Genomic DNA, 54855 nt, shown 5'->3' with positions numbered 1-54855 from the left:
ACTTTTAATGTAAAAATTAGAATTACCCATAAAGGATCTACTGTTTACATAGATACAAACATCTACGCCGGCAAGTCTGATGTTGATACAAAGATACGATTAAAAAAGGTATTTATCGACACATACTTGACTTCTACAGTGAATGATTACCGGAAGAAATTAAACGCCTTGGGGGCTAAAGTTGACTACATGTCAGCATCTGATATTAAAGAGTATTTTTCATTGGAAGATGAGGTTATCGATTTTATTAAGTTTGCTGATGAAAACGTCCAGGGATTAATACAAAGTAATAGAAAGAGTACCGGCTTAAGACGGAAAACCAGTGTCACGTTCTTTAAAAGGTTTTTAAATAAAACTCAATTTAGTGTAGATCTTATTACTTCTAAATTACTTCGCGAGTTTGAAAAATATTTATTCGATAATAAATATGCTGTTAATACTGTTCGAAATACAATGGCAGATATTAGGGCAATTTTCAATGAAGCAAAAGATGTCTATAACAATGAAGAATTAGGTATTGTTAGGATTCACAATTCGCCATTTTCTAAATATTCACCTCCGGAATCTCCCGAAAGTCGGAAAAAGGGGTTAGAGATTTCTGCTCACGCAAAATCCAAATCTTCTAAGAAAGCCGAAATCGATGTAAAACAGATTGTCGATACGGTCAAATTTATTAGAGATGTGCAGATTGAAAATACCGCAGATTCTATAGCTAGGGATCTATTTATGCTATCGTTTTATATGTGCGGAACAAATGCCAACGATTTTCATGCTTACTTACTAGATAAGGATATCGAACGATTTGGCTACAATAGGAACAAAACAAGAGGTAAGAGAAAAGATAAGGCTTTTATTAGCATTAAGGTCACAGAGGAAGCAAAGCCATTAGTTGAAAAATATGCTGGTTATCTGCAGGAACGATATGCTCTCCCTAAGGCAATAAACAACAGGCTTTCGGAGTCTTTCAAACTTCGATTGGGAGATGTATTTGGAATCCCAAATTTCACCTATTATCACGCTCGACATTTCTTTGCAACATTAGCAGGATTTTGTGGCTATGATGATTTTGATATCCAACGCGCATTAAACCAAAAGACAAACACTATGGCAGCTGTATATACAGCACGAGACTGGTCCAAAATTGACGAGATCCAGCGTGCAGTACTGGATCTACTTAAGGATGAAGCCGGCATCCACGATTAAGTATACGGTGGAAATTAGCTTTGCGTCTTAATGCCTGCAGCTTTTTCTAGCTCTGATAATCGAGCTTCCGCCAAGCCTAATCTGGCTAAGATTTCGGAGTTCTCTGAGGTGCTTTTTTTCGTCGTTATGCCAGTTAAAAGCCAATTGATATCCATTGAGTATTTATTAGCCATATAGATTAGAATCTCAGGATTCGGAAAGCGGTGCCCGTTTTCTATTCTCGACATCACTACTGCATTGCCAACTTCTTTCAAATCTTCTTGAGTAATTCCTTTTTCTTTTCTGAATTGTTTAAATCTTTGACCGATCAAAGCTAAATTACTATCTCTATTTTCAGTCTGTGTAGCCATATATCTTTATTTTATTATTTAGATTTTTATGTAAAACTTCGAAACAATTGTTACCTAACCATAAGTAGGGCGAGCAACGGCCAACTTGCTTTAAAGTTAACTTGAAATATAAATTACTTAAAAACGACTGGTCGAAAAGGTCATAAATGAAATCTGTAACTTCTCTCACCAGGTTCTCATCTTCATCTTGATAATTTATGTTTACACACATTGCTATCTTACTTAAGATCCTTGCCCTGTTGGTGCCAAAGCTATTCATCTCGATCAGTTTAAGCCGTAAATTTTTAGGTTTTGGCTTAATATGTATTCCGCCGGCTAATATTCCATTTTCTGACAAAGAACTTTCAAGAATATGTTTCTTTATAATTTTAAAAACCTTCAGTTCAGCAGGGGAGTAGTCGGCATTATAAGGCATTACCGGAGCTCCCTTTTTATAACATTATAAATTTGCTCGATTTCGTCCATGAATACCTGGATATCCGGGTACTTGTCTTTATCAGGATTTAGCGACCGTAAAATCAGTTGCCCTGTTTCTAGATCTTGGTGAGCGATCTGTTTTGCGACGATACCTTCAGTTCGGTGTACAAAGATCCAATTAGGCCATTGATGATTATGGAGCTTACTTTTCCATAGCTCACGTTTCACTTCTCTTCCTGTCGCAATGGTCCCATCCGGCATGGCCTCTTTAACATCTCCATTATCCATGCTGTGACCACTGATCTCAAATGATCTGTATTTTCCTCGAACGTACTTATCAACGGTTATATAATGTTTCGGCAACTCTTCTATAAATTCTTTATCGGCATATCCAGTTAAATATCCAGCTTGTGCATAGACAGGTACTAGTTCCGTCCCCATGCGGTAACGACCTGGCGAAATTTCTGTGAATTTTTGATCCCCATCTTCATCATAAATTTCCGGATTTCCTATGTCTCTAGCGTTCGATTTTATTGTTTTAGATTCACTTACCTCAAACACTTCTTCCTCAGTTGTATTAAAAGTTGTAATTATGTTGATTACAACCTCCCTGGTTAAATTCTCAGTTCTGAAATATTGATAAACTGTATTCCGTGCAACTTGCAGCATTTCTGCAGCATTAATTACACTAATACCTTTCTTTTTAAGATATGATTTAAATTTTTCTCCTTGATATACAGACATATACAAAATAATGTAATATTACATATTGCATTATGTAATTAATGTAATTACATTTGTACCATACGAACAAAACAAAGGTAATACAATAGTTTAAAACAGGCAATCCCAAAATAGTACCAAATGAGTAAACAGCGAATTATAGGAGGGATGATCGACAAAACAGTCGAAATATTTGAAGACATCGAAACGCGTATTCTTTACTGTAGTCATGATATGCGTCAAACCATGTGGCCTAATTTTCCAAGTAATGTAATGGAAATGATTAAGCAAGATATGCTTAACAATCCTAAAAAATTGGAACATCTGGCGAAGTGGCCAAACCTTAGACAGGACCAACAGATAAAGCAATACACACTTTGCAACTTCGGTGGCCTTGACGATTCACCCGATTTCGACGAAGATGGGACAGTTCATAGGTCGGAGTTTTATGACTGTGGACGACGAGGTGTCTGCAAATTTGAAGGCAAAATTTGTGATTCTATTCAGGTTAAAAATGGATATCTAACCAAAGCAGAGCTTGAAGTTCTCAGATATATCCGTCTTCCTGATAAATCGATCGCTGAAAAGCTAAACCGGTCACCGGAAACCATTTCTACGCATTTGCAAAATATTCGTGAGAAAACTGGACAATCCGATAAGTTGAACTTGGCCTTATTTGCCGCAGCAAAAGGAATAACACTTTACAAACCAAATAAAAAATAAATAATGGAACTACATACGATTATCAAAATAGAAAAGCAACCCACAGTAACAGACCATATCGAAGAGATGACTGGTGGAGATGTTAAAAGATTTCATTTGCAGCATATTAAAGCGGTCCGTGAAGCTTGCGGCCGTAAAATGAAAATGGATAAACCGCACATGAGGTATACTACAGTTGTAAATGCTGTTGCCGGTTTTATCGAGGTAAAAGCAGAGTTGAAAACAAATGGAGGTGAGAATGAACCGATTCAAAACAATTAGCATCGTTGAACCTGAGTTAATCTCCCTTCTCCAGGAGTCAGCGGAACTCGGTGCGACCAGAGCACTAATTTCTGTAGGTAAAATGTCTCAGTTCATTTCGAACCAAGAAGCATACAGAAGAATTGGAAGCCGAAGAAAAGTAGATCGATGGATTCAAGAGGGAGTTCTTAATGTGACGGAAGCGGGAATCGATGTCACTCAATTAAATGCCATAGCAGCGAGTGCTAATCTGGCAACTTACGTACACACCAAAGGGAAAAAAGCATGAATTTCTTAGCGAGTACTCTAGAAGATCTAGGATTTTCTAGATATGAATGGAGCGATGAAGAAGTTGGAACGGTGATCGATCATAAGTTTGAAAACGAAAATTTTGCAATTGAAATTACAAACCTTCAAACTGTTGAAATAACCACTAAAGGCCAATATATAGAGCTACCAAACATCAACAATGATGAAAAATTGCAACAATTAATAAGTCTATTAACTAAATAAATCTATTCAAAAATGAATATCCTAATCAAAACAATTTCAATCATCAATTTTAAAGGTGTCAAGAATTTTAAAATTGATTTCGCAGAGGTGACGAACATCTTTGGCGCCAACGCTACAGGCAAGACAACAATCTTTGACGCTTTCCTATGGTTACTTTTCGGTAAAGACTCAAACGATCGGAAAGATTTTAATATCAAGCCGCTTGATATGGAAGGTCAAAAAACCGATAAATTAGAGAATGAAGTCTCAGCTATCATCGTAGTTGATGGAGAAGAAATCAGTATTCGTCACATTCATCGTGAGAAGTGGACCAAAAAGAGAGGAGAAGCTATTGCGGAGTTTACCGGAAACGAACACCTTTATTACTGGAATGAGGTTCCTCTGCAAGCTGGAGAGTTTCAAGCTAAAGTAAATGGTCTGCTGGATGAGAAAGTCTTTAAACTTATCACAAATCCGCTTTACTTTAATTCTATGCCATGGCAGGATCAGCGTACAGCTTTATCAAGTATTGTTGGAGAAATCACGGATGACTTCCTTTCTGCCAAATATCCTGAGCTTAAGGTGCTGTTAGAAAATCTCTCGGGCAAATCATTGAAAGAATTCAAAGCTAAAGTTGCATCCGACAAAAAGTTATTGAAGGATAATATTGAACAAATCCCGGGGCGTATTGACGAGCTTGAGCGATCAAAGCCTGAATTGGTAAGTGAAGAAGGTATTAATGAACGTATTGCCGAACTGCAATCGAAGTATGATTTATTAGATCAACAGATCACAGACCGGAATGAAGCTTATAACGCGGCCAATGCTCAAATCAATAAAGCTATCCTTGATAATCAAAACGCAATACATCAGGCTAAGATTGAGAAGCAAAATATCGAAGCCAATCATAAAGCGGCTTATAATTCAGAATTGAACAATAGCCAATCTGGTATAAATGAATCCAAGTCCCGGGTTACAACTTTAGAGTCTCAGCTTTCCGTCCAAAATCAACAATTAGACTCATTGGTTAAAACACATTTCGACCATCTAAAAAGGCTTGAAAAAGATAAAGAAGATATTCAATCTAGAATGGATTCATTGCGTGAGTTGTTCAAGTCTGTAAACAGTCGTGAGTTAAATGAAAATGAGACTTGCTGCGCGGGTTGTGGGAGAGAGTTCGAACCTGAGAAAATTGAAGAGATAAAAGCCGCCTTCGTTTTACGGAAGAAAAATGAGCTTGCTGGAATTAATGTCCAGGGGCAGGGATTGAAAAAGGATCTTGAGAGAAGAGATGAAGAAGGCCGTACCGCTATCGAACAATTTGAATTAACTAAAAACGCTTTGGATAATTCGATAGCCACTATTCAAAATTCTTTGGCTGAGGCTAAGCTTAAATTAGAAGCTTTTCAAGGCACGACAACATCGTCAATCGAAACAGTAGAGAGCCGCCTTTCCAAGGATCAATTATATCAAGATGTGCTTTCAAAAATTTCTTCGCTTGAAAGTCAACAATTCGAAAAGCCTGAAAACATTGATTTGGGAGAACTAAGAGTGCAAAAAGCTACCATTAACGCTGAAATCGACTCGCTAAAACGTCAATTAACAGTTGGCGATCAAATTGATCGCGCCAATGCTCGTATCCAAGAGTTGAAAGACCAAGAAAGGGGATGGTCCCAACAATTGGCCGACCTTGAAAAATTGGAGTTCTCTGCTGATAAATATGAAAAAGCGAAAGCCGAAGAGCTGGAAGCACGAGTAAACGGGCTCTTCAAGTATGCTAAATTTACCTTATTCAGTAAGCTTAATAATGGTGGCGAGGAACCTACTTGTAAAGCGACATTCAACGGGGTACCATTTTCGGACTTAAACACAGCAGGAAAGATCCTGGTCGGCATTGATATCATCAATACACTTTCAGCTCATTACAAGGTAACAGCTCCGGTATTCCTGGACAATAGAGAGTCTATTTCAGTTATTCCAGAAACAGCTGCGCAGGTAGTAAACTTGATCGTGTCACCATTCTCAAAACTGAACGTTGGATTGCCTATGTATAGCCCTGAATTCCTTGCCGAATTCGAACGCTATAAAGAAGAAACTGGTAATTCTTTTGAAGCATTTATTGATCGGAAATTAAGCGAACGCGCAGCGTAATGGCGAAAAAGTTTTCTGCACCACTTCAATCACTTGGGTTGGTATCATGCGATGAATGCATTTATAAAGAAAATGACAATGGAGTATTGATGTGGTGCAGTAAAATCAAAATGCCAAGACCTACCAAACAATTAAAACACTGTATTTACAAAACAATTAAAGAAAATAAAGATGTCAAATAACAATCAAACACCGGCGACAACAAATAATAATTCAGACGTTGCCGTAGCACAACCAACTCAATCCGAAAGATTCACTCAGGCGGTAATGAAAGAGTTTACTGCAAACGCAGGAGATGTTCAGCTTACTAATTTTCAGAGGAAGCTTATTCAAAATTACTTCATTAAACTTGACATGACATTAAAAGAGAATGAAGTTAAAAGGTTTAGCAAGTCAGAACAGTATAGAGATCCCCTTGAGTTTACTTGGAGAAACGTAAACATGTCACAATTAGCATTGGATGTGGTAGCGTATTCTAGTATCGGTCTAGATCCTTTACAAGATAACCATATCAACCTTATTCCTTACAAAAATAAGAAGACAAATCAATTCGATATCGGCTTCATAATCGGTTATGAAGGAATGAAGATCAAAGCTGTTAAATATGGTTTCGAGGTTCCAGATGACGTAATAGTAGAGTTGGTATACTCTAATGATGTATTTAAATCCCATAAAAAAAATAAGGATAACCAGGTTGAATCATACACGTTTGATATTGTAAATGATTTTGATCGAGGTGAAGTTATAGGTGGGTTTTATTATCATGTCTTCCGTAGTAACCCTGAAAAGAATCGCTTAAAGGTTATGACAATGAAGGATATCAACAAGCGTATTCCTAAAAATGCCTCTCCGGAGTTTTGGGGCGGAGAAAAGAAGAAATGGAATTCGGATGAAGTTGAGCAAATTGATGGATGGTATGAAGAAATGGTTGAGAAGATGCTTAAGAGAGCTGCATACAATTCAATTACTATCGATAGTGAGAAAATTGATGATCATTTAGTTAAAATGATGCAGGCCGAATCTCTGTCCTTAAACGGAAGTGACCAAACTTTGCTGCAAGTAAAATCTGAAATTGCCAATAATGCTAATAAGCAAGAACTGGGTTTCTCCGATACTCAGGTAATTGATATTCCTCATACGGAAGAAAAGAAGCCTGAACCTATTACTGCTAACCCTCCAGTGAGTGCTATTCAGCCGAACGAAAATCCGCAAGATGATGAATACGTTGCAATTGGCTTCTAATGAAATTGCACATTATCAATAGTAATAGTGAGGGCAACTGCTACCTATTTACCGACAATGAGGGGAAAACTCTCATTGTCGAATTAGGTGTCAAATTCGATGAAGTGAAAAAAGCTTTAAATTTTAACCTTTCTAATGTCGTAGGATGTTTGGTAACTCATGAGCACGGAGATCATTGTAAGGGTGCTGAAAACGCAGCAAAGTATGGTTTGGATATTTATGCTTCTGTCGGCACAATAGAAGCTTTAAAGTTCCAGAGTTACCGTTTGAAGCCGATTAATAAGGGAGAGAAGTTTTCCGTGGGGCCTTTTGATATTCTAGGGTTTGATGTTCATCACGATGTTAATGAACCATTGGGTTTCTTAATCCGTCATCCGGAAATGGGAACAACATTGTTCCTTACAGATACAATCTATTGTGACTATAAGTTCCCAGGGCTTACGAACGTATTGATTGAAGCGAATTATTCGCAAAACATCATAGACGAAAAATTGCGCGACCAATCCTTCTTGAGGAACCGAGTGTTGAAGTCTCACATGAGTGTAGAAACAGCTATCAAAACGCTAAAAGCTAATGATCTGACTAAAGTAAATAATATTGTTTTGATTCACTTATCGGACCGGAATAGCGATTCCCGATTATTTAAGCAGATCATCGAAGAGCATACTTTAAAAACCGTCACTATTGCTACCAAAGGATTAATCATTGAAAATTTTAACGATACACCATTTTAAATATGGAAAACACAGAATACAACCACGATTTAGCTGTAAAAGCTCAGAAAGAATTGGCTGATAAAAACAATCATCCTCATTTTGCTCCAAAAAGCGGCTATTGTTATAGCTGCGGAAAATCTATTTACACTGCTATAGAACGCGGCTCTTTTAAATCTGGAATCACTTTGGAAAGAGCGAAAACAGAATTAGTCACAGGCTGTCCACATTGCCATAGGTCATATTGTGATTAGTGTCAAAAGAATAATTTTTAAATATTTCAACTTATCCATTTGGATAAGTTGAAATAAGTTTCTACATTTGAAGTGTTAGTCAATTGCGACGTCTCACTTTAGCGCAATTCAAAGAAATTATAGCCCTTATTGGGATGAACCGGAAGTGAGACGCTGGGGATTCCTGATAAGGGCTTTTTTAATAACCATGCACAATTATCAAAAATTACTCAGGATCCACAACAGAATTGAATCGGCCAGTAAAACATTAAACGATCCAGAGTTCAGCAGCGATTATAAATCCGGATTCGAGCACGCTGTTAAGCTCTTCAATGTAGCTATGAACAAAGAATTCAGTGAAACTATTCGTGTTGAATTCAATAAGCACCATGAGCTTAGGGAGCAAAAGAAGGAAAATGAAAAACTCGCTAATAAGATCTACAACCAGAAGCGGTATATCGCCCACCTTGTAGAGGAAAATAGCAATTTCAAAAGCATCACACTCCCAAGGTCTAAACGGAACAAGATTATCCGTTCCATCGCAGAAATGACTGGATCGACCTATGAGGAGATCAGAGATATATTTAAAGGTGTTGTTCAAATTAATGAATCGAAATAATGACTAGGAAACAATTAGAAGGGATCTGTCGGTTCGTGTTAACGTTCGAATCGGATATGCCAATTGAAGAAGTGAATAAGCAATTTGGTTTGGAACTGAGTGATGCTGATTCCCATGTGAAAGCTCTGACATCATATCTTGAAAAGAATAAAATTCAGTTGGATGGTGAAAATGAAGCAAAGGAGATCAAACCATGAAAGCATTAAGCATAAAACAACCATGGGCAAGCCTTATTGCTCATGGTATAAAGGATATTGAAAATAGAACCTGGGCGACTAAGCACCGCGGCACGATTTACATTCATGCGAGTGGTAAGCCATCATTCAATAACCTAACACTGAATTTGACACATGATCAGATAGATCAAATGGTATTGGGAGATTTTTGTCAACTAGATTCTAGAAGTATTGCTTATCCAAAATCAGCTATTATCGGAACCGTTGATATCGTTGACTGTGTTATCAATCACCGTAGCATTTGGGCTGAAGCTACTGAGACATCAGCAGGGCATGTGATAGATCATATAGTCTACAATTGGGTATTAGCGAATCCAGTATTGTTTGAGAAGCCTATTTTGAATGTAAAAGGCAAATTGTCCCTATGGGAGTTTGATGGAAAGGATGCGAAATCATGAAAACTCAACAAGAAATCGACGATCAATATGAAGACTTTTTTTTTCAGTCAGAAATATCAGGTACTAAAAAACCTTTAAACTTCGAAAATATGAACAACGAAAAGAAATCGCCATTAATTCAAATAATGTTCCGTGGCCTTCGGGTAGATGGCAAAGGATGGGTGTATGGAAGTCTAATCAACAATTGCTTTGTTGATGCAAAAACTAAATATCCTGCGCTATACATCTTTAATCCTGACGAATGCGACAATGCTGATTGTTGGGAAGATTACACAGATGGCTATGGTTATTACGAAGTCATCCCCGAATCAGTTGGCCAGTTTACGGGTAAATTAACGAAGTCAGGAACCAGGATATACGATGGTGACAAGCTTCAACAAAGTAGAGATTGCTATTGGGTTGTTAAGTGGTCTGACTCTAAAAGTGGATGGAATTGCTATCAATATGTATACTCAAAAGACGAAGATGGAGATGGAGAATACTCTTGGAAAAAGTCAAATACCTATCCATTAGGCCATTCATTAAATGGATTACTAACCTATAATTACGAAGTCATCGGCAACATTCACGAAGAAAGTGAGGTAGGAAATGGATAAACTAACCTTAGAGGTACTTGCAGCCTATTTGCCCTACGAGCCCAAAATGCAGGTAAAACGAGAAGATGGCAGCACTGACCTCATAACTCTTAACGCAAACAAAATACTATTAGTTCTCGATGGATATTACTGGGGTACCGAAAAATTAATCCTTCGCCCAATGTCTGATCTAACAAAGGACATAGAACATAAAGGGCAAAAATTCACGCCAATGACAGCTATATCAAAACGTTTTGATATGAATGTTGTTGAACATTGCTTTATTGAGCAAAACGCCCCTACAAATTACCGTTGGATAAAAACTTTCAGATACGATGTAGTTCAAACACTTATTTCATGGCACTTCGACGTATTCGGCTTAATCGAAAAAGGTCTAGCAATAGATTTGAACACAGTGAAAGGAGGCCCTCATGAGATTTAAGGATCCAATACAGCGAGAGATATATTATCGTGGCCAAATTGATTACTGTTATTGGTACATAAGTAGGATTGAATTCGATAGTAATTTCGATGCTATTTCTAAAAGTAAGTTAACAATACAGGCTTTAAGGGACATCATTAGAATGAAAAAGAGGTTCGGTTTTGATCACGAAGAAGACGAGGCAACATTAAAAATCGCCATTTCCGAACGAGAGAAAATTAAGGTTGATCGGAAGAATAAGAAGTGATATGGAAAAGCTAAATAGGAGGAAAGTGTTATGAGTGGCAAATTGGGATATACTTGGTATCCAAAAGATTTTATTTCTGATCCGGACGTTATGTTTATGACTTCGGCGGAACGTGGCGTATATCGTGACCTTATTGACTTAGCATATATGAGTGATAATGCAATTCGATACAACGTCGATATGCTCGCTAAATATACTAATTCTGACGTCGAAACTGTTCAACGAATACTTGATATTAAAGGCAAGAAGAAAGGCGATTTTTGGACTATTCCGAGCTGTGCTAAGCGTATTGATTTAGCAAATAAAAACCGAGCGAATGGTTCAAAAGGGGGTAGACCTAAAACCGAAACAAAACCCAAAATCAACCCAGAGGTTAACGTTTCGGAAAACCCAAAAGAAACCCAAACACAAAGGCAAAGAGAAAGAGAAAGAGAAAGAGAAAGAGAAAGAGAAAAGGAAATAGAAGAAGAAAAAGAAGATTCTTCAGCTGCTTCTGGGTCTCTGAAAGTTTTTAAAAAAGGTTTTGATTCGATGGAAGAGGTAAAAGATTCGATCATCAATGATGAAAATTCTTTGATGGATATCGGAGCAGTTGCAAAGGTTCCAGATCCAAAAGATGTCAAGACTCGAATTGAGGAATTCTTTACTTTCCAAAAAGCAATTGATAAGTTCCATACGGACCGATCTGAATTCAAAAAGCATTTCTTCTCCTGGTATGCGAAGAAGTATCCAAACACGGGAACAGGATCGCATTTAGTCCATTCAACAGCGGCGTTGGCTGACTCTTCTAATCCTCCGGATAATTCGGGGAAATGGATATGGCTAAACAACGGATGGAGGGATACGACGAAGTTCACTGATTATCAAAAACAGAAACACGGATTGAAATGAAAAGCAAAATTGAGGGAAAATTACCACCGCAAGCAGTGGACTTGGAAGAAGCGATTTTGGGGGCATGCATCAGTGAAACAAATGCTTTCATGTTCATTGCAGATATTCTGAGACCTGAAATGTTCTATCGGGAATCGCATCAGATCATTTTCAAAGCATGTCAGGAAATTTCTGTTTCGGGAAATCCATTGGATTTGATGACGCTAATGGCTAAACTTCGCAAGGATGGTAATTTCGAAAGAGTAGGAGGTATTTATTTTCTTACAGGGCTTACGGATCGCGTTGTCTCTTCGGTAAACATGGAATATCACTCGCGAATTATTGCACAAAAATTCATGCAGCGCGAACTTATCAAAGTTTCTCATGATACGATTGACAAGTGCTATGATGAAACGAATGATATTTTTGATATCCTTTCGAGCTATGAGACCAAGAGGGACGATTTGGTTAATCATGTCACGACAAAAAAAGAGGTAAAGCAGGCCGATGCTCTGGAAGAATTATTCTCCGAGATGATGCGAAAAGCTGATTTGGGAATTCAAGATGTGACCGGGGTAAATACCGGTTTTCAGAATATCAATGAGGCTACTGGCGGCTGGCAATGTTCAGATTTGATAATTATCGCTGCTAGGCCGGCCATGGGAAAAACGGCTTTCGTCCTGAAGCAAGCAGTAAACGCAGCAAAGTCGGGGAAACCGGTGGCAATATTTTCTTTGGAGATGTCGAAAAGCCAATTGCTAGAACGGATGATATCCTTTGAGACGGAAATTGATTTGACTAAAATCAAAAAGTTAAATCTTGCAGACCATGAGTGGCATAAGCTTCATTCGAGAAAGGAGCAGCTGAAATCTTTGCCAATTCATTGGGATGATACCCCAGGGTTAACCTTGGTCGAGTTATCTGCCAAAGCGAAGAGGATGAAGCGGTTGTATGGAGTTGAAATGATTGTGATCGATTATTTGCAACTTATCTCTGTTCCCGGGAAATCTCGGTTGGATGAAATCAGCACGATATCCCGCGGCCTCAAGATTCTTGCAAAAGAATTGAATATTCCAGTTTTAGCTCTTTCACAGCTTAGCCGCGCAGTAGAATCACGACCGGGGAACAGCAAACGCCCTATGCTTTCAGATTTACGGGAATCAGGATCGATTGAGCAAGACGCGGATATAGTTGGCTTCTTGTACCGTCCAGAATACTACGGAATCACGGAAGATGAGGAAGGAAGATCTACTGCCGGTATTGCTGAATTCATTATCGCCAAGAATCGTAATGGATCGGTTACCACTTGCGAAATGGGTTTTGTCGGCCGGACAACTAATTTCAAAGAGCTTGAAGACGATTTTCAGCCTAGTGGAATGATTACCGATTTCTCTTTTGTCGATAAACCAGATCCGCTTCCAAGCAACGATATGTCAAAGTTCGCAAATTGGGATAGTCCGATGTTACCCGATGACGGGCCTTTTTGATTTTTCAAAACTTATACATTTGGATAAATAAAAATAAGTTTATAGTTTTGTTTGCATGGATAAGATGGTTTTGAAATTGGTTATGAAGAATAATCCTGAGATTGATTTTGAGGGGTACCGAAAGGCGTTAGAGCCCCGGTCACTTGATCTATCAGTCGTCGATCAAATCTTCCAAGATATCCAACCATCAACCAAGAAAGCCAATTCTGAACTTGTTTTCACTGCAGCAATTCTTCTCTTGTTTTCCCCTAAAGCAATTCTACTTTCGGAAAAGTCCGAGTATGGAGTTGCCCAGATTATTCAAGAAAAGCTTTGTTTGAAACGTCATCAGCAATCATCTTACCGGATTAAAGTTGCCCGTGAACTGTATGAGGTAGACAAAGTGTTTAAACATATAGTTGACCAAGTTGTCGAAGGGAGGTCTGAATGAGTGAGGAAAGTAAAAATAGGTTAACGCCTAAGCAACAGTTATTTGTAGATAATTATCTAATCCACTTCAATGCTACAAGAGCTGCTATACAAGCAGGGTACAGTGAGAAGACGGCCTATTCGATTGGTAATGAGAACTTGAAGAAACCTGAAATTTCGACCCTCATTGATGCGCGTCTAAAAGAATCGCGGATGGATTCGGACCAGGTGATGAAGATGATGAAGGACATCGCTGGCTCGAACATCAACGATTACATGAAGATCGTTCAGCGTGAGAGAACGAAGCTTGTTCCAAAGTCACTTCATTTGCTGATCCAACGAAAGAAGCTTGATATCAAACGACACGCCATGTACCTTGACCGTAAAGGGCTAACCGATGATTTACGTGACAAGTATATCGAGCAAAATATTCTCCCTTTGGAAGATTCTATTCTTCGCGCAGAGATTGATTTGGAATTGGATCCTACCGCAACATTCGATGATAGTGAAGTTGAAAGCTATGAATCAGTAGAGATTGATCTAGTGAAGCTTGCTAAGGATAAAGAGGGAGGTAGGATTAAATCATTTGAGTGGAAGGAGTTTGGTCCTAAAGTCGAAATGTACGCTGTTGATGGTATGCTTGACAAACTTGCTAGAGTCAATGGTATGTATTCGGAAACGCTTGTTGTGGACGATAAGAATAAGATCGATCCGGATTCTCTGAGTGACGATACGATACGTGAATTAATGAATGCTAGGAAGTCCCAATAGATGAATGAAGTCGATGCTATATTGTCCAATCTTGATGTTAGACAGCTTCAAGGAATATCCTTCAAACGAGGGATATTTGACTTTATAGTCGAAACTCCGAAAGGCAAACACGAAAAGCAGGAAGAGGCGCTAAGAATCCTAACGGATAACGAAACTGAAGAATTTCTTTATGGTGGCGCCGCTGGTGGTGCTAAGTCTTGGACTGGATGCTGCTGGTTGATGTTCCAATGTTGGAATTATCCTGGAACTCGTTGGTTTATCGGTCGTGAAGAGCTTAAGCGTATCACTGAATCTACCTTGATCACCTTCTTTAAAGTTGCCATGGCCTATGGCCTCCGAAATGGTGTTGATTTTAAATACAACGGTCAAAAGAACTTTATTCAATTCAAGAACGGTAGCCGTATTGACCTTTTAGAATTGAAATTTCTTCCTCGAGATCCTGTTTATGAACGTTTTGGTTCAACTGAATATACAGGTGGGTGGATTGAAGAGGGTGGAGAAATTGATTTTGGTGCCTATGATGTACTTAAAACTCGTATCGGACGGCAGTACAACGAAAGATACAATTTAATTGGTAAGCTTTTCATCACTTGTAACCCTAAGAAGAACTGGATGTACAAAACATTCTATCTTCCAAATAAAAAGGGAACCTTACCGCCGATAATGAAGTACTTGGCAGCCTTTGTTCAGGACAATCCTCACATTGATAAAGGATATGTAGAAAGGCTGAAGAGGACCAAAGACAAAGCAAAGAAAGAACGTTTATTACATGGTAATTGGGAATATGATGATGATCCAAATGCAATGTGCAAATACGATGATATCATTGCGATGTTTACCAATACCCATATCTGGACACAGTACAATTCTATGGTTGAAAAACCGAAATGGTACATCACCGCGGATATTGCCCGATTCGGTTCTGATAAAGCCCGTATCGGTGTTTGGTGGGGTTGGATTTTAATGGAATGTCATTCCTTCGAGATGTCATCAACTTTGGATATCCAGGCATGTATCAACGCTATGCGGGCTAAATGGAGTGTTCCGGCTCATCATTGTATCGCGGATGAGGACGGTGTTGGTGGCGGAACCGTGGATGTATGCGGCATACTCGGCTTTGTGAATAATGCTTCTGCTATTATCACTGATGAAGCTAAAGAAAATGAAAACAGGTTTTACGGGGATAGCTGCGATGATCTTCCGCAAAAAGAGAATTACCAAAATCTTCAAACTCAATGTGCGTATCTCCTAGCTGATGATATTGCCGGCCATCAGATCTTACTTAAATGCATTGAATCGGAGTCTGAGCAGCAAGAAATTCAAGAAGAATTCTCCTGGTTGAAAACTTATAAATCTGATGATGAGAACAAGCTTAGAATACTTCCTAAAAAAGAAGTTAAGAAGGAGATCGGACGATCACCGGATTGGCGCGATTTGATATTGATGAGAAAATACTTCGATCTAGTATCAGTTGAAGAGGAGACCAATGATGAAGTGTTCGATTTATTTTAAAACTAACCATTAACAATACTAAAATGGCAAAAGAAAAAAGCACAACCGTATCAATTCAACCTGCTGTTCTTCCAGCTTTGGTGGATGCTATTGGTACAAGTTTAGCTCCAGTTTATGACAGAGCAGCGGCGGAGTACGATGTTACTCAACATGAGATATTCGATGAAAATATTCGTCCTAAGAAAAGGGTTAAGCGTGTTGTCAAGGATGGTGATGGGAATCCTATTATAAGAAACGGACAACCACAATATAAAACTGAACGTATCGAAGTCAAACGCATCGGAATTCCCTTGCAAAAGTTGATTGTAAAGCGCCGGGTGTCCTTCATGAATGTTGGAAAGATGCAGCTAGAAGCAAACCCAGTCGATGATCAAGAAAAGCGTTTATTGGCTATGGTCCAAAAGATTCGCGAGGATAATAAACTTCAATTTTTAGAAAAAGAGGTGGCGCGTCGACTGCTCAGTGAATTGCAGGTAGCAAAGCTTTGGTATTCTGAACCTGTTGATCCTGAATATTGGAAAGCCATCGGCGCTAAAGGCAACTTCAGAATGCGGTGTAAGATCCTTTCTCCGCAACTTGGTTATAATCTGCTTCCTGTATTTGATGATCTTGGAAACATGGTCTATTTTGGCGTCGCTTATGAGTCCGCAATAGGATTAGCCGAACTTTCAGGCATTACTGATACTACCGAGCTGGCTCAAAAAGCTAAGCAAAAGGATAAACGCCTTGATATTTATTCAGACACTTTCATTCTCAAATTCCGCCAAGCACGGACTGGGGAACAAGCCGATAATGATGCCGGGTGGATCTTGGAAGAAACTATTGCTCATTCATACAAGAAGATTCCTGTTGTCTATTATTCAAAACCGGAACCGCCCTGGGCAGATGTTCAAAAGTCAATATCTCGTCTTGAAACGCTTCTTTCCAATTTCGGTGACACTAACGATTATCATGCATCTCCAGTCTTTGTAATGCTGGGAAAAGTTGGAGCGAAGGTTCTTGAAAAAGGGGAGCAAGGTAAGAGCCTCCAAATTACAGGCGATAACGGTGATGCTAAGTATGTAACCTGGGAACAAGCAACCGAAGCTGTAAAGCTTGAAATTGATACGCTGGTTAAATTCATCTTTACATGTACCCAAACGCCGCAAATGGCAATGGAAGATCTGAAAGGGATCGGGGCTCAGTCGGGTGTTGCGTATGATCGTGTATTTATGGATCCACATTTGGCGGCTCAAGATGAGATTGATGGTGAATATGGTCAATGTACTCAGCGCGATATCAATTTGAATAAAGCATTTGCGGCTGCTATTGATACTTCACTTGTCAAGGCTGAGCAATCATTGTCGATCACTTATGATATTCCTATATACCGCATCAATGATGATGCTGAGACTATTGCTTTACTCCAAAAAGCTGCAGGTGGTAAAATAGTTCTTTCCCGGAAGTCAGCTGTCGGTTATTCGCCTTTTACCAAAAATGCAGAGGAAGAGCTTAAGCAGATTGAAGAGGAAGAAAAGGCTGATACTGCGATTAATCCGCTAGAAGAATTTCCAAACGAATAATTATGACTAGAGAGGAAATGGTAAAGAGGTCATTTAGACCTTATATGATTTTAATATTTCATGATCGAGATAAGGATGTTGAGATGATGTTGTTGGCTATTAACTTTGATAATGAGGTTTTTACTTTAGCTCCATTTGATACAGTGACATACGAAGATGAATCAATCACAGTTAGCATATCCAAAGTTTCATTTCCTAAACGAGCAACCAAATTAAAGGTTATCAAATGATATACGAAATTGAAGTTGTATTCTATGGTGACGGGTTGTATAATCAATCCGTCATTTCTTCTTTGACAGGACTAGATTTTGAGGAATCAGATAAGGTGGTGAAGGAAGTGAAAAGATTAAGTTGGTCCGGGCAGACATATGTCCATGTGTTTAATAAACTTGGATTCAATACCAATCCGAAGTTTATAAAATTCGATCCGCAAACTCCTTATCCGTGTATTATGCGATGCACAAATCATAAAAAGGGAGTCTGGTACTTGTTTCTTTATCACCAAGGTATGGTTTATGATATTCATGGAAATAGCTTCCATATAAATGACCAAAATGAAGTGTCTAAAATGAATGGAAGCTATTTTCTAAAATGGTATGGAATGAAGGTTACATCTATGTTGCAGGTGTGGATATAATATCCATTATCTCGTTCGCAATAGTTCTATTTTCATCATAATCAGTATTTTCGATAATCATGTCAATAGTTAATTTTAAGACTGGCAAGCCATCAAAGTTTGTCGGTATTATCTTTGTTAAGATGTTTTTTATATCAATTAAACTTGTAGTAACATCAAATTTAAATTTTAGCTCTTCATCTAATTTGTATATCAAATTGATTTTTTTGTTATAATTTATCAATAATTCTTTCCAATTCTTTCTGTTTTTATACCCCTCTATGTTTCTGTTAAACAGCCATATAATATTGTCTAAATATATGTTTTGATAATCAAATATGCCGTTTTCTGATTCAATAAGTTCATTTAGATATCTCTCAGAAAGTTTTTCAAGTTTATCATCTAATATCATATTATTATCTGATATACTTTTATCAATCTTATCAGATATTTGAGATTCTATATTCTTCCTTAAAAAGCCCCAAGAAATAAAGCCTGCTGCCGCAATAAATAAGCTGAACCAAAAGATTTGAAAATTCAATTGATCGGTATAAAATTCTGTTTTTATTCCAGCTCTTTCTATAGATTTATTAAGAATGGTTATGGAATCTTGTAAAATTTGGTGTTTGATTTTTAATTGATTAAACTGATTCTGTAAATCCATTAAATGTTCATTTGTCGAATCAAAATGCTGAATATCTTCTAGTACTTTTCTCATGTTAAGATTTGGCTTTGAAACAAAAATAAACTGAAAAATAAAAGTATGCAAATAGAAGTTTTGCATTATTTTGAATATTATCCAAATGGATAACTTAATATAATTTTGTGATTATAAGTTTTAAACGAGGCAGGCACGAAATAGCTACTCGGACTTGACTCACAATCACAAAATTATGTCACTTAAATCAAAGATTATCGCAAAATTGAAAGCTAAGGCAACCGCTGTGGGTGCCGCCAACCTTTCAAATGTCAGAATCAACGGACTAGCGGACAAGTTAGATGCAATCGTAACTAACGAAGACGATATCGACGGTGAGATAGACAAACTAGACCAGATTTTTAGTTTCAAGGAAATGGCCTCCCTGGACGATGCTAAACGCAATGCTGAAAGCAAAGCAGGGGAGGAAGAAGATGCAGAAAAAGCAGCCAAGGCGAAAAAGGAAGCAGAAGATAAGGCCGCAGCGGAAGAAGCTGCTAAGGCTGCTGAGAAAACAGGTGATCAAGCACCTTCATGGTTCAATACTTACGTTGAAAACCAAAATAAGGTTATTGAAACCCTTACAAACACTATTTCCTCAATTCAGAAAGGCACAGTTGCCCAAACTAGACGCCAACAACTTGAAGCCAAATTAGACAAAGCCCCAGAACGTTTTAAAACCCGTACTCTTCGTGATTTCGATATTTTGAAATTAGAAAGCGACGAGGACTTCAACAACTATTTAGCGAATATCGAACAAGATGTTGCTGATGAAATTCAGGCGGCTTCAGATGCTGGTTTAGGTGCGGATGCTCCGTCTTTAAGTGGCAGAGGTGGTAAATTGAAGGATGACGAAGTGTCTCCTGCAATGAAAGAAATTATTAACCAGCGCGAGGCAGAAGCTAAGGCAAAAGTTGGCGCACAATAATCTTTTAAATGGGATTACAAGGAGTAAAAAGATCAGGTACCCAAGGTTTCAATAAGGTCGTTTTCGAAAACGTCATTGATACTCTTCCTGGTGGAATGACCCTCGATGTAGCTAAAGCAGATTACCCTGATGGATATGTTCCAGAAGGCTCTTTGGTTGGTCGGGATGCATCTACTGGTATTGGAAAAGTATTGACTGCAGTCGATGGACCTATCAAACCGGTGGGTTTTACGCATAGGGCATCAGAGGTTTCTGATGGTAATACCCTGGCAAATGGAGTAGTAATCAGTGGTACAGTAAGAATTAAAGCACTATCAGCAGAATTGCAAGCAATTGCCGCTGATCTTGCAGAAGCTCTTCCAAGAATCACTTTTGTTTAATTAAAGTATAATCTATCAAATGATAAATGTACAAGAATTGGTGCCTGAATTTAGGAAAGCGGATGCACAAGCATACATTTCAACGTTTCCTTTTGACACTCTTCAATACCAGACGGCATTTCCTCTTCAGTACCAGCCAACGTTAAAATGGTCGGCTATTGAAGCTCAATTCGGCGCTAAGGTAATGGGTGCTGTCGTTGACTTCAATAGTGCATCACCGCGTTTCGGACGTAATCTCCCAACAACAATTAGTGGTGATATGCCAAAGATTGAAGGCGCGAGAGACAAAGTCGAAACAGATTTTAATACGTTGCGTGAACTCGAAGATGCAGTACGTCGTTTGCCGGCAGGGCCTACGAGACGAGAAGCCGCGAAACGTGTATTAGACTGGCATTATGAAGATCAAGTTTTTGCTGTTAATCTGGTTGAAGCTCGTAATGAGTGGTTAGCGAAACAAATTGCATCAACGGGTAAATACAGTCTTACTCAAGTTAACAATGAACAGGGTATCCAAACGACTACCGATGTTGATTTCGGTATCCCTTCAACCAACTTTGTTAACGCTACGAAAAACTGGACTGATCCTACAGCAGATATTGTCGGTGACCTTAGGAAGGTTAAGGCAATGGCTAAGTTGGCTAATTTGCCTGTCCCTCAGTTTGCTTGGTGTGAGGAATCAACCGTTGATTTAGTTGCTCAGAATGCTGGTATTCAAAAGTTCACAGCGACTTATGTTGCAAATGCTTTGGGATTACAGCAAGAGCCTGGATTGGAGGAAATCAATAGAGCCTTGCGTTCTAAAGGTTTGCCAATCTTTAAAATCTGGAAATCAGAGATGGTTCAAGAGTCTAAAAATGGGACACAAACTGTTGTCACGGGTTGGGCTCCAGGAAACGTAACATTCTCGGTTACTGAGCAGCTTGGAAATACACAACATACGACTTCTGCTGATGAGTATGTAGAAGCAGGTGTTGCGACAAAAACGAAATCGGGTATTGTATTGATAAAAACCTGGGGTATTGAAGATCCTATCACTGTGGTGACAAAAGGAACCGCTTACTGTACGCCAGTATTGAACAATGCAAAATCAATTTTCATTCTAAAAACTATTTTACCAGGTGGATAATATGTCGGCTGAAGGAACTAAAGTTGAGGGTGCTGGGGCAAATGCTCCAGCCGCTTCTCCTAAAGTAGGTGGAACTCAAGGCGGAGAGCAACCGTCGGACAACCAAAATGCTAAACTGATCGAAGATCTTCAAAAAGAGAATAGCGATTTAAAATCCGACTCTACTAAGAAGGATGAAAAGATCACCGCTTTGGAAGGCGAAATTAAGAAGCTCAAAGAAGATCTTGCTAAGAAGGGTAAGGGTAAAGCTGAGAAATCGGAGCCAAAATTCGTAGTTATCGATCCTTTCCGTGGCAATACGAAGAAAGATGACGGCGAGGTCTATGATCGTGGTGCTGATGTTTCTCATTTCGATGAGGAACGTTTGGCAAACCTAATCGATCGAGGTTTAGTAAAAAAATCATAGATAATATCTGATCATGAATAACAAAGAAGCCCTGCAGTTTGAGTTCGGTCAAAAGGTCCCGGACGGAGTATTATCAACTCAATTGATAAAAGCAGGATTAGATCCTGAACACGATTTTGATCCTACTACCGAGGAAAATAGTAAGAAGATGGATTTAGCTCTTGCAGGGCTTCTTTTTTGGATTTGTACGAGCCGCAAGTCAATCAAGGAACTTGATTTTCAAGTTACTCAGAGCGATGTCGATGATTGGTTAAAGCTTCGCTCCATTCTGCTTAAACGTTGGGATGTTCCCAATGAACTAGATAATGAACCTGTAATTGAAAGTACTTCGGACCTATGGTAGATTTTGAACAATATCCCGATACGTTGAAATACAATGATCTTGGTGGAATTGCCATTGAGGTCAAATGCCGTTTTAAGCCTAGCTATGGCGGCCGATATTTTATTGGTCAGGATGGTAACAAGATCTTGTTTCAGTATGATATAGCATTCCCTGAAGGGACAGCGCCTATACCAACCGCAACATTGATTGATGCTTTTGATCGCTCAGGATATCAGTTCGTAAGCCAGCAGGAATTAATGGAGTTTCATATTGGGCAGTTACATTGCTTCGGGAGGATTTAGGATGAAGATAGGATTGCAGATTGTAACTGATATGAATGTTTTGGCGCAAGAGATACAGAAGGAGATAGATGCTGAGACTCTGAAACACCTTACGAAAGTCCTGAGTGTCGGAGTAGAAAAAGTAAGGAAAAAGATGGAAACTAAGCCTTATGAGGATCACACTGGAAATCTTAACAGCTCCACTGGATTTATTATTTACCATGACGGCAAAGTCGTCCATCGTGATTTTAGGGAAAGTGCAAAAGGTACTGACAAGGCTACAGGATTAAAAGAAGGGCTTTCTCTTGCTCTTGCTGAGCTAAGGGAATCGAGTGGCTGGGGAGTGGTCCTAATGTCAGGAATGGAGTATGCGAGCTGGGTGCAGGGTAGAGGCTATGATGTGTTGCTTAGTGCATCGACAAACCTTGATTCAGTTTTAAAAGAAGCTTTTGATGAAATTGGAACTATTGGATAATGGATAAGGCAATCAAAACTGCGATCGGGTCGATGGAGGATGTTAAGGAAGCTTTAGAGCTTGCGGACGTCTCAGGTAATACTGGACTTACAGGCGACATCCGATTAATGTTGCGTGTTCTGAATTCCAAGAAGGAAGATATCGTGATCAATTGTATTGTACCATCCGCAACCCAAATTACTGAGAACATTATCAATGTCAATCTCCATATTCCAAATTTACCTGCTATTCCTGCCGGTATTCCTAATACTGTTGACAATGGGCAGCCGGATATTGCGAGAATGGAGTACATCGGAAAGTTTCTCATTGAGGTTTTGGACGGTTTCCGAGGACATGATTTTTTCACTGAAGTTGAAACTACCGGCGAGGTTATTCCGGATGGCAAAAACTGGTTCTACAATATCGTGATCAGATATTTCTATTTACGTAGAGACAAATAATTGAATAATTAACGGCCTTTGGCCACAAATCAAAATAATATGGCAGCAGTAACAGGTGTCGAAAGTCTTGAACTGGCAGTGATGGCAGCAAACGGCGCAATGCCAACAACTGGTTGGGTTACCGTTCGAGATATTGAAATGGGGAGCGTGAACCTCACTATTCCACCATTAAATAAAACCCGTGTTCGTGTCGAAGACAAGGCAGGTGTCCGCTGGGTTCTTCCAGGAGAAACGGATCCAGCAACTATCGCATTTAATTCTTTGGAATTAAAAATAGATGCAGCAAACCTTTTATTCAAAGGGGAGGTAACAACTGACGCTACAGAATTCAAAGCTCCTGCGGATAGTGAGCAGATTTACTATTTAGCAGTTCGTTTAACATCGAAGCCTTTCGAAGGTAAAAAGATGGTTTTTACCGCCCCGGCGTTAGCAGGATCTGCAGGCTTTGTAAATGCGATCACTAAAAATGGTTTCTTGGCATTGAGCTACAACGCAGATGTAACTACTCCAGTAGATGCAACAGGAAATGCTGTTTCTCCTTGGGGATACAAATTCGTTGATGCAGCACCAGCCCTTCCAGAAGGGTAATTTAAAAGTATAAGCCTGAAAGCCGGAGGTTAGGCGGTTAGTAGGGCTTTATTAATCCTAACCCAAAATGAATAATTCAGTAAAACAAGATATGGTCCAATCCCTTTCGGACCAAAAAGTGCTTATCAAAAAAGTACGACTAAAAAAGCAATATAAGTCATGGTACACCAAATTGCTTTCATTTCTGTTTATCATTCCTCGTTTCTATTCAAAGAAAATTTATGTTTCGGAGCTTTATCCCGGTACGGTTGTCCGCATATTAGGTATTATCAGCCGATTGCAAGGCGTGAAAGAGATTTCCGATGTGGAAATATACAAGATGATTGAGAATAACATTCCTTTGTTCATAGAGTTCTTAGCTGTGGGATTGAATAATAAACCAACAGAGCCTCCGAAATGGCTTATTGAAGCGTTAAATTATCATTTCACCCCATCTGAATTACACGCAGCTGTAAACGAAGTCTACCGGAGGTTAGACGTGCAAACTTTTTTCGCTATATCGGGATCCCTAATCGATCTGAAAGAACTGGAGAAAACTATCCTGGGAGAGGAACAGCCTACGACCTAATCTCGAATACATGGAAATACTATGGCGGCACTGAGCATGATATTAAATGGGGTGTTACTTGGAGAAATCTCATCATGTACAATGCAGTAGGCCCTGAGGTCGATAAATCGGGATCATCTGCAGGATCGAATAGTCCTACTGTAGGAACAAATGACAATATTTCTCTCTTCGACATCGGGAAGAGGCTGGATCAAGGATTAGGAGTTTAGTATGGTAAAGTGGGGTAGATCCGGACAAGGAAAGTCCATTGTTAAAGATATTTCTGAACGTGGTTTTGTTAGGGTAGGAGATGTTTACTTCCCTCCAGGTTCCAAGGAGGCAATGGCATCGCGATCCAAAAAGAAAACAAGATCCAAAATTGTCCGCACCGGTTGGATTGACGATTCTAGGAATATTAAAAACAAGGAAAAATACAATGACCCTTTCATCAATTTGGTCAAAACAGAATTGTCACTGGACCTTTGGCCGGAATTCTTTTTTTCAATAGATCGTCTTTATCGTTTTGATTATGCAATTCCAGAGCTTAAAATCGGGATCGAAGTAAATGGTGGCGTGTGGGCCAAAGGAAATAGCGGCCATAGTTCGGGAAAAGGTATAATGCGAGACTATGACAAATCCAATCTTGCTCAATCACTCGGGTGGAAAGTTCTGACAGTGGTTCCTTCTCACATCAAGAATTACGAGGCATTAAAGCTTTTGAGAAATTTAATTTTATTATCTGTTTGGATAATATTAGATAAGTTTGGTTATGTTTAATGTAAAATGTTGCTTCTTTGTTCTTTAAAGTTTTTATTTATATTTGATTTTAAGCTTAAATTTAAATTCTTTATGAAAAAGTATTTGTTAATTGCTTTTTTAGCATGTTCAACTCTTAGTGGATTTGTTAGTTGTTCTAAATCAAAGGATAGTGAGGTCCAAAATAATACAAATGTAGTTGGAACGTGGTCAACAGCAGATGCTATTGAGCAAATGACTGCAGTATTCGGATCCGACAAATCGTTAGTCTTAACGGTCAAATCAAATGGTAAAACAACTAGTGTACAGACTTATTCATACTTCGTCGAAGGTAATAAATTGACAACTGTATTTATTGAGGCTTCACCAGCTTCCAATAAGAAAAAAGGAGATATAGATGTAATATCAATTTCTTTAAACGGAGATAAACTTATAATGGGAGAATTGACTTACACTCGCGTTAAGTAATTAAACTAAAGTTTTATAGTAAGTAAAACTTACTATAAAAAAATAAAAGCCCTGAAGGAGGGCTTTTATTTTTAAAAATTAAATGTCTTGATCAATTCAAAAAATGAGTTCCAAATAGGTGACTTTTCATAATACACATTTTTTTTTCTCATTTTTCGAAGAGTAAATAAAAACTCACGATTGCAATCTAACCAGAATTTTTCCTCACACTCATTCTTGGACCATTCCCACCTGTGCAGGAGATAATGATCGATTTCTCTAATTATGTTCATAGATACAAAAATACGAGGCGACAGGTACCCTAGTGAAAAAAGTGAACTCTAATTAAATCAGAAAATGTTTTGTAGTATGAAAAGATTGAATGAAAACTAATCGGTAATCAATTCAACCAGATATTCATTCTCTATTTCCCAGGCTTCTTTTAAAATCTTTAATAAATAATCTTTATATGCTTCACCGGCAAAGTTTATCGCTCTGTCTAATTCTTCTTTGTTTACTGATACAATTAAATTTCCTTTGTCATCATTTAAACTATTGATAAGCTTTAGATCATATGGGGAAAGTCTAGCAACTAGATAACCTAAAACTGGTTCTAATCTATCCGATAATAATTCAATGTGTTCAATGGTTTTCATAAAATATTCGTTTAATAACAAACTTAAGGAAAATTTGCTAAGTAGCTTACTACAATTAATTATTTTGCTTATTATTGTAAAGCCACTTGTTAACTAATAATATGACTAAATCAGACGAAATAAAAATTCAATGTTGGAATAACGCAATGCAGACTTTTGGATATAGTTACATTTTTAGCAGAAGAGCTAGATTTTATGCAAAATGGTTACGCGTACTAACCCTTCTAGGAATATTAGTCCCATTGATAATCGGAACTGCCGCAACTGGATACGGTACCGATTCTAATTTATTGAAAAGCTTAATTTGGGTTTCCGTCCCATTATCTATCTTCCAAATAACCATATCTGCATTTGCTTTGGTAAATAAGTGGGAGGATATGTCATCGTATTCATTGGAAGCAGTTGCTAACTACGATATGCTTTCTGAAAAATTCAGGTCATTGGCTAAGATTGAACCAGAAAATGAAGAAGATATACTAAACTTAATAAAAGAATTTGATAACCTTAATTCTCATTACAACTACCGTAGCCAGCAAGATGTTAAATATTTAATTACTGAGCGTGAAAAACGTATTGGTATGAGGTGGGCGCTTAGAGATTTTCAAAGACAATGCGCAGCTTGTCATGAAGTTCCCGTTTCTATGGAGTCGACTGAATGCCCAGTGTGTGGACAATTTAAAAAAACATTAATATCAAAAATTATATATCATGGATGACAAAGTAAAAGCTTTACTTTTTGCGTATTTAAAGCTAACACCTTCTCAGAAAAGTTCATTTAGAGAAGAATTAGAGAAATTGGAAAGAGGGTCTCTTTATGAACAAAGGACTTACAGTGAAAAATTAGAAAAGAGTTTAGGTCCGCTTTTTTCAGGAGCATGCCCTACTTGTGGCAAGTAAAAAAAATCCCCCAAACATCACACGATGCTGGGGGATTTGTAAAGCCAACTCAACTTTGCCTATATCACAATTCTACATATAAAGTTTTTGATTTTGAGAATTTTATCTTTCGTAATTTTGTAATGTTAATTAAAAAATATTAGATATGATATTCAAAGACTCAGATCAATTTTCGGTATTATTAAGTATTCGCAAGGTGCTAGAAACGGAAAAGCTTGAAAAGATTACAGTGGGAGAGCTTAACGAATTGTTTCAAAAATTTGGTTCTCAATACTCTTTTTCACATTTCTGGGATGGAGAACTTTTTATGAAATTAGATAATATGGAATTTCATGATTGCGGTGATGATAGTTCGTATTTTACTTTCAACTTGTAAATATAATAGATATGAAAAATGCCAATTAATAGAAATTGGCATTTTTCGTTTACTATTTGAACACTCCTAAATGGTACTTTTCAAGTCTAAGCAATACCTGCCATCTATCAGAATTTATAATTGCTTTATGACCGTCTGCTGGAGGACATTCAATTATGCTTTGCTTCAACGTTGTGATCAAAGTTTTCTGAATATTTGAATAAGGTAGTCCATTTGCTTCTTTGATAAGAGTATCTAAATCGACTACATCATCAAAAACGAATTGATCGTCCTTCAACACAAGATCAATCAGATACTTTATTTGATATTCATTTGGCAACTGAAAAGGAATTACATAATCAAACCTACGGACAATAGCTCCGTCTAAAATCTCCTTTTGATTGGTTGCACAAATGACCGTGCTGCGTTGTGGCAGATAATCAAATAATTGGATTATAGAGTTTACCACACGTTTCATTTCACCGTGATCTTGACTATAATCACGTAATTTCCCAATAGAATCGAATTCATCAATAAAAATAATGCAATCCTCCTGGGCAGCTTTAGAGAATATACTTGAAATATTTTTGCTTGTCTCTCCTAGCTTCGATGAAACAATAGACCCAAGATTAACAACAATCATTGGTTTCTTTAATTCACCTGCAATTACATAAGATGCTAAGGTCTTGCCGCATCCGGAAGGACCATACAGCAATATTTTATTCGATATTGGGAGATTGAACTTAGAAAGCAAATCAATTTGCTTGTGTTCATTGATTAGAAACTTTAATTTATCTAGAGAATGGTCGTCAAGAATAATATTAGAAAGTCGGTAGTCAGAATTAAGTCTTTCCAGAACCAAATCATCATCTGCCTTAATCTTATGGTTGCTCACTTTAAAATTAGCCTCACTTCGCTGGCTTTCTTTCAATACGGCCTGCAATTGAAGAGCAAAATTGATTTTTCTAGTATTTTTATTATGGTCGATAAATTTGTTAATAGCTTCTACAAGCTTATCTTTTTGGTTTTCTAGTCCAAAACGAATTATATCCTTTAAATAATCTTGCTGCGTCATAATTCAAATATAATTAAACAAACCTTAATTAAGTACGCCATCCAAATAGCAAATGCCAATCGAACGATAATACCACCAAAATATCTGTTTTTTCGGAAACCTAAACCATCCACAAGGCGATAAAATGCTACATGAAGCTTCTTTGCTTGGAAACGTACGGTATCTTCTATTTTCATATTTATTTCCTCCTATAATGCCTTTGAGCAAGTTTATGTTGTTGACGAATGTATTTAGGTTTCTTTTCTTTTAATGGTTCTGGGAATGGCAATATCGGCGGAGCTTCCTTTGCTATCATATCAAATTGAAAACATGCAAATTCGGCCTTAACATGATCGTACGATAACCTTATACTAACTTCATGGAGTAATCTAACACTGTATTCAATAGTTTCTCTAACTGCAATCGAATATTGAATAGTTAGATCAATAAATCTTAAAATATCACAGCCAGTAAACTTACAGGACTTTAGGCTCTTGCAGGTATTTTCAAATAGTGTCATAACTCCTCGTCCGATTTTTCCAATACTCTCACCATAGGGTATACTATAAAAAGTCCCACAAGGCCAATCGTCGCAGGAATGGCAAATAGTCCGTATTCTATGTAATATGCAATAACAACAATAAGGATCAATATCGCTGCGATATTCGATTTTTTAAGCTTCTTGCGTTCCTGGGCTGCCTTTTCCTTATCCCATATCCGCTTGGCTCTATCAATAAGCTCCTGTGCTTTTTTTTCGTTTTCCATATGATTGATTTAATAATATTCATTCAATTTCCACAACCTCGGCACCACTGATTAAAAAAAACCGTGAGGTGTTTGGGAGACAACCCCACGGCTAACCAATTATAAACCTAAATTATGAAAAGTGCTAAACAAAGCCTGTCTTTCCAGGCTGCCATATCCTTCAAGCAGATAATACTGATGGTTCCTCCGACGATATGCTTCTACCAACAAGTATGCATACCACCCAATGGTTGTGGAGAATAACGGATTCGAACCGTTGACCCCCTGCGTGCAAGGCAGGTGCTCTAGCCAGGCTGAGCTAATTCCCCCATTTTTTTTAAAAAATCCAGTTCCGTAAAACTGGATTTTCTATTTCCTCTTTTTTCTATTCACCTATAACATTCTGATTGTAGGCGGTCCGTTGGCATTCGGTGTGATATCTGTCTGATATCCCGATAGTGTTTCGTCTTCTGATAATACAGTGACCATTTTGCCGTATTGAGGTTCAACTGAAGGTGTTACACCGTCAAGGATAGCCACCATTTGCTGACTATCTGAACCTTTCTTTAGCTCAATGGACTGCTTACTATCAAATGAAGCATACACAGTGCCAACCATTAAAAGAGAAAACATTCCGACTAATGCAATTGCAATAAATCTCTTCATTTCTTGAATGGTTTTAAATAAAACAATGAACTTATTGAATTCAAAAATATAAACATATATCGACATATCCAAATGGATAATAAAATATTTTGCAAATAGTTGATTTGCATTACGATGTAATTTATTTAGAAATGAGCTAAAAGTACCTTTGAAGTTGTATGGCAGAGGTAAAGTTTAAGTTCACCGGAGATGATTCAGAATTGCGGAAAAAGCTTGCTGGTTTAGCAAAGCTCCAGGCTGAGATGTCTGATCAATTTGGAAAAAACTTGATTAAAAAGATCTCAGGAACTTCTGCTGATCCAATCAAAGGAATGGCTGACGCAGCGAAAAAGTCATCTACCGCTGTGCGTCAATTGAGCGAGGAGCAAAAAAACTTGAAGGCTGCCCAGCTTGAAAATATTGAATCGATTCGTAGGCTTCGTGAAGAAAGATCAAAAGAAATTTCCGACTTAAATATCCTAAAGCAACTTGAACAAGACGCAAAGACTGTTTTGGCTGAAAAGAAAGCTGCTACCGAGGGTCTCACCCAAACTGAAAAGGAGCTAAACATTCAATACAAGCAGGGGCAAATTGAACTCCAGGCGTACAACAAGGAACTTAAAGAGCAGGCCGAAATCAGACGTAAAGTTAATGCTGAGGAACGGGCTGCTGAGAAAGTTCTTCGTGACGCTGAGAGAGCTAGAAAAGATGCTGAACGTGAAGCTGAGAAGGCTGCCAAAGCCGCAGAGAAGAGACGCAAACAGCTTGAGAAGGAAAATAGCGAGTATTACAAACTCAATACGGCGCTAGGTAAAGTTCGCAAAGAAGCACGTGATGTTCTGGCAGAAATGTTTCGTTTGGAACAAGCTGGACATAAAACAAGCCTTGGTTATGAAATGCTTCGCAAAAGATCGGAAGAGCTTGTAGAGCAGACAAATATCCTTGATGCTGGAATCAAGAAAATCGATGCTCAGTTAGGCATTCATTTCCGAAATGTCGGTAATTACCAGGATGCTTTGGAGAATCTTAGTCCGGCAATAGCAAATATCAATCAAAAGCTCTCTATGTTTGGCACCTCTTTAGAGGATCTTTCCCAAGCAGGTGGTTTAAAAGCATTTGGTGCCTCTTTAGTAAACATCGGTACTTCTATAGGTAAATTCCTTATTTCTCCTGTTGGTATCGCTGTAGTTGTTTTGACATCACTATTTATGCTATTCTCCAAGAATAAGCAAACCGTTATTGATTTCAATGATGGGCTTTTAAACGTAAGTAAAACAACGGGACTCTCTGGAACCGCTCTTCAGTCATTTTCCGATGAGATAATCGGGCTTTCCCGTTCTCTTAAAACTGTTTCTACAGATCAACTCCTGGAGTATGCGTCCGTTGCCGGCCAATTAGGGGTTAAAGGATCTCAAAATATCTTAGCATTTAGTGAAGCGTTGGCAAAACTGGAGACCGCATCCGATATCTCTGGTGAAGAAGGAGCTTCTCAAATCGCTCGTCTTCTTCAGTTGGTCGATGGGGGTGTTGGAAACATAAAAGCATTTGGCGATGAGATCGTTCAGCTAGGAAACAATTTCCCTGCGACAGAATCAGAAATTCTAGCCAATGCAACGCGCATTGCTCAGTCTACTGGCATCTATAAGCTCGGTCGTCAAGAAATTCTTGCTTATGCTACAGCGACGAAATCAGTAGGTGTAGAAGCAGAATTAGTTGGATCAACATTAGGTAGAACGTTAGGTACATTAGAGAAGGCCATTCGGAGCGGAAAAGGAGTAGATGAGGTTCTAAGATTAGTTGGTGGCAGTCAAACTGAATTAAGCAATCGGTTTAGGGAGGATGCTTCCGGAGTTCTAATGGATTTCATTGGCGGTTTGAATCGTACAAGTACAACCGCATCCGATTTTAATAAGAGTCTTGAAGCTGTTGGCATCACTGCTCAACGAGATCGTGACGTAATCGGATCATTGGCTTCGAAGGGATACGCCACATTAGCTGATGCAATGGATCAAGTAAAAGACGCTACTGGATCAATGGATGCTGAATTTGGTACTGCATCTGAAAAATTGATCAACCAGTCTGAGCGTATTGCCATCGCATGGAATAACTTCGTTCTTGGAATAGAAAATGGTCAAGGAAGTATTGGTAAAGCAAGTGTTGCTGTTATAAGCTTCGTAGCTGACACTATTGATGCCATGTCTGGAAATGTTGCTGAATCTGATAAGCTATTAGACAGTTATCGCAAATTAGAAAGCCAAACTTCAAGCACGGAGAAATCAGTTAGACCTTTGTTGAGTAGATATGACGAACTTAAATCGAAGACAACATTAAATAAAGATGAGCACAATGAGCTTCGGGAAATTATCAAAAGAGTCGCTGAGCTTATTCCTTCTGCAGTAACTGAGTTTGATAAGTACGGTCAAGCTATTGATATAAATAAGAGGAAGATCACGCAATTTAATGATGCTCAGAAGCAGCTTGTCAAGGATATGAATATATCTACTCGTAAAGCATTGAGCGTCGAACTGGAAGAACTGAAACGTCAAAGAGATCAGATTACTTCTGTCCAAAATAATAGTTTAAATAACGACAAAGGAACTTCATTTATTTCTCGTTTGGCACGAATTGGCCTTAGCGATGAAAAACGTTTACAAGGGATTCAGGACCGGACCCAAAAAATAGCAGTTCTTACGGACAAAATTAAGAACAATTTGCAGCAACAACGGGATCTTGGAGGGACGTTGAGTCCACAAGATAATGCTTTTATGAGGCAATTTGACCCTGCTAACTCTTCCACTTCGACTAATTCAAATAAACAAGAGGAAGTTGTTAAGAAAAACAAAGAGTATTGGGAAAAGATCGTTTCAGACACCCAGGAAGCAATAGATGCGTTGGAAGTTTCGCAAAAAGGTTCAGATATCTGGAATTCACTTTCTAAGAAGCTTGCGGACGCTCAAAAGAACGTTGATAAATATTCTCTTAGTAAAGATGAGTCTGCAGTAAAATCAGCAGGTAAAGCGGCTGAAGAAACACGTAGAGCAACGGAGCGCCAACGATCTCTCCAGCTTGAGATTGATAAGATAAATGAGACCGCATCCAGGAATCAAATTAGTCGAAATGAATCGGAATTAGCTTCTGTCAAGGATAAGTATGCAAAAATAAAAGAAGAGGTCCGGAAGTTCTATGCTGATCCAAAAAATAAAGGACTACGTGTCGATGAAAGTGGATTGCAACGTTCTGAAAATTTTGAGGTAGCCGAAGCGACAACTCGTCAGGATACAAAAAGCTTAACGGAGTCCTTGGCTGTTCAAAAGCAATTGCTTGATGAATATAACGCCTATGCTGAACAAACTTCAAAGGAGGAAGCAGATAAGCGCTATGCTGGGCAATTAGCTTCGTTCAAAGGTTACAAGGAGCGATTGCAGAAGGAGTATATGGACTTGATTACTCTGGAAAAGAATAGTGCATCTGGTGAATTTCAAGGATCCGCTGTAAAGCTTACTCAAGCTCAGGAAGAAAGAGCAAAGGCTCTTCGCCTGCTACTCGATTCACTCGACAAAGAAGATCGAGATCGGGAAAATAGAAAGCTTTTAAATGCTTTGCAGTCTGCCAGATCTCTAAATGATAAACTTCTTGCTATTGAGAAGGATTACCTGGAAGACCTTAAGGCATTGCGAGATGCCAATGAGCTTACTCCTGAGAGAGAGGAAAAGCTTACCAAGAAACGAGATTTAGATGTTTCTAAAACAGCAACGTCTGAGTTGACAGGTAGTATTCAATGGGAGACTTTGTTTTCTAATATGGACCAAATCGGATCGCAGGAGATCGGAAAGCTTCTTGAAATTATTGAAAAAGATTTCGATAAACTCAAAGGAAAACTTGATCCAGTAGATTTGGCTAGAATAAAAAAGGATCTGAGGGCAGCGCAAGACGAACTTATTGAAAGAAATCCATTCTCAGCATTTGCCGCTGCCATTAAGCAAATAATGGCAAATGCTGGTGATGATTCAAAAGAAGCGGCTGAAAAAACTAAGGATGCTTGGCTCAGTTTAGCAAAGGCTACTCAAAATAGCTTTGAATTTGTATCATCTGCTGTCAATTCTGCATCCGTTCTTAAGGATGCTATAGGCGAAGTTGGTGCAACAGCATTATCATCTTTGACGGCTCTTTCTGTGGCTGCAGTAGCCGTGTCCGCAGCAATAAAACAAGCAGAAAGGGCTTCGGTTATTTTGGCAATTATTCAAGCAGCTTTAATAGTTGTACAATCATTATTTTCCATAATAGATGGGGGTTCTAAAAAACGTAATGAAGCTTTAAAAAAAGAGCAAGAGTACTATGAAGCACTTTCTGAGACTTTCGATATCCTAATTGAGAAGCAAAAAGAATTGTTTTCGGTTAAGTCAGGTAAAAGCGCGATGGATGCTTATAATGAAGCTCTTGAACTTGTAAATTCAAAAACAATTGCTAATAGAAAAAGCCTTGAAGCTTGGTTTTCCCAAGGTGCTTCCCTATTTAAACGTTCGAACTGGTATAAGTATGATAAAGAGTTGGGAGATGTTCTCAGTCGGCAAAAGCTCCTGAATATGTCTAGTGAAGAGTGGCAACAATTGTTATTGAAGCAGCCTACATTGTGGGCAAGACTTCCAGAAGAAGTTAAAAAGTTTGGTCAAAGTATGATTGACGCTAAAGAGCAGGCAAATGAATTAAAAACTGCCCTACAAGAAGCACTCACCGGAATTTCCCTTGATGATATCAAAGATGAGTTTGGAAACCTCTTCTCACAAGCTGATTTAACGTTTGGTGACATTTCTGATTCTTTTTACAAGCATATGCAAAAAGCTGTGCTCAGACTAGTACAAGATGGAAAAATGACTGAAAGCATGCAGTCCTGGTACGACAATGTGCTAAAGGCCATGGATGATGGAGATCTAACAAAAACTGAGTCCGATACTCTTAAAGCCGAATACAAGGCGTTGGCCGAAGCTGGCAATAAGAGGTATCAAGCTATGATGGATCTTATCGGATATGATGGAGATATAGGCGGTTCCGGTTTAAAAAGTTCAATTCAAAGAGAACTTACAGAAGCCACTGCAAGCGAACTGACCGGATTATATCGTTCAACATTTGAACTAAACAAAAGAATGTTTGATGAGAGTAAGTCCCAAGGATTGACCTTGTCTAAACAAGTGATCATCGCGACTGACCAATTGGCCGCTCTCAATGCTATTCAAACAAACACTTTTAATACAGTAAGTGAACTGAAGAATGCTGTAGGAGAACTGAAGTCAATCAATAAGAATTTAGGAGGGCGTTATTAATGGTTAGAGAAGTTCTAAGTTATGTTTTTAATTAACGATCAAGATATAAGTGCTTTTGGTATCTATCTAGAAAGAGGTGCCTTATCTGTGTTTGAGATACCCCCCACTCCAAAGGAACCATTTTTCAATGATTGGATAGATGAAAACGGTAAAGATTACGATGAAGATTCTGATCTATCCTATCAATCACAAGATTACGATATACCGTTGATTATGGAGGGGAAGAACTTGCAGGACTACAAGGAAAAAAAGCAAGCTTTTCTATCACTGGTTTCAAAAAAAGGGGAGTTTACTTTTCATGCTGCTAATTGGTCTGATCCAATAAAATTAAGATTCAAATCTTTTGTTAAATGGGATTTGATATCATATTCAGCTTCATTACCTGATAGAGGGATATTCGCAAAATTCACAATAAAATTGCAAAATAATCATAGATATGGCAATTAAGATATTTATCAATAGCTATGATATAGAAGCTGTATTCGGATTGCATTTAGGTAAGGGGGCGCTTTCAGCTCTAGAAATACCCCCCACTCCAAAGGAACCATTTTTCAATGATTGGATAGATGAAAACGGTAAAGATTACGATGATGTAAGCGATATAAGATATAATCCACAGGTATTTGATGTACCGTTGATTATGGAAGCAGAGGGGATAGCTGATTATAGAAAAAAAAGGCGTGACTTTCTTGACATGATAAAAAATGAATTTGACTTTCAAGTTTTCGAATGGGGGGAATCGTTTAAACTTCGCTTGATAAAAATATCAACATGGGAGTATCTTAAAAAGCCTTTTCAAGGGAAAATATACGTTAAAATAGTGCTTCAAGTTGAAAATAACTTTGTTCTCCCAACCTATGTATTCCGCTATCTAGCAGATAACAAAGGTCGATTTATCATAATAAATGACAATAAAAAAATTCTTGTAAAAACGAAATACAATGGCTGATTACGTAAGATATGATAATGAAACACCGCCGATACTTGATGCAGCTAAAATCGGTTCGATCATGGGTGTCGATAGTGAAACAGGCGAAGTCGGCAATGTCGATTTTGCCCTTATCGTCAATGAAGCCGGAAAGAAGATCGGGGACGCTGTCAAGATAACAGGTAACACATTGCCGAAACTAGGCGCTGCAAATAAATATGTTGAAGTCTATGGCGGTGCAAACGGCCGTACACTTGTATACGGGGATGACCAGTTTGTTCTCCAGAAGGACAGCGTCGTGAAGCTGTTCTGGGATGGCACAAATGAAACATGGGAAATCACCGACAGCGCGACCTTATCTTTCCGTTCTATACTGAAAATCGAAATGACATCGTCCAGCGGCCTTAAGGATACATATACCATTACCTTTAGTGATGGCACCACGCAATTGTTTTCCGTAACAAATGGAAAGAATAGCGATGTGCTTAATATCACTGTCAACGGTGAGGTGGTTGTCCCAAATGATGCAGGGCAGATTGCAATCATTGTACCTGATGAGAACCTTGTCAATATTGCCGAGTCGGAGCGCACTATCGGAACATACAGCTATGGAGGTGAATATATGCCGATTTATTCAACAACATTTAAGCTGAATGCACTGCCTGTCCAGCAAGGTGTGACCAAAGAGTATGTTCTGAGTGATGAGCCTCTTGGATATGGTCTGTTCCTGAATATTGCCAAGACCTCGGTAAGTTCGGGCAAAACGCTCTTTGGAAACTATTACAATACCAAATATAGTATTGAGAATATCCATGTTAATAACGAGTTCCAGACCATCATTGAAATCAAGTGTCTGGAAAATATAGTCAGTGCAGACCCAGTTTACATGCTCCTGAATCTTGAATATCTCAAATACGAGGGAAACATTTTAGAATTTACTGTAGATCTGCCTGGGGGTGTAGATCCTTCCGATATTGCGCTCAGTTTTCCAAAATTAAAGTTCAATAAGAAGTTTGCTTTTTCATATATAACAGATGATTCCAATTCAATTTATCAGTTTTACTTTTCAGGTATTAACAAAAGATGGGTTGCAACGACAATGAAATTTTATTTACATCTAAATTTCCCCATTGCGCCAGATTTCAGTGAGGGTTTTACTCCTGAATATCCTTTGGAGTTTACAGACGGTGCCGGAAATAAGCGGAGGTTTGCAACCAGTATAGCTGTTTGGCCGGATAAACTGCATGACCATTACAGTACAGACGGAAACGTGGGAAAAAATTACCCTTGGATGGCAGCAATTGAATGGAATCTTTATAAAGATTTTGGATATAGTGTTCTGTATCACGACTTTAATGGATATGACGGTTCATCGGTTACTCAGGAAAATTTCAATCAGTGGTTTGCTGATACCAAGGCAAAATTTATTGAGTATATAAATGACAGCCCCAAAATTGTTGCTGAGCCCAATGGAGATCATAGATATTTAGCCCTGTCGCAGAACATCAGCGACATTATGATGAATACGGCACAATCAGGTGACCCTCTTATAAAAAAAGCGTACATGTATAGGAATGGATATACTTTGGATAAATCAAAAATTGCCCCTGAACGTTATTTTGCAGGAGCGGCTGATTATTATGATAATGTCTATAACATTCTAAATGACTTTGACTCCACCACTGATTTAAATTCTATATATTGGTTAATAGGTGCATCACATAGGACTAATGTTGATGATTATAACCTATTTAAAAGGATCAATGACAGCTTCGGAGCCATTGGTGATGACAAAATTTGGTTTGCCAGCGTTGATGAAGTATTTGAATATTGGTATCTGACCAATAATGCGACGGTTATCAAGAGTACCGGGGTCAATAGCGTTACTTACAAGCTCTACTTTCCTAAAATGCCCCGCTTCTGGTTCAATGAGGTTTCTTGTCTCCTGTCTGGAGTATCATCTGTTGATGACCTTTCGGTCTCATCTAATACTGACGGGCTTTCGTATGCCGCAAATAACGGTAAGCTATTGGTCAATCTTAATTTTAGCAGAGAGCTGCTTAAAAGGGCGGAAAAATATACAGCTGCTTTTGAAGCGGCTCCAAATGCTAGCTATGTGTATGACGATGCTATGTATATGGTCAGCCAGCTTAAGCCCTCGTTGAGACAACCGTTCATCGACCGTCTGAATGTGTACTCATCAGCTCCAACATTTGCCGATTTCAAGATTGAAAACGGTGCAACAACTACACAGAAGAGTATTGTTTCGCTTACCATGCTGTTCACTGGAACATCACCGACATATTACATGGTGAGCGAGTCAAGTAATTTCTTAGGGGCTGACTGGACTGCGTTTGTGTCTCCTGCGAGCTATGAGCTTTCAGCCGGATTTGATACAAAAACCGTTTATGTCAAACTTAAAAACATTTATGGGGAGTCGTCGGTATTGTCAGCGCAGATCTATAAAGCCAAACCAGAACTTGCGTTGATTTCGATCACAGCTGCTGGACAGGTTTCCAGTTCTCCAGTCCCAGTAACATTAAATTACACTGGAATCCCTACGCATTATCGTCTGGCAGCGACAAACGACTTTACTGGCGTGCAATGGATTCCTTTTGGTTCAAATCCAGTAAATTTCGCAATTGCGGCGCCTTATGGTCAAAAGACTGTCTTTGCTCAGATGCGCGACGAGGTTGAGGATAAAACTTCGTCAGTTGTGAGTGCCGGTTTCGAATATGTCGATCCAGTTTCTGCAATATTGACTTCTATTGCGATCAATAATGGTGATCTGGCTACAGGTTCAGGTAACGTAAGCGTAAAACTTACCACCGTAAACACAGTGACGCATTATCGTATAGGACAGCAGGCAGATCTCTCACCTGTGGCTTGGGTTGCATATACAGGAGATACCGTCAATTACAGTTCAGGAGTGAACAGCGGGACATTGACCTTATATGCCCAGGTTAAAAATTCAAGGAGTGAGTCCGATGTGAAATCCTCATCGATCAATGTTGTCATTCCTGTCACAGCTACAGCAATGGCGCTTGCTGATGGACAGGCTTCATTTGCTGGTTTTAGTCCGAAAGTATCATTCACTATCGGAGCAGGTACACCGACCCACTATCGCTTGGCCGAAACATCGGCAGGAGTTTCGGCTGCTGCTTGGTTGCCCTGGTCTGAGAAAATCACCTTTACATTTGGTTCGATTGGTGCTAAAACTCTTTTTGGACAAGTAAAAAATTCAGTCAGCGAATCTATTATTGTGAACGATTCAATCACATTGACAGATCCTCCTGTTTCTATTCTTATTGGTTTCAATGCCGCCAGCAATAATACGAATACAAAAGTTGTGACCTCCGGTTTAACAACAAATCAAGTCAAATTTGCGACTTACACGGGCTATGGTGCCCTTCAATTGGTGGATACCACAGGCGCAAATGTGACCGGAATGTTCTTTAACCTGAATACGTCATTTTATGTTGCCAATGATATTTTCAATGCTGGGAATACCTATGAAAACAGCAATATGGATGCAACTGTCGCAAGCGGAAGCTACAGTCTTGCATCAATGGCAAAAGTATTGACTACGGTAAACAGCACGGCTGCTGACCCAAAAAGGAAAGCTAGGTTCTCTTTGAGCATGCCGGCAGGCACATACCGGTTCAGGTTCCTCTGGAATACTGCAAATTCTGGTTTAAGCGCAAATACAGAGAGCAAGCGCCTGAATTCGTTTTATGGACTGTTTCAAGGTGCTTCCGAATTAGGGCGGGTTGCCTGCACACCTGATAACAGTATCACAGGGTTTAATAACCAAGATTTTAATGCTGAGATGCAGGTGACCGTTACTGATGGGGCAATACCAGTCGATCTTGGGTTATGGTCTAGTGTTGGGGGCCAATTGCCAGGCATTAACTTAATTGAAATTACTAAAATATCTTGATATGAAGATTCAGGTGTATAGAGGGCAAGATGAAGGAGCAGAAATCCCATTGAATTCTTCAACGTTTACCAACAAGATAATGGGGGAGCATTCTCTTGCCTTCAGTTTTAAATCGTCATTAGATTTAGATATAAAAGTCAATGATACTTTAAATTACAAAGGGGAGGTTCTTACCTTAAATGAGACCGTTAACTTCAAAAAAGTTAGCAGATTTCTTTTTGAGTATGATTTTGTGTTTGAAGGTCCAAGACATAGCCTGTCACAGTTTTTTATAGAACATTTAGGAGCCCGTAAATTTAGCTTCAGTGGGACTGCTGAAGAATGGCTTCATCTCATTGTCGATTGTGCTAATAGCAAATCCTCGGGTTGGTCCGTCGGGGAGTTCGAAGATCTTGGACGTGTTACAGTTGAATTTGATTCAACATACATTTTGGATTGCCTCACTATGGTTGCCCAAGCCATGAAAGCTGAATGGGGAATAAAAGGGAAAGTCATTTCTTTGAAAAAAACAATAGGAACTGCACGCGATTTATCATTTAGCTACGGAAAAGGAAATGGTCTGTATAGTCTTTCAAGAAAATCGATTAATGAGAAGAAGATCGTAACCAGGGCGTATGCTAGGGGAGGAGATAAAAACCTACCTACAGGAATGAAGGATTATTTAAAGATTCCTGGGTATGTGGAAAAGAACGTAAATCTATACAGAGTACGTGAGGGCGAATTTGTAGATGAAAATATTTATCCAAAACGCACTGGTACCGTAACGGGCGCTACAACGATAAATAAACAATTATTCTCGATCATTGACAGCTCTATTGATTTTGATTTGAATAATCAGAAGATCGATGGAGAGTCGGCTTACATAGTTTTTAAATCAGGCTATTTAGAAGGTAATCAATTTGAGATTTCAAGCTATAATCATACTGACAAAAAGATTGTATTCAAGGCAAACGACGAGGGAAATGGAGAGTTTTTTCCGACTGAATCTGTACATGCTGAAGTAGGAGACAAATACACACTTATCGGTATACGGATGCCACAATCCTATATTGATGCAGCAGTAGCCGAATTGACTACTAAAAGGCAGGAGTATTTGGAAAGCAATAGTACGCCGCGTGTGGTATACGAGCTTGAAATTGATATTTTGGACCTCAAACGAAAGAATATCACATTAGATATCGGAGATACTGTTCGGCTGATCGATACTCAGAAGGGGATTGATGAACGGGTGCGCATTACAGAGCTTAGTTATCCTGGACATTTTCCTGATGTGCTTGAAAACGGAATGACATATAATGCGGTAATAGGAAATGATGTAACATACACCCTCTTTGAAAAAATTCAAAACGATATTAAAGAGAATAAGCAGATCATCACCCAAACCACTCGAAGGAGTATTGAAGAAGATAGGATTTTAGCTGCTAGAATGCGTCAGTTACAAAATCTTGTTTTCGATCCTGATGGTTATTTCGATAGCACTCATATTAAGCCAGAGTCCATTGAAACTTTAATGTTAAGTGTTGGGGCCAAATCTCAAAACTTTCTTTTGAACGGTGTTACTATTAACGTCAATAATGGAGATGACCCAAAAAGCGTTTTGATAACGGCAGGCCAATTGGTTCATCTGGAAGTTAAAATTGAAGGATTGGGTTATATATGGACTATACCTCAATTACTTAAAGGCGATCTTATAGCGGATAAACACTATTATGTTGCAGCTAGGTGTAGCCGTACTGCTCTAAATGGTACATGGGTAATTTCCGAACAGCCAATTAGTACAGAAAGTGAAGTTGGGTTTTATCATTTCAATTTAGGCGTAATATACTCCGAATTCCAAGGTAAAAGGGACTATAGTTTCACAAACGGTATGACCTATATTAATGGCGCTAATATTAAGACAGGTAAGATTTCCGCTGATAGACTTAATGTTTCTGAAATTGTAGTAAACGGTGGAGGGGCAACAGTGACTCAGATGGATGATGCTAAACAGCAGGCAATAGCGGCGTCAAAAGCTTATGCGGATGCAAATGACGAATTGCTTCAAGTTATCGCGGAAGCTTATGCAGATGATGTGGTTTCCAGTGAAGAGCAGGCACGTATACAAGATGCAACTCAAAAATTGATGGAGGCTAAACAACATGCCGAAAATGCAGCTAATAAAGCTCTAGAATCTTCTAAGAATTACACGGATGGTTTAATTAGTTCATTAGGCGATTTAGCTCACGAAGATCTGGTGGAGCTTGCAAAGCTAGGGGAAACTATAATTCAGGGTGGATACATAAAAGCCGAACTAATCGATGTGATTAGCTTATTCGCTCAATCGGCATTTATAGAAAATTTAATAGTGAAGCGGCTTTCCTCCGGTGTTGATGATGTCTTGCCACGATTACTTGCACAGAGTGGAGAGATCGGATTTTATAAGAATAGAAATGCAGAAGCAAATGTTTCCAATGCTCTGATAAGGATGGGATTGGAAGTAGGCTACATGCAATCCAATGGAAGCAATAAGCCTGGCTTATCTATTAGGGATAAAGATGGAGACGATAGTTACAGTGAAATTACTTCAGAGGGTGTATTTTCAAATGGGAGCAATATCAATGCTATTTCGGCTACATCGGGCATTAGTTCAGCTTTTTCGATAGCCGCACTTCTTCAAAGTAGAGTTAGTGGCAGTATTGGGACGCCATCAATAAACGCTGCAATTTACGGAGCCGATCAAACAAGTAATTCTAATGCGCCATACAGTGAAGGTTATGCGGGATATTTTCACGGTACAGTTTGTTTAAGTGGGGGAGTTATTTCGAGCCAGGGAGGGAGTAGTTCTAATGGTGATACCGTGCCAACGAGCTGCAGATATTATCAAATTTATCATGACAATATTTATTTGCCTAATGTGCCGATCACAGGGTATACTTTGACTATTAGAAACAATTCAACTTCATCGAAAACATTGAGAGGACAGGGGGGAGCTTTAATTTATGTAGGAGACGGTATGCCTAATTCTACTATGTATACCATGTCTCGAAATACAAAATTAGAATTAGTTTTTGATGGAACAAACTGGGTAGTCTATTAAAAAAAAGAGAATGACAGCAAAAGATAGAATAAAGGAATTACAGCGAGAAGTAGGAGCTGGTCAGGATGGGGGTATAGGTGAAGAAACCCTTAGCAAATTCGCGAAAAAATACGGAAAAACTCGTGTTCAAACGATTCATTTCTTCGCAAATATTCATCACGAAAGTGGAGGATTTACCCTTGAAAGGGAGAATATGAAAGATTATTCTCCTAGACGAATAATGGAAATATTCGGTGTTGGAAAGCACTCCGCTAAAGTTACTTTAAAAGAAGCCGAACACTTGTCAGGTAAACCTTATGAATTAGCTGAACGTGTGTATGGATTAGGTAATCCGAAAAAGGCAAAAGAACTTGGCAATACGCGACCAGGTGATGGTTGGTTATTCCGTGGGGGAGGTTCCTTACAAACTACAGGAGGTAGGGATTATATGCGTTACGGCGGACCTGAACTTTACAACAATCCGGATAAGATTGGACAGTCGGCATACTATTTCACAACAGCTATTAAAGAGTTCGATGAAAAGAATATTTGGGCAAAAGCAGAGGATCTTTCAGAGCAAAGCATTCGTTCGGTTTGTCTTGCTGTGAACGGGGGATATAACGGCCTTGACGACCGTCGGGCTAAGATTAATTATTATGCTAGTTTGTGGAAATAATGGCAGAGAATAAAGACGATTTCATCGACAGAAAAATAAATGGACTGGGAAAGTTTACAAAGTGGATAAAGGACAATCCACTTGCTTTCCTATGTGCTGTACTTGCTGCTTTGCTATTTGTGTTCGTGTGGCTGTACGTGTGTGCTAAAAACGAAAATATCGATCTTTTGAAAGACACTAGCAAGCAAGTTCAGGACGAAATACGAAAACAATTGCCTGTTGAGTTAAGGCCTGCTGTTGAACAGGAGGTAATCAAACAAACAGCGCCAATGCGAGAACAAGTGGATACAACTACCAGTCAAATAAAACAGATCATCAGGGAGGTAATAAGATGAAAAAATTAGTATTGTTATTAATGCTATTAGGGTCGGTTACTCTGATCTCATCAAACGGAAAGCAAAAGGTGAATAAGCCCGATTTAGTAAACAGCTTAGATAGCCTAAAGCAGTCGGTTATCGAGCTTAACTCAATTTTGAAGTATGCTAAATAAAATAATCGCATCGGTGGTCATAGTGATCGCCTTTGCTTCTTGTGGGCTATTCCGACGATCGACAAAGCATGTCGAAAAGCATTCTTTGGAAGTGGTAAGTAAACTTGATAGTTCACTTTCTGAAAAAACACTAAAGGATAGCCTACAGCGGATCGTAAAAGTTGACAAGGGTACAATAGTCACTGAAACTGAAACTACGACTGTAATCGAGAAAAAGGGCAGTAAAGTCAGTGGTTCCATTGGAGTGGAAAAGGTTAAATTAGGAGCGGAGATATTGCTCAAAGATAGCGCAGGGTTTAAGATATTGGTTCAACTCGATACCCTTAAGCAGACTTTGACGGTGCGATCGGAATCTCCAGGCGAAAAAGTTACGCAGCATACCAAGCAATCAGTCACTGAACATAAGGACTTGGCGCAGTCGGAGGAAAAGAAAGGAAGTGAGAAAGTAGAAAAGCAAGTAGCCACATCTCAGGAACATCGGCAAAAGGAGTCGACGAAGGTAGAGGACATTCAAAAAGAACCGAAAGGATCGATGATGATTTGGGGAGCTATCGGATTATTGATATTGATTTGTGGAATACTTTTTTTGAAAAAGAAGGGTGTAATATAGACATTTTTAAGGTTCTTCTGTCCTATCGGCATAAATGTTAGAGCCTGTTTAAATTTGACTATTTTTTTATTAAACGAAATAGTTAATCCAATAAGAATGCCTATATTTGCGTATGCGCCAAATTATTTACACCAAAACTATTCTTATTACGTTAGTATGCTGCTCATTGTCTTCTTGCTTAAAAAAAGATCTTTACTCGCGCAGTAAAACTGGAGATGGAAAAGAGGTATCACCGCCAGATAATGGCGGAAATACAACCCGGTATGCCTATCCCTTTGCTGAGGAAAAGACTGGACAAGAAGCGGAGATCATGATCGAATTTCAACCTGGACAAGGGATAACAGAAGCGCCAATTGTAAAGATTCCGCCACTAAAATATAACAAGAGCTTATTATTTATGCTCACACAGGACGACTGTAAACAATCAGCATTCAGCATGACCTGGGCAGCAATTAATGGTAAAAAGATCGATCGCTCGGACATTAAACGTAAATATTATTTTGACATTGAGCACCTGGAATCTGATGATATGCCCCCAAACAGTTACCTGCTGGGCAAAACACTGGGCGGTACCGATGGTTTTGGGAATGAGGTCAGGTTCCATTTTACCACCACACTGGCCCCTGAATGGGAGTTTATGGACGCTCCAACAGTCGTAAAAAAAGGTTTTACGGAAAACTTCTTCCGCTTCTATATGAAATCTGGCTTACGATGGAATAATGTGATAGAACTGGTCAACGATGGCAATGCCATTGCCTTCCACGACCTTAATACACCCGCAGTCAACAATGCTGATTCGCTGATCAAGCATTTCGACCTTGCGCAACAAATCACCAAAAAAAGATTGAATGGCCGAAACATCAAGTTTTTGGCTGAGCCCAATGGAAATAAATCTTATCTTCAGGCTGCGCTTGGTTTTCCAGCGATCCAGACCATGACTGCACAGAAAGGTGCGGATAAGCTCATCCCGTATCAAGTCAATTCACCCTTGCAGCAAAAGACATTGGAGCGGGTATTTGTCAATCGCACCGCCGAAGTAGAAAAACTGGTCAATGATGCTGCAGCTAAAGATGTCGATCACCGCGAAGCAGTCCACATTGGTGTGCACGAAACGGATCATGACTGGGCCCAGCTCCTGCTCTGGCTGAACAATACGTATGGAAAGGACGGTAAAGACATTTTGTGGTTTCCTTCGCAAGAAGAGTATTATGAATACAATTATAATAGGCAAAACAGTATAATTAGCAGCCGTATCGAAGGGAATAAATTAATCGTGAAAGTCAAATTTCCCAATCAATCGGACTTCTACTATCCGGCGCTAACGCTTAATATCAATGGATTGAATATGAACAGCATAAAGTCAATCTCCTCGAATGAAGCTGTAACAGGTTTGACATACGGCAGTTTTGACAAGGGGATTAGCGTAAATATAGATTGCCGTAGATTTTTACTACAGCATGCAACTAATTACGTAAATAGGTATCTATCACAAAAAAACGCCGCAAATTTGCTAGACGCAAAGTATCATGTCAACGCACTAAAGGATTCGCAAGAGAAGAAAAAGCTACTTAACACGCTTGGTATAGATTAAAGAGATATTAATAATGTCACACTTAAAATTTATTATGTAAACCTCTATTATAATAAAAACCTTTCATTTATTAAGGTCGAGCTTGATAACTCGGCCTTTTTTAATTTTATAAAAACCAAACGTTATTCAATATTGTAATATAGGTACTTTTCGAAGTAGGCAGTATTTAACAAACCTTGAGATCTCTCCCAGACTCAAGGTTTTTTTATTTAGCAAAACAATTCTAAATATTACTTGTTATACAAATTCTCAATAATAGGTAACTATAAAACATGTCTAGGTCGAGATTCTCAGTCTCGGCCTTTTTTTTAAACAAAAGTGGAATTGGATTTGTACTATAGATACTTTTCAAAATATAGGTTAATAATGGATAAAGCCTTGGGTTCCCCACTCAAGGCTTTTTTAATTTTTACCAAACCAAGAGTATTTTGCTTTTGTCCACTGATTGACGATCCATCAAAGTCTATCAGTTCAGTTGGTTGATTTATTTGTATGGTCAGGTGTAATGCCTGACCATTTTTCAATGTATATCCCGGTCCAGTATGGATCTGCTTATAATTTAGTTAGGGCTGGTCGCAAGATCAGCCTTTTTTTTATAAAGTAGGAATTTCCCCCGATTTGATATACTCAATCATTATATCAGCTTCATCCCGGGATAACCATGAGTTGTTATTGAAATGCACCCGCCAGCCTTCAGTTGTCATAGAGATACTGGTTATAAATCTTCTATTAATGTACACATGAAAATAGCCGCCCATGAGTGAGGTAATCTCTAAAACCTGTGGTACACCATCGACTTCAAAACCTTCGAATATCATCCTTTATCCACTTTAATTCACCCCGTTGGATCATACCGATATACTTTTGCACGTGATTGTCCGTCAAAAGGCTGTTGTCTTCAATATGATAATCGAAAGCCTTTGAAAATTTATCATAATCGATACTGCCAACATAGGCGTTATTCAGATAAATGTGCCAAAGGCTATATTTCTTGGCCCGCACTTCGACTACCTGGCGCTTGCCTTGGTGATAAAACAGCTCGGGCACATCGTGATCAAACCTGATTATCAACGCATCAATGCAAGCTTCTTTTATATCGTCGGCAAGTTCACCATACGCGAGTTCCCAAAACCCTTGAGCCTTCCGGAATACGTAAAAAGCAAGGCCATTTTTGTTGTATAGATGATAATCTTTCATGCCCATAGTCTTGTCGTGAATGCTCATTTGAACAAACATAACACGATTTCGGCAAAAGACTTCAAGAGGTTTCATGATGTAAAATTACTAACATTATTAGCAAAATGTCAAGATATATTTTAATTTTGATTTATGAAACTAAGCAAACAACCGCCAATTGGGTATATAGATCACATTAGGAAAACGGCTTTACTTGCCGCTCAAAATGTTGGAATAGAGACAGGTGCAAAGATACTTGAAGAAGGATTAAAAGCGTGGCCAGACGAACTGGAAGCCGCAATAAAATGGGTGGTGAAGGAGAGAAGAAAGAAACTTAAATAGCGTCTTGTATGTCGGGACGGTTAGTGTCAATGCCGCGCGCGGACGTAACTCTGAAAGTTTTGTGAGCTGACAGTTCGCCTTGAAAAGGAATTATTAATTGTTGAATTTCCTCTTTTCCTTCAGCAAATAGCCATTCATCACGTTTGTCAGATGGAATTATTAAGGGCATTCTCTTCTTTTCATTGTGAATTTCTTCAAGCAAAGGATTTGCATTTGTAGTGAGAATCGAAAAGGTAGGATATACAACACCAGTTTCAAAGTCACGAAACATGGTATAGACTACTCCCAAGGTAAGAATTTCTTTTGTTGGAGAATAGATATAAAAATTCTCTTTATCTACTTTCTTTTTAGGCTTCTCTTCTTGGTTTTCCGGTGCTAAATTGGGGTCATGCGGTTCAAAAAAACCGTTGACATATAATAAACCACGATGCGTTAAGATGTCACGTTTGAATGAGGCTTTTTCAAATATTTCTTCGCCAATTGCATTGAGTGTGTTTCCTGCTTTTTTCAAATCAGCATCACTCTTTATCCAATAGGGTAGAAAACGCCAACGTGCAGCAACAATACTGTCACTATCATTATTCAATGTAACTGGAAGGAATGGGGTATCAAATCCACTAACATGATAGATCTGATTGCCTTCGTAAATGACCTTTTTATCTGTTTTTACTCTTAGATCAGTTAATCCAGGAGTTGACACGTGGTAACACATATTTGATTATATTTACATAAAAGTACAAATAAAATGCGATTCGAAAAGGTTACACATGAAGTATTGCGCGAGTTGAAACGGAAAGGCTACAACGTACTTATCGCTCCTTCGGACTGCGAGGATAGCGAAAATGTAACCTGGAAGGCTATCGCGGTACCGAATGTTATGGAATGGCTTGTCGCATTAGACTGTGAGGGATGGACAAACGTACCGTTTCATGAGCCACATATATTGCCGATAGATGAAGCTTTGAACAATATCCGTGACGAGGACCTATTTGGAAGCGTATTTATAGAAGAATAATTATGAAAACATTGCAGGAATACTATAACGAAGTCGGAGAATACGGCCGTAAGCTATATTTGAGAAACGAAGCGATCCGCACTGGGAAATGGGATTTGTATGAAGCGACTGTACGAAAAGAATTTCCAAACGTTGCAGATGAAGAGATAAGAGAAGCCAGGGAGTCTGGAGAAAGAGTTGTCCTAATGACTAAAGATAAGCTTCGGGAGTGGATTACTAAAAACAAAGTCAATATGATCACGTCAGATCTATATGTCTTGGATGAAGGTACTATTTTGGAAGGATCAGTTGAGTCCGCGGAAGCCCTAAAGTATGTTCTTGGTGATGGATTAGAGGATATTATCGAATGTCACGTTTCTCCAATGGATGTGCTTAATTTGACTGATCATAAGGTGTATTGGGTTGATCCAATAGTAAAAGCCTAGATTGTTAGTCTAGGCTTAATAAATTGGTACATCAAATCCTTCTTTTATAAGGTATCTAAGCACTTCCATGTCTATATTTCTACCGTTATTAGCCAATTTTTGTAGGTCTTCATCTTTTCTATGATAGTGATAAGACAGGCTCTTAAAATTAAAAAAGAAAACAAAAGTTAGGCTTTCGATATTATCCTCAATTCTGAATGAGCGAAAATCAACTACCAAAGTGTCACTGAATAAGTTATTGTCAAATTCAATGATTTCAGGTTCATTCCAATATTGCATACTTGGGCAACAATGAATTATCATAATTATCTGACGGAGATTCTCTGCTGTCAATTCTTTTAGCTGTTTATTGCCTATTTCTATTGTCATAATGTTTCAAAATAAAATTTAACAGGTTTCTTAGTTTCCTCAACAAGGGCATAACGCTTTGCAAACTTGTATTGTGTGCTGTCTCTATTGAGTGATGTAATGAAGCCGCCAATGACCTTTCGGAAGCTTTCCAGACTCAATGAGCCTTTTATGGTATTGCAGGACATGCAGGCCGGAGTTAGGTTTTGAAAACAATCTCGTTCGGGATATTGGCATCCACCGTTTACCCAGTCGCGAACAAGTGGTTCAATGTGATCCGCGGCCCATCTTTGGCCAAGTTCGCATCCGCAATAAGTGCAGCGCCCCGAGTATTTTAGTCGGAGCGCTTCTCTTTGTTGTTTGGTGAGGGTCATTAATCATCCTCCCTTGTTACGATAGACGGTGTTTTACTAGGTTTGATATTGTCCTTAATGAAGTCGATAACCGACAAATCAATAGCATCATCTTCGTAATACATTTTCAGTTCCTCTACTTCGTTATCAGGAATCAAAAAACCACTTACCTGATCATCTTCATCAGATATACTGTTCCAAGAAATAACCTCTTTAATTGCTTCTACAAGGCTAAGAGCTAATACGGTATATGCTCTGCCGTTTAATGTCACCTCAAATAGGTGTCTTTCGTCTATTATTTTCATAAATTATTTGATTTGTTCTTTAAACCATATTATCCAATCGAACCCAAAAAATCCGATAGTAAATAAATAAGCATCAGTAGATACCCATCTTTGATGTATGCCTAGTATTAACCAATTGTCTGATCTATGAATCGTCCTTTCTGCCCACCGACATTTGAAGTAAGAGCGGTGATATCTGAATCTCATAGACAATCTTCACTTAGAATTAATACTTTGTCCCTCGCTAAGGTTTCACCGTCGGGATCTTCCTTAAAATTTATCTCCTCGACTCTCGCACAGTTTACTGGTGCAAATTGAAATCCTGTTTCACCTTCCTCGATAAACACATCCATGTGATCGGGTAAGTCGGCAATAGCCTGTTTTAATTGTTTTATTGTCATATCCAATTTTTGTTATCTGAAATTTCTCCAGCTAAGTCGCTGTCTCTTTGTCCTATCTCTTCCAAATGGACTAAAGCACATTGCCGAGCTTTGGTAAGGTTCTTTTGTCCATATCTATGCCTGTCTTCGTCGAATTTATAGTCAATAAGCTGAATGTAGAACTTATGAACTAGGTCGTAGGCTTGTTGTCTTAGTGTTACTTTTTTCATTTTAATTCCTCTATTTCGCATTCCCAGTCCATGCAATTACGTTCCTGAATTGTGTCTGATAGCCAATCGCCTGCTAATGGATACCGTTGGTCATTCATTTCAATGTCGTGACCATTGTCTGCTGCTTGGTTTAATTGATCCAATACTTTCTTTGGTAAGCTTATATCTCCTAAGCCAACCCGATATTTTACAGTTACTGTTAAGTGTTTTATTTTTGCCATCTCTCTTCTTCTTTATACCCCTATATGATAGGGGTGGGGTTAAAACTTCCAAGTTCGAGGACAACAATCTCATTACAGCGCGAGTGCCGAGACCGAAAAGTCATCACCTCATCTATCACACGGGATAGTTCGCGAGGATCGACACACTCTATCGATGCTGCTTCTTCCAATGGCATAGTCTCGCCGAAAACAAGCTCGATTAGTTGTCCTAGTTCCTCAGTGTTCATTTCTTTGGTTCTTCTTTAGTAATTCCGTATTTGTATTTCTTATCAATTTGGCGAAGGAAAATACGTTCATACCAATTTGCATTTCTTGTTAATTTTGCTCGTCCATGATATTGAGCAGAACGTATTTTGATAGTCCATTCTTCCATGTTTGAAAAGTGGTCAGTAAAATGAAGCCGATACCAAGCTTTGATGAGAGTTACCTTTTCTAGCCGTTTACAGAACATTAAAAGAAAGAGGTAAATGTATGTTGGTATTCCAATAAGAAAGCACACAATAGCGCCTCTCCAATCGTTACCTTCATTATAAATTGTACCTGCAATAAAAGAGTTTACGACAAAATAGATATAGATTAAGTGTATCATTTATCAGTTTCCTTTCTATCTTCTAATATTGATATACCAAACTCAGTAATTTTATCTGCTAAATGTGGAAGTGCAAATAAGCATACCAATTTATCCTTACCATGATCTTCAACCACCATTATGCTAATAGGGTCTTCATTATTCAAAATTTCCACTAATTTATTTGTATCGATATTCATCTCTTTTCTCCTTTCAGTGTGTTTAAAATGTAGTTGGCGCCGGTCTCAAAGGCCAATTCTTCGAAATAACCTGCTATGTCTTTATTTTCCATTGCAGCATTTCTAATTACGGTTATAGTGGGCAGCTCTAATTCTTCGAGCCACCAGTCAACCCATTTATTGAATTTAGTACCATGGAAGTTGACCAAACCAACACTTGTCAAATATCCTCCTTGAGTCTCAGGCAACCGCTCCTTTACGCTAACCTGTCTATATATTTTTTCCATTTGTTTTCTTATTTTGGTGTTATGAAAAGGCATACAATTATTTACCTACTTGGAACTATTATTATGATTGCGAACGCACTATTTTTAGTTCCATACCTAATTGAAGAATTAGGAAAGTCGATTGGTAAATAGCTTATCCATTTCCTTTCTTCGGATTTCTAGATGATTTTAAAGTTTTCACTATCAATACTGAAATACCATATATTAAAGATCCAACGGCCGATATCAGGTAGGCTATGTGATAAATTTTAAGCAGACTATTCATTTATAACCTCCTCTCGTTCTGGAGCAATATCATATACTCCTCGTTGAACTTCAATTGGTTCGATATTGAGTGTAGTTAGGGCCTCTTCTCTTTCTTTAATTAGCTCTTCCATTGCGCATCAATTTTTAAAAAAATCTATTGTGAAGTCGGCTATCGATCGATAGGGGATACCTTCATAAACAACCATACCCGTTGAAGACATCAAGGAGAGGAATGATTTGTATTCATTTATTCTTTGTTGTTTTGCTTCGCGCTTTTCCGACAATTTTAACAAGGGTTTTCTTACTGTATTAAACAGAGCCATTAGAACCTCCTTTCAATACTAATTTCGCTGAGTAAAGCAACTGAGTCATTTGCAGTTCCTGGTCACATAAAGTGATTCTGATGAGTTCTTTGATAAGTAGGGGCTGACTAGTTCTGATTTTAAAAAATAGTATGCTTGGATCCTCAATCAACCCCTCATTGGCCATGTTTTGCTTGATAACATTTGAGATGAAATCATTGTAGCTTTCTACTGAATTTGGATTCCAGTTTTCTGGATAAACAGAACTTGTAACTGGGATGCCTTTGTGATTAGTTGTTCCCATAATTAAAGTTTAAAAAATGAAAGCCTGATCGGGTTTAGAGGAGTGCAGCCTCCGCCCCCAATCAGGCTATTAAATTTCTTTCTGTTATCATTTCAATTTCTGCACTCTTGAATGATGATGATGCAAATATTGAAACTTATATAGACTTATCCAAATGGATATATCGATATATTTTGTAAGTAGTTGATATACAAATGAAAAATTTACAAATAATTTATAATTGTAAATTCGTTTATTTTTAAATATTTGATAAATAAGTTGTTGTGAAGTATAAGGAGAGATTTGACACATTAATCATGCTGCAAAGATACGTTTTAATATTGTATTTTTAACTATTTACGGTGATCAGTTTCAGGAGAAATTGCGGAGAGTAATGTTGGGGAAATCAACTGTTTTTAGCTTCTTTTGAAAACCTGTATGGTCTGAAATTTCAAAGGATGAAGAGGATCTTGAAATGACGTGTGAAATCCGGCAATGTGTGCAAACAATGAATTAATAAATTATAAATATTGTGTTGGTGATTTAAATTGGCTTCTTTTTTGTGGACAAGAGCTGAAATGAAATCAATTATGAAAAGAAATAGAATAACCGGTGTCGTTATACTTACAGTTGCTTTTTTATTTAATATCCAAGGAGCCTCGGCTCAATTTGGAGGGCTATTGGATAAGGCAAGCAAAGCCGTTGCTTCCAAGGGAAGCAAAATGTTGGGTTTGGATAAACTGCTAAAGGAACCAGAAGCGATTAGTACAAGTTTTGAAGATGTAAATAGGAAGGGGGAGCAAATGCCCGATTTTCAAAATACGGCTGTTTATAAACCTTTAGAAAATTTGCAAAAGAATGGCAATGATGGTTACTTATTGGAGGCTGGACATTTTGAAATGACCAATAAGAGCTATTGCTTGAAAGCAGGTACTTATGCGCCTTCGAAAGGTGATGGATATATGTATGCACCTACATTGGGCAAGAAGAGAGAAGTAGTCATTGCAATTTTGAAAAGTGCTGAAAAGCACCCGGAAGTTGCACAATCTGACATACAGATGCTATTGTGGACGATCATAGCGAAGACAAAATTTATTGATTATTCGGGTCCGGTGAAAGAGACAGCCTTAAAATTGCTTACAGCTGAACAAATTTTGCATTTGGAAGGTGGTGCGCTCGGCGTTTTGCCATTCGATGTTGTCCAAAAGGCAAAAGACCAAATGCCTCCTGCAGTACAGACAATCTTTGAAGCGGAAAATAATATTCGGCAGCTCGTTTCCTCAGGAAACTATTCGTACGCTGATTTTGAACAATATGCAATCTTAGCTGGTATGGCTGAACCTCGTACGGACGTTCCAAGTGGTATTTGGACGCTTCACCCCGATGGTTATTATGTTCGCTATTTTCCAAGTGGTTATGCGATTACCAAAGTTCAGGTGTATGTCCCTCAAGAGTTGATTACAAAATTGAATGGCAAGAAGCTTGTATACGATGCAACAGACGATATTGCATGTCCGGCAAATACGGGATCGCAACGATTAGCACAAACGAATGAACCGATTCGTGATTAAGATGTGAGGCATTGAAAGGTCGATAGGAAAGAGAAGGGTATAAAGAGGAAATTTAATGAATAA

General features: G+C 38.5%; 71 protein-coding genes and 1 tRNA gene (1 of these 72 only partly in view). 51 read left to right on the top strand and 21 right to left on the bottom strand.

Translation table 11 applies throughout. The features are described from left to right. A protein-coding gene (locus B3E92_RS01350) for a phage integrase SAM-like domain-containing protein (protein ID WP_286895016.1) crosses the window boundary here: on the top strand, nucleotides 1-1203 show its 3' portion. 51 nt of this gene lie to the left of the window's left edge; the window shows 1203 of its 1254 coding nt (coding positions 52-1254); the start codon falls outside the window, past its left edge; it ends in the stop codon at nucleotides 1201-1203. A gap of 14 nt (nucleotides 1204-1217) precedes the next feature. On the opposite strand, the gene B3E92_RS01345 is transcribed toward B3E92_RS01350, so the two are convergent. Both B3E92_RS01345 and B3E92_RS01340 read right to left on the bottom strand, forming a co-directional pair. Then, entirely contained in the window at nucleotides 1218-1553 is a 336-nt protein-coding gene (locus B3E92_RS01345; RefSeq protein ID WP_286842790.1) for a helix-turn-helix domain-containing protein, read from the bottom strand. Nucleotides 1554-1967: 414 nt separating this feature from the next. Beyond that, the gene (locus tag B3E92_RS01340; protein WP_286895014.1) at nucleotides 1968-2639 is read right to left on the bottom strand and encodes a hypothetical protein; all 672 of its coding nucleotides are present in this window, start codon (nucleotides 2637-2639) and stop codon (nucleotides 1968-1970) included. Between the two features lie 195 nt (nucleotides 2640-2834). Here B3E92_RS01340 and B3E92_RS01335 point away from each other — a divergent pair, with 195 nt between their 5' ends. The 21 genes from B3E92_RS01335 (at nucleotide 2835) to B3E92_RS01235 (ending at nucleotide 18251) form a co-directional block, all read left to right on the top strand. Beyond that, nucleotides 2835-3416, top strand: a complete 582-nt coding sequence (locus B3E92_RS01335; RefSeq protein WP_153846342.1) for a helix-turn-helix transcriptional regulator — start codon at nucleotides 2835-2837, stop codon at nucleotides 3414-3416. Between the two features lie 3 nt (nucleotides 3417-3419). Then, on the top strand, nucleotides 3420-3677 hold the full coding sequence (locus B3E92_RS01330; RefSeq protein WP_286778764.1) for a hypothetical protein: 258 nt from the start codon (nucleotides 3420-3422) through the stop codon (nucleotides 3675-3677). After that, nucleotides 3643-3945: a hypothetical protein gene (locus tag B3E92_RS01325; protein ID WP_286778765.1), complete on the top strand. Its 303-nt coding sequence runs from the start codon at nucleotides 3643-3645 to the stop codon at nucleotides 3943-3945. Before B3E92_RS01330 ends, B3E92_RS01325 begins: the two co-directional genes overlap by 35 nt. Beyond that, complete coding sequence (locus B3E92_RS01320) at nucleotides 3942-4169, top strand: hypothetical protein (protein ID WP_286778766.1); 228 nt, start codon at nucleotides 3942-3944, stop codon at nucleotides 4167-4169. Before B3E92_RS01325 ends, B3E92_RS01320 begins: the two co-directional genes overlap by 4 nt. 12 nt (nucleotides 4170-4181) lie before the next feature. Then, complete coding sequence (locus B3E92_RS01315; RefSeq protein ID WP_286895011.1) at nucleotides 4182-6299, top strand: AAA family ATPase; 2118 nt, start codon at nucleotides 4182-4184, stop codon at nucleotides 6297-6299. Nucleotides 6300-6470: 171 nt separating this feature from the next. Continuing rightward, entirely contained in the window at nucleotides 6471-7541 is a 1071-nt protein-coding gene (locus B3E92_RS01310; RefSeq protein WP_286895010.1) for a recombinase RecT, read from the top strand. Beyond that, nucleotides 7541-8275: an MBL fold metallo-hydrolase gene (locus B3E92_RS01305; protein WP_286895008.1), complete on the top strand. Its 735-nt coding sequence runs from the start codon at nucleotides 7541-7543 to the stop codon at nucleotides 8273-8275. The genes B3E92_RS01310 and B3E92_RS01305 overlap by 1 nt, the downstream gene beginning before the upstream one ends. Before the next feature lie 2 nt (nucleotides 8276-8277). Then, nucleotides 8278-8508, top strand: a complete 231-nt coding sequence (locus B3E92_RS01300) for a hypothetical protein (RefSeq protein WP_286895007.1) — start codon at nucleotides 8278-8280, stop codon at nucleotides 8506-8508. Between the two features lie 187 nt (nucleotides 8509-8695). Beyond that, entirely contained in the window at nucleotides 8696-9106 is a 411-nt protein-coding gene (locus tag B3E92_RS01295; RefSeq protein ID WP_286895005.1) for a hypothetical protein, read from the top strand. Then, nucleotides 9106-9303 (top strand): hypothetical protein, encoded by a 198-nt coding sequence (locus B3E92_RS01290; RefSeq protein ID WP_286895004.1) that lies wholly within the window; start codon nucleotides 9106-9108, stop codon nucleotides 9301-9303. The genes B3E92_RS01295 and B3E92_RS01290 overlap by 1 nt, the downstream gene beginning before the upstream one ends. Next, entirely contained in the window at nucleotides 9300-9740 is a 441-nt protein-coding gene (locus B3E92_RS01285) for an ASCH domain-containing protein (RefSeq protein ID WP_286895002.1), read from the top strand. Before B3E92_RS01290 ends, B3E92_RS01285 begins: the two co-directional genes overlap by 4 nt. After that, complete coding sequence (locus B3E92_RS01280; protein ID WP_286895000.1) at nucleotides 9737-10336, top strand: YopX family protein; 600 nt, start codon at nucleotides 9737-9739, stop codon at nucleotides 10334-10336. Before B3E92_RS01285 ends, B3E92_RS01280 begins: the two co-directional genes overlap by 4 nt. Then, nucleotides 10329-10757, top strand: coding sequence for a hypothetical protein (locus tag B3E92_RS01275; RefSeq protein ID WP_286894999.1), 429 nt, complete (start codon nucleotides 10329-10331; stop codon nucleotides 10755-10757). Before B3E92_RS01280 ends, B3E92_RS01275 begins: the two co-directional genes overlap by 8 nt. 277 nt (nucleotides 10758-11034) lie before the next feature. After that, nucleotides 11035-11895 carry a hypothetical protein gene (locus B3E92_RS01270; RefSeq protein ID WP_286894997.1) on the top strand — a complete coding sequence of 287 codons (861 nt, stop codon included), beginning with the start codon at nucleotides 11035-11037 and terminating at the stop codon, nucleotides 11893-11895. Further along, complete coding sequence (gene dnaB, locus B3E92_RS01265) at nucleotides 11892-13361, top strand: replicative DNA helicase (RefSeq protein WP_286894996.1); 1470 nt, start codon at nucleotides 11892-11894, stop codon at nucleotides 13359-13361. Before B3E92_RS01270 ends, dnaB begins: the two co-directional genes overlap by 4 nt. Before the next feature lie 55 nt (nucleotides 13362-13416). Next, a complete protein-coding gene (locus B3E92_RS01260; RefSeq protein WP_286894995.1) occupies nucleotides 13417-13791 on the top strand; it encodes a hypothetical protein in 375 nt (124 codons plus the stop codon). Beyond that, nucleotides 13788-14540: a terminase small subunit gene (locus B3E92_RS01255; protein WP_286894994.1), complete on the top strand. Its 753-nt coding sequence runs from the start codon at nucleotides 13788-13790 to the stop codon at nucleotides 14538-14540. The genes B3E92_RS01260 and B3E92_RS01255 overlap by 4 nt, the downstream gene beginning before the upstream one ends. Then, complete coding sequence (locus B3E92_RS01250) at nucleotides 14541-16052, top strand: terminase large subunit domain-containing protein (protein ID WP_286894993.1); 1512 nt, start codon at nucleotides 14541-14543, stop codon at nucleotides 16050-16052. 23 nt (nucleotides 16053-16075) lie between these two features. Beyond that, nucleotides 16076-17614, top strand: coding sequence for a phage portal protein (locus B3E92_RS01245; protein WP_286894992.1), 1539 nt, complete (start codon nucleotides 16076-16078; stop codon nucleotides 17612-17614). Nucleotides 17615-17616: 2 nt separating this feature from the next. After that, nucleotides 17617-17844 (top strand): hypothetical protein, encoded by a 228-nt coding sequence (locus B3E92_RS01240; RefSeq protein ID WP_286894990.1) that lies wholly within the window; start codon nucleotides 17617-17619, stop codon nucleotides 17842-17844. Next, nucleotides 17841-18251 carry a hypothetical protein gene (locus B3E92_RS01235; RefSeq protein WP_286894988.1) on the top strand — a complete coding sequence of 137 codons (411 nt, stop codon included), beginning with the start codon at nucleotides 17841-17843 and terminating at the stop codon, nucleotides 18249-18251. Before B3E92_RS01240 ends, B3E92_RS01235 begins: the two co-directional genes overlap by 4 nt. On the opposite strand, the gene B3E92_RS01230 is transcribed toward B3E92_RS01235, so the two are convergent. Continuing rightward, entirely contained in the window at nucleotides 18229-18948 is a 720-nt protein-coding gene (locus B3E92_RS01230; protein WP_286894986.1) for a hypothetical protein, read from the bottom strand. The genes B3E92_RS01235 and B3E92_RS01230 overlap by 23 nt on opposite strands. A 175-nt stretch (nucleotides 18949-19123) precedes the next feature. Between B3E92_RS01230 and B3E92_RS01225 the strand changes: the two genes are divergently transcribed. The 13 genes from B3E92_RS01225 to B3E92_RS01165 all read left to right on the top strand — a co-directional run bounded on the left by B3E92_RS01225 (nucleotide 19124) and on the right by B3E92_RS01165 (nucleotide 25644). Next, nucleotides 19124-19855 carry a hypothetical protein gene (locus B3E92_RS01225; protein WP_286894984.1) on the top strand — a complete coding sequence of 244 codons (732 nt, stop codon included), beginning with the start codon at nucleotides 19124-19126 and terminating at the stop codon, nucleotides 19853-19855. A gap of 8 nt (nucleotides 19856-19863) precedes the next feature. Continuing rightward, the gene (locus B3E92_RS01220; protein ID WP_286894982.1) at nucleotides 19864-20235 is read left to right on the top strand and encodes a hypothetical protein; all 372 of its coding nucleotides are present in this window, start codon (nucleotides 19864-19866) and stop codon (nucleotides 20233-20235) included. A 19-nt stretch (nucleotides 20236-20254) separates the two neighbouring features. Further along, a complete protein-coding gene (locus B3E92_RS01215; protein ID WP_153846320.1) occupies nucleotides 20255-21361 on the top strand; it encodes a major capsid protein in 1107 nt (368 codons plus the stop codon). Beyond that, nucleotides 21354-21767 carry a hypothetical protein gene (locus B3E92_RS01210; RefSeq protein ID WP_286894981.1) on the top strand — a complete coding sequence of 138 codons (414 nt, stop codon included), beginning with the start codon at nucleotides 21354-21356 and terminating at the stop codon, nucleotides 21765-21767. Before B3E92_RS01215 ends, B3E92_RS01210 begins: the two co-directional genes overlap by 8 nt. A gap of 13 nt (nucleotides 21768-21780) precedes the next feature. After that, complete coding sequence (locus B3E92_RS01205) at nucleotides 21781-22110, top strand: DUF6706 family protein (protein WP_286894980.1); 330 nt, start codon at nucleotides 21781-21783, stop codon at nucleotides 22108-22110. Beyond that, entirely contained in the window at nucleotides 22104-22391 is a 288-nt protein-coding gene (locus B3E92_RS01200) for a hypothetical protein (RefSeq protein ID WP_286894979.1), read from the top strand. Before B3E92_RS01205 ends, B3E92_RS01200 begins: the two co-directional genes overlap by 7 nt. A gap of 13 nt (nucleotides 22392-22404) precedes the next feature. After that, nucleotides 22405-22845, top strand: a complete 441-nt coding sequence (locus B3E92_RS01195; protein WP_286894978.1) for a hypothetical protein — start codon at nucleotides 22405-22407, stop codon at nucleotides 22843-22845. After that, nucleotides 22845-23285: a hypothetical protein gene (locus tag B3E92_RS01190; RefSeq protein ID WP_286894976.1), complete on the top strand. Its 441-nt coding sequence runs from the start codon at nucleotides 22845-22847 to the stop codon at nucleotides 23283-23285. The genes B3E92_RS01195 and B3E92_RS01190 overlap by 1 nt, the downstream gene beginning before the upstream one ends. A 39-nt stretch (nucleotides 23286-23324) precedes the next feature. Then, nucleotides 23325-23873: a hypothetical protein gene (locus B3E92_RS01185; RefSeq protein WP_286894974.1), complete on the top strand. Its 549-nt coding sequence runs from the start codon at nucleotides 23325-23327 to the stop codon at nucleotides 23871-23873. Between the two features lie 67 nt (nucleotides 23874-23940). Then, nucleotides 23941-24441, top strand: coding sequence for a hypothetical protein (locus B3E92_RS01180; RefSeq protein ID WP_286894973.1), 501 nt, complete (start codon nucleotides 23941-23943; stop codon nucleotides 24439-24441). A 74-nt stretch (nucleotides 24442-24515) separates the two neighbouring features. Beyond that, the gene (locus B3E92_RS01175; RefSeq protein WP_262885293.1) at nucleotides 24516-24650 is read left to right on the top strand and encodes a hypothetical protein; all 135 of its coding nucleotides are present in this window, start codon (nucleotides 24516-24518) and stop codon (nucleotides 24648-24650) included. 1 nt (nucleotide 24651) lies between these two features. Then, complete coding sequence (locus B3E92_RS01170) at nucleotides 24652-25197, top strand: hypothetical protein (protein WP_286894971.1); 546 nt, start codon at nucleotides 24652-24654, stop codon at nucleotides 25195-25197. Nucleotides 25198-25269: 72 nt separating this feature from the next. After that, complete coding sequence (locus B3E92_RS01165; RefSeq protein WP_286894969.1) at nucleotides 25270-25644, top strand: hypothetical protein; 375 nt, start codon at nucleotides 25270-25272, stop codon at nucleotides 25642-25644. A 368-nt stretch (nucleotides 25645-26012) separates the two neighbouring features. Here B3E92_RS01165 and B3E92_RS01160 read toward each other — a convergent pair whose 3' ends face one another. Continuing rightward, nucleotides 26013-26279, bottom strand: coding sequence for a hypothetical protein (locus B3E92_RS01160; RefSeq protein ID WP_286894967.1), 267 nt, complete (start codon nucleotides 26277-26279; stop codon nucleotides 26013-26015). A gap of 101 nt (nucleotides 26280-26380) precedes the next feature. Here B3E92_RS01160 and B3E92_RS01155 point away from each other — a divergent pair, with 101 nt between their 5' ends. The 3 genes from B3E92_RS01155 to B3E92_RS01145 all read left to right on the top strand — a co-directional run bounded on the left by B3E92_RS01155 (nucleotide 26381) and on the right by B3E92_RS01145 (nucleotide 27552). Further along, the gene (locus tag B3E92_RS01155; protein WP_286894965.1) at nucleotides 26381-26995 is read left to right on the top strand and encodes a mobilome CxxCx(11)CxxC protein; all 615 of its coding nucleotides are present in this window, start codon (nucleotides 26381-26383) and stop codon (nucleotides 26993-26995) included. Next, nucleotides 26988-27176, top strand: a complete 189-nt coding sequence (locus B3E92_RS01150; RefSeq protein WP_286894963.1) for a hypothetical protein — start codon at nucleotides 26988-26990, stop codon at nucleotides 27174-27176. Before B3E92_RS01155 ends, B3E92_RS01150 begins: the two co-directional genes overlap by 8 nt. Nucleotides 27177-27321: 145 nt before the next feature. After that, complete coding sequence (locus B3E92_RS01145) at nucleotides 27322-27552, top strand: hypothetical protein (protein ID WP_286894961.1); 231 nt, start codon at nucleotides 27322-27324, stop codon at nucleotides 27550-27552. A gap of 52 nt (nucleotides 27553-27604) precedes the next feature. Here the strand turns inward: B3E92_RS01145 and B3E92_RS01140 are convergent, their stop codons facing one another. From B3E92_RS01140 to B3E92_RS01120, 5 genes are all read right to left on the bottom strand, one after another. Then, nucleotides 27605-28606, bottom strand: coding sequence for an AAA family ATPase (locus tag B3E92_RS01140; protein ID WP_286894959.1), 1002 nt, complete (start codon nucleotides 28604-28606; stop codon nucleotides 27605-27607). Continuing rightward, nucleotides 28603-28782: a hypothetical protein gene (locus B3E92_RS01135; protein WP_286894957.1), complete on the bottom strand. Its 180-nt coding sequence runs from the start codon at nucleotides 28780-28782 to the stop codon at nucleotides 28603-28605. The genes B3E92_RS01140 and B3E92_RS01135 overlap by 4 nt, the downstream gene beginning before the upstream one ends. A 319-nt stretch (nucleotides 28783-29101) precedes the next feature. Continuing rightward, on the bottom strand, nucleotides 29102-29350 hold the full coding sequence (locus B3E92_RS01130) for a hypothetical protein (RefSeq protein WP_286894956.1): 249 nt from the start codon (nucleotides 29348-29350) through the stop codon (nucleotides 29102-29104). Between the two features lie 233 nt (nucleotides 29351-29583). Beyond that, a tRNA-Ala gene (locus B3E92_RS01125) sits at nucleotides 29584-29658 on the bottom strand. A gap of 64 nt (nucleotides 29659-29722) precedes the next feature. Beyond that, nucleotides 29723-29995, bottom strand: coding sequence for a hypothetical protein (locus B3E92_RS01120; RefSeq protein WP_286894954.1), 273 nt, complete (start codon nucleotides 29993-29995; stop codon nucleotides 29723-29725). A gap of 158 nt (nucleotides 29996-30153) precedes the next feature. Here B3E92_RS01120 and B3E92_RS01115 point away from each other — a divergent pair, with 158 nt between their 5' ends. From B3E92_RS01115 to B3E92_RS01075, 9 genes are all read left to right on the top strand, one after another. Next, a complete protein-coding gene (locus B3E92_RS01115; protein ID WP_286894952.1) occupies nucleotides 30154-35292 on the top strand; it encodes a phage tail tape measure protein in 5139 nt (1712 codons plus the stop codon). Between the two features lie 21 nt (nucleotides 35293-35313). After that, complete coding sequence (locus B3E92_RS01110) at nucleotides 35314-35739, top strand: hypothetical protein (RefSeq protein ID WP_286894950.1); 426 nt, start codon at nucleotides 35314-35316, stop codon at nucleotides 35737-35739. Next, a complete protein-coding gene (locus B3E92_RS01105; RefSeq protein WP_286894948.1) occupies nucleotides 35729-36241 on the top strand; it encodes a hypothetical protein in 513 nt (170 codons plus the stop codon). Before B3E92_RS01110 ends, B3E92_RS01105 begins: the two co-directional genes overlap by 11 nt. Then, the gene (locus B3E92_RS01100; RefSeq protein WP_286894947.1) at nucleotides 36234-40160 is read left to right on the top strand and encodes a hypothetical protein; all 3927 of its coding nucleotides are present in this window, start codon (nucleotides 36234-36236) and stop codon (nucleotides 40158-40160) included. Before B3E92_RS01105 ends, B3E92_RS01100 begins: the two co-directional genes overlap by 8 nt. 1 nt (nucleotide 40161) lies before the next feature. Beyond that, nucleotides 40162-43236, top strand: coding sequence for a phage tail protein (locus B3E92_RS01095; protein ID WP_286894946.1), 3075 nt, complete (start codon nucleotides 40162-40164; stop codon nucleotides 43234-43236). 10 nt (nucleotides 43237-43246) lie between these two features. Continuing rightward, on the top strand, nucleotides 43247-43891 hold the full coding sequence (locus B3E92_RS01090; RefSeq protein WP_286894944.1) for a hypothetical protein: 645 nt from the start codon (nucleotides 43247-43249) through the stop codon (nucleotides 43889-43891). Beyond that, nucleotides 43891-44226 (top strand): hypothetical protein, encoded by a 336-nt coding sequence (locus tag B3E92_RS01085; protein WP_286894943.1) that lies wholly within the window; start codon nucleotides 43891-43893, stop codon nucleotides 44224-44226. The genes B3E92_RS01090 and B3E92_RS01085 overlap by 1 nt, the downstream gene beginning before the upstream one ends. 144 nt (nucleotides 44227-44370) lie before the next feature. Then, nucleotides 44371-44991 (top strand): hypothetical protein, encoded by a 621-nt coding sequence (locus B3E92_RS01080; RefSeq protein ID WP_286894942.1) that lies wholly within the window; start codon nucleotides 44371-44373, stop codon nucleotides 44989-44991. Nucleotides 44992-45103: 112 nt separating this feature from the next. Beyond that, a complete protein-coding gene (locus tag B3E92_RS01075) occupies nucleotides 45104-46582 on the top strand; it encodes a hypothetical protein (RefSeq protein ID WP_286894941.1) in 1479 nt (492 codons plus the stop codon). 593 nt (nucleotides 46583-47175) lie between these two features. On the opposite strand, the gene B3E92_RS01070 is transcribed toward B3E92_RS01075, so the two are convergent. Together B3E92_RS01070 and B3E92_RS01065 are read right to left on the bottom strand one after the other, a co-directional pair. Further along, nucleotides 47176-47400: a hypothetical protein gene (locus tag B3E92_RS01070; RefSeq protein ID WP_286894939.1), complete on the bottom strand. Its 225-nt coding sequence runs from the start codon at nucleotides 47398-47400 to the stop codon at nucleotides 47176-47178. Further along, nucleotides 47381-47854: a hypothetical protein gene (locus B3E92_RS01065; protein WP_286894938.1), complete on the bottom strand. Its 474-nt coding sequence runs from the start codon at nucleotides 47852-47854 to the stop codon at nucleotides 47381-47383. The genes B3E92_RS01070 and B3E92_RS01065 overlap by 20 nt, the downstream gene beginning before the upstream one ends. A 57-nt stretch (nucleotides 47855-47911) precedes the next feature. Between B3E92_RS01065 and B3E92_RS01060 the strand changes: the two genes are divergently transcribed. Further along, nucleotides 47912-48100 carry a hypothetical protein gene (locus tag B3E92_RS01060; RefSeq protein ID WP_286894937.1) on the top strand — a complete coding sequence of 63 codons (189 nt, stop codon included), beginning with the start codon at nucleotides 47912-47914 and terminating at the stop codon, nucleotides 48098-48100. Here the strand turns inward: B3E92_RS01060 and B3E92_RS01055 are convergent. After that, the gene (locus tag B3E92_RS01055) at nucleotides 48093-48800 is read right to left on the bottom strand and encodes an SOS response-associated peptidase (RefSeq protein WP_286894935.1); all 708 of its coding nucleotides are present in this window, start codon (nucleotides 48798-48800) and stop codon (nucleotides 48093-48095) included. The two genes, B3E92_RS01060 and B3E92_RS01055, sit on opposite strands and share 8 nt — an antisense overlap. Nucleotides 48801-48845: 45 nt before the next feature. Here B3E92_RS01055 and B3E92_RS01050 point away from each other — a divergent pair, with 45 nt between their 5' ends. After that, nucleotides 48846-49115 carry a hypothetical protein gene (locus B3E92_RS01050; protein WP_286894934.1) on the top strand — a complete coding sequence of 90 codons (270 nt, stop codon included), beginning with the start codon at nucleotides 48846-48848 and terminating at the stop codon, nucleotides 49113-49115. A gap of 2 nt (nucleotides 49116-49117) precedes the next feature. Then, nucleotides 49118-49540, top strand: a complete 423-nt coding sequence (locus B3E92_RS01045) for a hypothetical protein (protein ID WP_286894933.1) — start codon at nucleotides 49118-49120, stop codon at nucleotides 49538-49540. A gap of 15 nt (nucleotides 49541-49555) precedes the next feature. Here B3E92_RS01045 and B3E92_RS01040 read toward each other — a convergent pair whose 3' ends face one another. The 9 genes from B3E92_RS01040 to B3E92_RS01000 all read right to left on the bottom strand — a co-directional run bounded on the left by B3E92_RS01040 (nucleotide 49556) and on the right by B3E92_RS01000 (nucleotide 53242). After that, nucleotides 49556-49909: a hypothetical protein gene (locus B3E92_RS01040; RefSeq protein WP_286894932.1), complete on the bottom strand. Its 354-nt coding sequence runs from the start codon at nucleotides 49907-49909 to the stop codon at nucleotides 49556-49558. Next, entirely contained in the window at nucleotides 49906-50262 is a 357-nt protein-coding gene (locus tag B3E92_RS01035) for an HNH endonuclease (RefSeq protein ID WP_286894931.1), read from the bottom strand. The genes B3E92_RS01040 and B3E92_RS01035 overlap by 4 nt, the downstream gene beginning before the upstream one ends. Further along, a complete protein-coding gene (locus B3E92_RS01030) occupies nucleotides 50262-50546 on the bottom strand; it encodes a hypothetical protein (RefSeq protein WP_286894929.1) in 285 nt (94 codons plus the stop codon). The genes B3E92_RS01035 and B3E92_RS01030 overlap by 1 nt, the downstream gene beginning before the upstream one ends. 182 nt (nucleotides 50547-50728) lie before the next feature. Next, nucleotides 50729-50926 (bottom strand): hypothetical protein, encoded by a 198-nt coding sequence (locus B3E92_RS01025; protein WP_286894927.1) that lies wholly within the window; start codon nucleotides 50924-50926, stop codon nucleotides 50729-50731. Nucleotides 50927-51131: 205 nt separating this feature from the next. Next, complete coding sequence (locus B3E92_RS01020) at nucleotides 51132-51356, bottom strand: hypothetical protein (RefSeq protein WP_286894925.1); 225 nt, start codon at nucleotides 51354-51356, stop codon at nucleotides 51132-51134. 223 nt (nucleotides 51357-51579) lie between these two features. Next, the gene (locus tag B3E92_RS01015; protein WP_286894923.1) at nucleotides 51580-51729 is read right to left on the bottom strand and encodes a hypothetical protein; all 150 of its coding nucleotides are present in this window, start codon (nucleotides 51727-51729) and stop codon (nucleotides 51580-51582) included. A gap of 212 nt (nucleotides 51730-51941) precedes the next feature. Beyond that, a complete protein-coding gene (locus tag B3E92_RS01010) occupies nucleotides 51942-52124 on the bottom strand; it encodes a hypothetical protein (protein WP_286894921.1) in 183 nt (60 codons plus the stop codon). Then, nucleotides 52121-52390 carry a hypothetical protein gene (locus B3E92_RS01005; RefSeq protein ID WP_286894920.1) on the bottom strand — a complete coding sequence of 90 codons (270 nt, stop codon included), beginning with the start codon at nucleotides 52388-52390 and terminating at the stop codon, nucleotides 52121-52123. Before B3E92_RS01005 ends, B3E92_RS01010 begins: the two co-directional genes overlap by 4 nt. 555 nt (nucleotides 52391-52945) lie before the next feature. Further along, entirely contained in the window at nucleotides 52946-53242 is a 297-nt protein-coding gene (locus tag B3E92_RS01000; protein WP_286894918.1) for a hypothetical protein, read from the bottom strand. 569 nt (nucleotides 53243-53811) lie between these two features. Between B3E92_RS01000 and B3E92_RS00995 the strand changes: the two genes are divergently transcribed. Further along, on the top strand, nucleotides 53812-54792 hold the full coding sequence (locus B3E92_RS00995; protein ID WP_115045738.1) for a hypothetical protein: 981 nt from the start codon (nucleotides 53812-53814) through the stop codon (nucleotides 54790-54792). Nucleotides 54793-54855 lie beyond the last annotated feature (63 nt).

It is taken from the genome of Sphingobacterium sp. UBA6317 (assembly GCF_002440385.1).
GTDB lineage: Bacteria > Bacteroidota > Bacteroidia > Sphingobacteriales > Sphingobacteriaceae > Sphingobacterium > Sphingobacterium multivorum.
Note: the sequence above shows the minus strand (reverse complement) of the source record. Positions and strands in the feature narration are given on the sequence as shown.

Bases quoted from the DNA above. Each gene is read 5' to 3' on its own strand.
- B3E92_RS01345 (WP_286842790.1), bottom strand. From the start codon at position 1,553: ATGGCTACACAGACTGAAAATAGAGATAGTAATTTAGCTTTGATCGGT.
- B3E92_RS01340 (WP_286895014.1), bottom strand. From the start codon at position 2,639: ATGCTGCAAGTTGCACGGAATACAGTTTATCAATATTTCAGAACTGAG.
- B3E92_RS01335 (WP_153846342.1), top strand. From the start codon at position 2,835: ATGAGTAAACAGCGAATTATAGGAGGGATGATCGACAAAACAGTCGAA.
- B3E92_RS01330 (WP_286778764.1), top strand. From the start codon at position 3,420: ATGGAACTACATACGATTATCAAAATAGAAAAGCAACCCACAGTAACA.
- B3E92_RS01325 (WP_286778765.1), top strand. From the start codon at position 3,643: ATGGAGGTGAGAATGAACCGATTCAAAACAATTAGCATCGTTGAACCT.
- B3E92_RS01320 (WP_286778766.1), top strand. From the start codon at position 3,942: ATGAATTTCTTAGCGAGTACTCTAGAAGATCTAGGATTTTCTAGATAT.
- B3E92_RS01315 (WP_286895011.1), top strand. From the start codon at position 4,182: ATGAATATCCTAATCAAAACAATTTCAATCATCAATTTTAAAGGTGTC.
- B3E92_RS01310 (WP_286895010.1), top strand. From the start codon at position 6,471: ATGTCAAATAACAATCAAACACCGGCGACAACAAATAATAATTCAGAC.
- B3E92_RS01305 (WP_286895008.1), top strand. From the start codon at position 7,541: ATGAAATTGCACATTATCAATAGTAATAGTGAGGGCAACTGCTACCTA.
- B3E92_RS01300 (WP_286895007.1), top strand. From the start codon at position 8,278: ATGGAAAACACAGAATACAACCACGATTTAGCTGTAAAAGCTCAGAAA.
- B3E92_RS01295 (WP_286895005.1), top strand. From the start codon at position 8,696: ATGCACAATTATCAAAAATTACTCAGGATCCACAACAGAATTGAATCG.
- B3E92_RS01290 (WP_286895004.1), top strand. From the start codon at position 9,106: ATGACTAGGAAACAATTAGAAGGGATCTGTCGGTTCGTGTTAACGTTC.
- B3E92_RS01285 (WP_286895002.1), top strand. From the start codon at position 9,300: ATGAAAGCATTAAGCATAAAACAACCATGGGCAAGCCTTATTGCTCAT.
- B3E92_RS01280 (WP_286895000.1), top strand. From the start codon at position 9,737: ATGAAAACTCAACAAGAAATCGACGATCAATATGAAGACTTTTTTTTT.
- B3E92_RS01275 (WP_286894999.1), top strand. From the start codon at position 10,329: ATGGATAAACTAACCTTAGAGGTACTTGCAGCCTATTTGCCCTACGAG.
- B3E92_RS01270 (WP_286894997.1), top strand. From the start codon at position 11,035: ATGAGTGGCAAATTGGGATATACTTGGTATCCAAAAGATTTTATTTCT.
- dnaB (WP_286894996.1), top strand. From the start codon at position 11,892: ATGAAAAGCAAAATTGAGGGAAAATTACCACCGCAAGCAGTGGACTTG.
- B3E92_RS01260 (WP_286894995.1), top strand. From the start codon at position 13,417: ATGGATAAGATGGTTTTGAAATTGGTTATGAAGAATAATCCTGAGATT.
- B3E92_RS01255 (WP_286894994.1), top strand. From the start codon at position 13,788: ATGAGTGAGGAAAGTAAAAATAGGTTAACGCCTAAGCAACAGTTATTT.
- B3E92_RS01250 (WP_286894993.1), top strand. From the start codon at position 14,541: ATGAATGAAGTCGATGCTATATTGTCCAATCTTGATGTTAGACAGCTT.
- B3E92_RS01245 (WP_286894992.1), top strand. From the start codon at position 16,076: ATGGCAAAAGAAAAAAGCACAACCGTATCAATTCAACCTGCTGTTCTT.
- B3E92_RS01240 (WP_286894990.1), top strand. From the start codon at position 17,617: ATGACTAGAGAGGAAATGGTAAAGAGGTCATTTAGACCTTATATGATT.
- B3E92_RS01235 (WP_286894988.1), top strand. From the start codon at position 17,841: ATGATATACGAAATTGAAGTTGTATTCTATGGTGACGGGTTGTATAAT.
- B3E92_RS01230 (WP_286894986.1), bottom strand. From the start codon at position 18,948: ATGAGAAAAGTACTAGAAGATATTCAGCATTTTGATTCGACAAATGAA.
- B3E92_RS01225 (WP_286894984.1), top strand. From the start codon at position 19,124: ATGTCACTTAAATCAAAGATTATCGCAAAATTGAAAGCTAAGGCAACC.
- B3E92_RS01220 (WP_286894982.1), top strand. From the start codon at position 19,864: ATGGGATTACAAGGAGTAAAAAGATCAGGTACCCAAGGTTTCAATAAG.
- B3E92_RS01215 (WP_153846320.1), top strand. From the start codon at position 20,255: ATGATAAATGTACAAGAATTGGTGCCTGAATTTAGGAAAGCGGATGCA.
- B3E92_RS01205 (WP_286894980.1), top strand. From the start codon at position 21,781: ATGAATAACAAAGAAGCCCTGCAGTTTGAGTTCGGTCAAAAGGTCCCG.
- B3E92_RS01200 (WP_286894979.1), top strand. From the start codon at position 22,104: ATGGTAGATTTTGAACAATATCCCGATACGTTGAAATACAATGATCTT.
- B3E92_RS01190 (WP_286894976.1), top strand. From the start codon at position 22,845: ATGGATAAGGCAATCAAAACTGCGATCGGGTCGATGGAGGATGTTAAG.
- B3E92_RS01185 (WP_286894974.1), top strand. From the start codon at position 23,325: ATGGCAGCAGTAACAGGTGTCGAAAGTCTTGAACTGGCAGTGATGGCA.
- B3E92_RS01180 (WP_286894973.1), top strand. From the start codon at position 23,941: ATGAATAATTCAGTAAAACAAGATATGGTCCAATCCCTTTCGGACCAA.
- B3E92_RS01175 (WP_262885293.1), top strand. From the start codon at position 24,516: ATGTACAATGCAGTAGGCCCTGAGGTCGATAAATCGGGATCATCTGCA.
- B3E92_RS01170 (WP_286894971.1), top strand. From the start codon at position 24,652: ATGGTAAAGTGGGGTAGATCCGGACAAGGAAAGTCCATTGTTAAAGAT.
- B3E92_RS01165 (WP_286894969.1), top strand. From the start codon at position 25,270: ATGAAAAAGTATTTGTTAATTGCTTTTTTAGCATGTTCAACTCTTAGT.
- B3E92_RS01160 (WP_286894967.1), bottom strand. From the start codon at position 26,279: ATGAAAACCATTGAACACATTGAATTATTATCGGATAGATTAGAACCA.
- B3E92_RS01155 (WP_286894965.1), top strand. From the start codon at position 26,381: ATGACTAAATCAGACGAAATAAAAATTCAATGTTGGAATAACGCAATG.
- B3E92_RS01150 (WP_286894963.1), top strand. From the start codon at position 26,988: ATGGATGACAAAGTAAAAGCTTTACTTTTTGCGTATTTAAAGCTAACA.
- B3E92_RS01145 (WP_286894961.1), top strand. From the start codon at position 27,322: ATGATATTCAAAGACTCAGATCAATTTTCGGTATTATTAAGTATTCGC.
- B3E92_RS01140 (WP_286894959.1), bottom strand. From the start codon at position 28,606: ATGACGCAGCAAGATTATTTAAAGGATATAATTCGTTTTGGACTAGAA.
- B3E92_RS01135 (WP_286894957.1), bottom strand. From the start codon at position 28,782: ATGAAAATAGAAGATACCGTACGTTTCCAAGCAAAGAAGCTTCATGTA.
- B3E92_RS01130 (WP_286894956.1), bottom strand. From the start codon at position 29,350: ATGGAAAACGAAAAAAAAGCACAGGAGCTTATTGATAGAGCCAAGCGG.
- B3E92_RS01120 (WP_286894954.1), bottom strand. From the start codon at position 29,995: ATGAAGAGATTTATTGCAATTGCATTAGTCGGAATGTTTTCTCTTTTA.
- B3E92_RS01115 (WP_286894952.1), top strand. From the start codon at position 30,154: ATGGCAGAGGTAAAGTTTAAGTTCACCGGAGATGATTCAGAATTGCGG.
- B3E92_RS01110 (WP_286894950.1), top strand. From the start codon at position 35,314: ATGTTTTTAATTAACGATCAAGATATAAGTGCTTTTGGTATCTATCTA.
- B3E92_RS01105 (WP_286894948.1), top strand. From the start codon at position 35,729: ATGGCAATTAAGATATTTATCAATAGCTATGATATAGAAGCTGTATTC.
- B3E92_RS01100 (WP_286894947.1), top strand. From the start codon at position 36,234: ATGGCTGATTACGTAAGATATGATAATGAAACACCGCCGATACTTGAT.
- B3E92_RS01095 (WP_286894946.1), top strand. From the start codon at position 40,162: ATGAAGATTCAGGTGTATAGAGGGCAAGATGAAGGAGCAGAAATCCCA.
- B3E92_RS01090 (WP_286894944.1), top strand. From the start codon at position 43,247: ATGACAGCAAAAGATAGAATAAAGGAATTACAGCGAGAAGTAGGAGCT.
- B3E92_RS01085 (WP_286894943.1), top strand. From the start codon at position 43,891: ATGGCAGAGAATAAAGACGATTTCATCGACAGAAAAATAAATGGACTG.
- B3E92_RS01080 (WP_286894942.1), top strand. From the start codon at position 44,371: ATGCTAAATAAAATAATCGCATCGGTGGTCATAGTGATCGCCTTTGCT.
- B3E92_RS01075 (WP_286894941.1), top strand. From the start codon at position 45,104: ATGCGCCAAATTATTTACACCAAAACTATTCTTATTACGTTAGTATGC.
- B3E92_RS01070 (WP_286894939.1), bottom strand. From the start codon at position 47,400: ATGATATTCGAAGGTTTTGAAGTCGATGGTGTACCACAGGTTTTAGAG.
- B3E92_RS01065 (WP_286894938.1), bottom strand. From the start codon at position 47,854: ATGAAACCTCTTGAAGTCTTTTGCCGAAATCGTGTTATGTTTGTTCAA.
- B3E92_RS01060 (WP_286894937.1), top strand. From the start codon at position 47,912: ATGAAACTAAGCAAACAACCGCCAATTGGGTATATAGATCACATTAGG.
- B3E92_RS01050 (WP_286894934.1), top strand. From the start codon at position 48,846: ATGCGATTCGAAAAGGTTACACATGAAGTATTGCGCGAGTTGAAACGG.
- B3E92_RS01045 (WP_286894933.1), top strand. From the start codon at position 49,118: ATGAAAACATTGCAGGAATACTATAACGAAGTCGGAGAATACGGCCGT.
- B3E92_RS01040 (WP_286894932.1), bottom strand. From the start codon at position 49,909: ATGACAATAGAAATAGGCAATAAACAGCTAAAAGAATTGACAGCAGAG.
- B3E92_RS01035 (WP_286894931.1), bottom strand. From the start codon at position 50,262: ATGACCCTCACCAAACAACAAAGAGAAGCGCTCCGACTAAAATACTCG.
- B3E92_RS01030 (WP_286894929.1), bottom strand. From the start codon at position 50,546: ATGAAAATAATAGACGAAAGACACCTATTTGAGGTGACATTAAACGGC.
- B3E92_RS01025 (WP_286894927.1), bottom strand. From the start codon at position 50,926: ATGACAATAAAACAATTAAAACAGGCTATTGCCGACTTACCCGATCAC.
- B3E92_RS01020 (WP_286894925.1), bottom strand. From the start codon at position 51,356: ATGGCAAAAATAAAACACTTAACAGTAACTGTAAAATATCGGGTTGGC.
- B3E92_RS01015 (WP_286894923.1), bottom strand. From the start codon at position 51,729: ATGGAAGAATGGACTATCAAAATACGTTCTGCTCAATATCATGGACGA.
- B3E92_RS01010 (WP_286894921.1), bottom strand. From the start codon at position 52,124: ATGAATATCGATACAAATAAATTAGTGGAAATTTTGAATAATGAAGAC.
- B3E92_RS01005 (WP_286894920.1), bottom strand. From the start codon at position 52,390: ATGGAAAAAATATATAGACAGGTTAGCGTAAAGGAGCGGTTGCCTGAG.
- B3E92_RS01000 (WP_286894918.1), bottom strand. From the start codon at position 53,242: ATGGGAACAACTAATCACAAAGGCATCCCAGTTACAAGTTCTGTTTAT.
- B3E92_RS00995 (WP_115045738.1), top strand. From the start codon at position 53,812: ATGAAAAGAAATAGAATAACCGGTGTCGTTATACTTACAGTTGCTTTT.